This window comes from Bacillus silvicola, from assembly GCF_050524305.1.
Classification (GTDB): Bacteria; Bacillota; Bacilli; order Bacillales; family Bacillaceae_G; genus Bacillus_A; species Bacillus_A cereus_AT.
The window spans coordinates 1-53,645 of the sequence record NZ_JBNGVC010000012.1; the positions used below are offsets into that span (position 1 = coordinate 1).

A 53,645-nucleotide genomic window follows, 5' to 3' on the forward strand; every position below is an offset into this window, starting at 1 on the left:
TTTTTAATAATGTATTCGTCATCCTCGTAAATAAAGATGTTTTGATTATAAATTAACGAATAGGCGTGTTCATTTGTTTCTGTTTTAATGACTTTCACATCTATTGTTTTATCTCCATTTACACCGTCTTTTCTTGAAACTTCAAAATCCGTTAACATTTCTTCAGTTCCGCTAATACTTCTGATATATATATCAGTCATAACATCACCAACTTATAAATAATAAAATCTAAAATCAAACTCAATTTGAAAAGCCCCTGATATACCCGACACAATAAAGTCGTTCCATCCAGGAGCTAATCTAATAACTTTTCTATTTGTACTTGTGAATACAGTATTACCATTCTTAAATACTCTTACTCTATTCAATTCAATCGTATCACCAGCTGTAGTTGGAATGTTGAGTTTAAATACATCGGCTGTCGTTCGATTGGTGATCGTGTCAAACCGTTTGTTGCTCCACGAATTCGAATTACAAGTGGAAGCTTTCTTGGATCTATTTCAATATCACTAGCATTATAAATACGGAATGAACTTGTACTATGTTTATAAATTAAATCTTCTGCCGGTAAGTTTTGTCCTATTTGCCACAATCCAGAATCAAAGGTAAATGGATCTATTGTCGTCCTATGATTCACAAAAAGATGATGCTGATTTAAAAATAATATCAAACACACCATATTGCCCAAATGCTTGAGGCTCAATTTCATAAGTGTTTGCAACCCTGACCTTCCAACGTTTTCCGGGTTGTCTATTTGTAATAATATAAAATGGTTCTTGGGAAGCGAACAATTTAAAGATTTCATCACGAAACAGATAAAAATCCCAAATGTCTTTTGCATAAAAATGATTTTAGTACGAATGTTATCTCTTGCATCGAAACTTCCACCTAAATCGATTTGTCCATGGCTTCCGTCAATTTTTTCATATTGAGCATTGTATAAATGGGGATGGTGGAAGGAAGTTTAATACTTCCATGTCAGTATTAGTTTCAATAATAAACTCTTCTCCATTATTTTTTACAACAGTTAAAGTTTGAGGGATCACTTACTTCCCTCCTTGCATAAACAATTGAGTACTGTACTGATTGTTTTGTAACAAATCTAATGGAGACAATAATATTTCTGCCAATGTCATCCCATCAATGTTAATTTGTATTGGATTTTTCTGCGCTAACTCTCTCTGAGTATACGGCATATTTTGTCCTCTATTCGAATTATCACTGTTAGATTTATATTGAACAACATTAGAATTATCTGATATCACTTTTCTCCATCTAGAAAGATTGCTCGCATCATACATTTCAATACCTTCAGAACTAAATATTTCTTTCGGATTTACCGAATGAATTCCCTCCATAGCGCCTGATACTGTATCTTGTAACGCATCTCGTACCAGAGAATATTGGCTTTTGATACCCGAAGCAATTCCTTGCGCCATTTGAACACCAGCAAATGCCAAATTGTTAGGATGTAGCGTATTTATAAGGGACTTATGAGCATTTTCACCAAGAGTACGGCTTTCATCTTCAGCCATGTAGGACATTTTTCTTATACCAAGTGCAAAACCTTCGCTAAAAGGCTTACCACCTTGATCACGTGTTAATTTCGATGGAGAGTTTACATCTAACGTGGCTTTTAACGCTTCAAATGCGCCTCGTGCCAAACTTGCTGCTACGTTTTGCACATTCCATTTACCATTAGAAATACCGCTAGCAAATCCACTAGAAAACGCTTCACCAGGGCTTATAGAACTAACACTTTTCAGACCAGAATTACCGCTTTCCGCTACATTAGAACCACTCGATCTCGCTTGTCCCCTTGTATTTTCCATTCCTTCAGCAAACTGGCTCCCGCCTTTTTGCCCTTGCGGAGTACCGTTGATTGTATTAAAGCCTCCATGAGCCGCGTTTACAGCTTCTAAAGCACTTCCTCTTATATAACCGCTTTGATTAACAATTCCACTACCAACACCTTGTCCACCTTGATTACCAGCTGGATTTCCATTAATAGTATTAAAAGCACCATGAGCACTAGCAACTACTTGCAAAGCACTTCCCCTAATATAGCCATCTTGGCTAACTATGCCTTGTCCTAGTTCACTACCACTCTTATTACCACCGCCACCATCAGTTGTACTACCCATAATTCCTTCCACAGCTTGCTTCTTCCCTGTTGCTGCTGTTTCAGGAGCTGTATTAGTAGATATCCCATTAGCTTGAGTTTGACTTATATCAAATCCAACTTGTGTTAAATCTAACTTTGCTCCATTTTCAACTAACAATGAAATTGCCTTCGCTGCTAGTTCAGCATTGATAGAACCATTTTGCATACCTTGAACAAGCGTCTGAACATTAAATTGTCCTGCTTCCCCAAGATCAACTTGAACATTGCTTTTAATATCTAATCCCATAGTCTGTGCGACTTGTGGTAATGATAACGCTCCAATTTGCATTCCGTTAATTAAGGTTTGTATGTTATTCTGACCTTCTTGAGTAGCATCAACTTTCATACCATTCTTAACATTTTGTTGAAAGAATTGGAATACAGTATCAAACGACAACGTTCCGGTTTGAAGACCTGTAATCCACGAATCCATCGTCATCTTTCCGTAGATTCCTAGATCGATAGTGGTATCACCTTGCATATTTTTATTTAAAAACTCTCTCACTTGACTGGTATCCTTTGTTTTAATACCATCAATCCATTTTTGCATGGATTCAATACCACTTTGTGAAAGATCTACTTTATAAACATCTTTCAATTTATTTGCATTCGCGGTTGCTACAGCTGAAGAATCTAATTCGCCTTTTTGAAGTTTCTGTAAGAAGGTATCGATCGTAAATTGCCCAGCTGGTCCTAAATCAATTTTCATTTTACCGTCAATTTCTGTTGCCATTGATTCCGCTAACAATCTAGACGACTCTGTACCTTTTTGAAGCTCAGAAAGATACATCCCTATGCTTTCAATCTTTGATTTTCCATATTGCAATTCATATCGAAGTAATTTATCTTGGTAATCTTTTTCTGCTTTTTCTTGATCACTTCTAAATCGTTGTTCTAAGTCAGCAGATTTTTCCCGGTATCCATACGCGGCTTTGAATCGTTCGCCCCATCCTTTGTCCTCCGCTTCAATTCTTTTAGCTTGTGATGCTAAGGTCTCTGCATCCTCCGATTTTAAATGTTGCTGTAACACTTTAAATCCATCGTTCCTGATTCCTTGTAGATCATTAACATGTTTTGATTCGTAAAGTGCAATAGCATCTAATGTAGCTTTTCTTTCCTCTGGTTTAATTTCACCAAGTTTAAAAGCCTTCTCTACATTTTCACGCCAACCTTTAGTTTGTTTTTCTAAAGATTTAACACCATCATCATATACTTTTATGATGCTTTCGAAACGCTTTTTACCAGCATCTAAAGATAACATTCCACCTGATTCAATTTCTTTTGAAATAGATGCTATTTCTTTAGATTTTGTATAAAACTGTTGGACATTCTTATCAGCAACCTGTAGAGCTTGATCAAACTTCTGAGCAAAATCTTTCGGCATTTTCATGGTATCTCCCTGATACCTTTTAATCCCCTCTTCTAAAATCTTCTCTGCTTGTGTAGCGACTTCGATTTCTTTATTTATAGATTCAATTACATTATTCTTAACCTGCTCTAAAGTTTCTTTCGCACTTTCAGGTACTGTTCCCATCAACTGACTAAACATCTTATTAAACTCACTTTTCTTTCCTTCTAACTCTTTGATGACTTCATTCGTCATTCTTTGAAAAGCTTTAATGGTTTCGTCAGCTGCTTTATTTGCTTCTTCACCTGTTTTAAGTTTCAAATCCATCATATTATTAATAGCTTTATCTTTTAAATCGACATAAGCACCAGCTGCTTTGCTTGTAGCATCACTTACATTCTGACCAAACTTAGCCATATTTGTTTGAGCTTGATTTGATTTTTCATTTAGATCAACTATTGCTATGCCAAGCGCTCCTACAGCAAGGACTGCTCCTGTAATCGCTAGAGCAATTGGATTTGCCAACAAAGCTCCGACACCCATAGCAAGGAATCCTACAGCTGCTGTTACTCCTGCTATCCCAAAAGCTAATAAAGAACTTTTAGCAATCATTTGTTGTGTAGATTCATCTAGATTATTAAACCAATCTACGACACCTTGAACACCGGATACTACATCAACTAAAATAGGTAACAACGCATCACCAAATGACTTTTTAAGAGTATCTACAGCACCACTTAATTCTTCAATCTTTCCTTTTGTTGTATTCATCTTTGTCTCAGCAACTTCTAATGCTGTTACCTTTGACATTTCTGTATACATATTTTTCACACCATTTGAGCCCTCTTTATAAAGAATATTAGCGGCACGAATAGCATCTGATCCAAACAATGTATACATGTATGATTGTCTTTGTTCTGCGGTTAATCCTTGCATTGCCATTTGAAGAATTTCAGCTATATCAGACATTTCTTTTAGGTTTCCATTTGAATCAAAAAAGGCGTTTGTCATAATACCAGTTGAAAAAGTTAACTTCTGGAATGCTTTTTCTGCCTTTTCAGATCCAACTTTTACACCAGCTTGTTTAGCCGCATATTCTGATAACGCTCCTGTTACATCTTTAAAGGAAGTTGAAGTTGGTTTAATCCCTTTTTCTCCGAGAAACTGCATTGCTTTTCCAGTATCAATTGTGATTAATCCTAATTCACTAAACATATCGTAAGCTTCATTAGATTTTGGTATTAAGTTTGCTAACATGGTTTTCAAAGAAGTACCTGCATCTGATCCTTTTAAACCATTCTGTGCAAATAAAGCTAATGCTGTTGTTGTATCTTTAAAACTAAGTCCCACACCAGCTGCAACCGCCGAAACCATTGATAACCCAAACTTCATTTCTCCAACACTAGTTGCTGAAGCATTTGCTGCACCAGCTAATAGATCAGCTGCTTGGGCTACTGATAAGTTATCATCCTTAAATGCATTTAGAGCTGTAGAAGCAATTTCTGCTGCATCCCCCAATTCTAATTCCCCAGCTGTCGCTAAGTTCAAGGCACCTTCTAAACCACCATTAATAATGTCCGTTAGGCTTACCCCTGCTTTAATTAGCTCTTCAATACCTTGCCCTGCTTCCACAGATGAGTATTTTGTTTTTTCGCCCATCTGTACAGCAAGTTCGCTAATTTTCTTCATTTCATCGCCAGTTGCACCAGAAACTGCTTGAATATCAGCCATCTTCTGTTCAAAGTTCATTGATTCTTTCACAGCCATCGCAAGTCCAGCACCAATAATCCCAGTCATGGCTGCAAAAGTAGTCCCCACTTGTCCGCCAACATCCTGCATTTTATTGCCTGTATCACGCATTCTTTCTCCAGTACGGTGAAGACGATTCTGTTGCTCGGCTAATTCACGGTTCGTTTCTCTTATTTCATTTTGAATCCGCTCTTGAGCTGTTTCAGCACGATTCATAGCAATCGTATTGTTATCGATTTGCGTATTTAATCGTTGAAGCGCTTGACCGTTTGACGTATATTCAGCTTGAAGTTGTTTTAATTCTTGCTTTAATTGTTTGGCTTCCTGGGAGTTACGACCGAAATTTTGTACAGCCTGATTATACTGCGTTTCAAGACGTTCCATCGATGCCGCTAATGTTAAATTTGAAGCTTGTAATTGCTCTTGTTTTTGTTTTGCTTGTTCAATTTTTTGACGATAATGCTCTACTTTTTGTCCCTGCAAAGTGAATTTTTCATTTAAATGCGTTAATTTATTTTGTAACTGCTCTACGGAACTTCCAAGTAACCTAGCCCGTTCGCTTGTTAAATTAAACTCGGAATCTAGTAATCGCAAACCACGATTAATCCCCGCAACACCATTTTCAAAACGTTGTGTATCAAGCGTGACCCGAGCTCCAATCTCCATATCTCCAGCCATTTATCTCACCTACCTTTATAACCAATCCGGGGCCTGATTTGCTGTTCGAACTACTTGTCTATCATCTTGATTTTTCTTATAAGCTAAAGTTTTAAAGAAAAGCACTAAATCCATTTGATTTATATCTGCTTGAGATATACCAGCATCTTGAAGCATGCTATAAATACCAAGCATCATTTCTGTTGGTTTGAATGGTTCCTTTTGTTTCTCACTCTCTTTTTTTTTGGTGAATTCGTCTTCGAATCAATAGCACTAATAATAGCGACCGCTTCCGCAATACGCCCTACAATTGCTAGACAAATAGAATAAATAGTTGATGTTAAAAACCAAGCGTGTATACCATCAAGGAAATCCTCTACGGTAAAACGGTTACCAAATACTTTGACGATAAATTGAGTAGCTTCTTTTAATAAATCGAATGGAACAGTTTCAGCACTTAATTTTTCTGTCCACTCTGCCGCTGCAAATGCATCAGTGGCTGAAAGAAAATTAGGTAGAAAGAACGTTTTTTTACCCGCGGATAAATTTAAAATTAATTTAAACGTTTCTGTTTTTTGTGTTTCTTGCATATTTTAATCTCCTTTCATAAATAAAAGGCACAGCATTTAGCTGTACCTTCTCTATGTTTTTATTTAGATGGTGCTGCTTCCGTTGGTGGTGCTGGAACTGTTTTAAACCAACTTGATGCAACCGCTGTATCGTAACCAATTTCTTCTTCATCTAGACGATGTCTCCAATTACCATCAGATCGTTGGATTGCTTTACACTTAATTTTTGCTGATTGGAAAGTTGGCTTATCCTCCGCTGTCTTATGCTCATCTTCTGGAATTTCGAATTTTGTTTTATAGTAGCAATAAAAACGATTTTTTCCATTATCTTTCGGTAAACGATATAATAATGCCACATATGGAGCGACATCATTTACGTTATCAATTACCTGCCCTTTAATTAGTTTCTTCCCTAACAACTCTGCGTAAGTAGTTAATGAAATATCTGCTGTTTCCAATTCAATTTCTACCCCACCAAACGCACTTGCTGTTGCTAGCGGTCCACCTTCCGCGTAGAACGTAACAGATTCATTTTTAGGAGAAGCTTTACCACTTACCGCATCTCCAATTTTTTTAGGTGTAGCATACGTAAACTTACCATCTGCTGCCTCTGTTAAAATTGCATAATGTAAATCCCTAAAATCGACTGCAATTGCCATACTTATTTTCCCCCTATACTTTTAATTCCGTACGAAACCTCATACCATAATGATATATTTTCGTATCAGATTCATATAAATTTGCTGTTGTAATACGCTTAAAGCCTATATTTTTCATAGAAGTGTTTACTGCTTCTTTTAGATCAGCCTTAACAGGCATAAAAGACCAAATATCAACTTGAAATAAAATAGTGCTGGTAGATTCCGCTCCTTCAGCGTATCTTCCAGCACTATTATCTAATTCAGAATAAGTGATCCATGTTTTGCCGTTGTCATCGCCACGAATCATGTTATAAATGTATTCTCCACCCAGCTTTTCCACAATAAAAGGAGTCGTAAGAGCACGTAACACATCTTTTTCTAGAAATCTCATACGATATGCAACGCCGCTACAAAGACATTTCTCATTTCATGAATTGCCTTTACTTCTGTATGGGTTACTGTTTTTTCTATAAATCCTTTATGCGGTGGATGTGGCATTTTACTGGTTCCCCAGTTTTGAAATTTCATATAAAAGTGTGGGGAATTATCATCTTTTTCCCATCCTACACTAATTGATTTGACTCCATTTCGAGTCTTCACTTTACCAACAAGAACTTCATTTTTTGCATGTTTCCCTGTTCGCCAAGATTCTTTGGGTGAAGGCGGTTTAGGAGATGCACTGACTGGACTTTCTACCTCTAATGCATCTTTCACTACTCCAGCGCCCTTTTTTAACGCTGCGTTTTCAATGGTTTTTACGTTTCTTCCTAACGCTTCGAAACGCTGAATAGCTTCCTGGATTCCAAAGGTCGTTACTTCTGCCATATGGACCGCTCCTCACACACTAAACAGATTTCTTTATGTTCTTCATCAACATCTACAACAGCTTTGATTTCAAAGAGCCTTCCAGCATATAGGACTTGCATTTTCGAATCGATTCCCCTGCGAAATCGCATAAAAAAATTCACTGTTCGTACCGCATTTTCGGTATTTCCAGCGAATATTTCATAGTTAAATCCCTTTCCAAATGGTGTTTTTGCTCTTGCCCAAACAGTGACAAGATCTTTCCATTCTGACGGAACTGGATTCCCATCTTCATCTTTTTTATTTGTTGTTTCTTGTTGAATTGTTATTCGTTTATTTAATTTACTTGGGTTCATGATTATCACCGGTATTATAGTCCCTTAATTGGAGTATAGTAGTTTCTAATGACTGTTTTAATGCAGGGACATTTAATGATTTATCTTGATTCTCATAGTTTAATAAAACATGTGTTATTACCGCAATCTTATATAGTGCCTTTTCACTTTCAGGAACACCAGCTCCTAATAAGGATTCTTTTGCTCCATCAATTAGAAGCTGAATAACTGCATCCTCTTCATAACCATCGATTTTTAATTTCCCTTTTAATAGCTCAAGCATATAATCACCTATGATCCCGAAGCATTGGTTTTCGCTGACAATTCAACGCTTAATGAAGAATTTAATCCGTTATTTCCAACAGCTTTCACTTGATAAGAATATGTTGTATCACCTGTTAATCCTGTATCTTTATAAGTTGCTGTTACTGATGTCCCTACTTGTTTTCCATTACGGAATATATGATACTCTTTAATGCCCCCATCATACACAACAGGAGGCCAACTAATGTTGGCCGTTGTTACTGTTGTAGAATCAACTTTTAATCCTGTTGGTTCCTGGGGAGGATTAGGGTGTAGTCTGTACTTCAGCAATACGGAATGCTGATTTTAGTTTAATTTTATGATCAAACCAAGCTGTTAAAACAAATAGTTCAATACCTGTTTTCACATCTTTGTCACGATCATAAATCATATTTGGATCATAGTTGAAGTGAGAATATCGGAAATCACCAACAACAGGACTCACTGCTGAATCACAGAACTTAACTGGCTTCCCTAAAACTTGTTCTGGTTGAGCATTATATAAAGTTGCACTACCATTAGCAAGTGTTTCAATTATTTCTAGATAATCTGTGTAACGCATTTCAATAGTCGCATTTTCACGAAAATCTTCATGTAAATCTGCAACCGCTGACTTAATAGCTTTATATAAAGTTGCGCCTTTAACTGACTTAATGCCAGCTTTATAGAATGACATAGATTCTTCTCCAGTTTTAGGCGTTGTAGCAAATGCTACTTTCTTCTCTTTTGCTGCTAAACCACTTTCTAACGCTTGATCTACAGTTTGTACTAAGTTTGTATCAGTTGCTGCTAAAACAGTCTCAGAAATAGGTACAAACACCTTAAATTTATTACGTCCGAATGTTACAACGTCACCTTCTGCTTTTAATTCTTTTGCTGTTGCTGTATCAGCAATGAAATCATCATCATCTAATGTAAAAGTAACCTTAGGAATTTCAAGGTTAGTCACACTTGTAAATGTAGATACGTCTCTTAATGGGTTTTTAACAAATGGTTCATGCAATAATTCATTTGTCATTGTAGTTGGAAGAATCTTTTCGCCACCTGTTGAATTTTTATCACCAAGAGCTGCTCGTGCTTCTTGTGATAAGGTACCTCCACGAATCGTAGCTCGAACCAACTCTGCTTTCGCTGCAACTACCTTTTGTTTTGGATCTTCAATACCTTGCAAACCAGTTCGATTTTGAAATTGCGCTTTTTGTTCAACTTCCATCGTGTCATGTTGTTCTTTGATTACATTAAAACGCATTTGAAGGTCTTTCTTTGATTGTTGTAGCGTTTGAAGAATTTCCATAGTTGCAGATGGATCAATCGCTTTCTGAGCAAGTTCGCTCTCTACTTTTTGAAGCTGTTGACCAATAGTAGATAAATTTTGTTTTAATTCAAATAATGTATTTTTTGAAAAGTATTGAAAGTTACCAAGAGATAATCGAAATTTATTTTTCATTTTCATGAATGAATTCCCCCTAAAATTGTGTTTATATAATCCGCGTTAGCTTTCGCTTCTTCGGCAATTTTTTGTCGTTCTAACATTTCGTTTGATGATATGTTAGCTTGTGCATTAACTAATTGTTGTGGAATATTTTTGTATTCCTTCATCCACTTTTCATCTAGACATGCTGCGGCATTATTCGCTGAGATAATTTCATCACAAAGTCCATACTCCATAGCTTCATCAGCCGATAACCATGTCTCTGCATCTAGTAATTGTTTTAATATATCTTCATCTAACTTATCACCAGCACGAGTTAAATAGTGTTGCACCATCGATTGGTTAATACGTTCAATGTCATCCGCTGCTTTACGTAGCTGATCAGCATTTCCTGATGCATATGTCCACGCATTGTGTACCATCAACATTGAATTAGCATACATAATGATTTTGTCTGAAATCATCGGTAATACTGATGCACAAGAAGCTGCTATGCCATCAATATAGGAAATAACCTTCGCTGGATGTCGTTGTAACATTGCGATCATAGCCATTGTTTCAAAAACAGATCCACCGGGACTATTGATATATAGGTTAATCGTTTCAATTCCATCACCTAATTCATCCAATTCATTTTTGAAAGTAATAGAAGATACTTCTCCATATTCCTCCCATGCATACTTTGTAATTTCTCCATAAATAAAAACATCAGCCGATTTACCATTGGCAGATGCTTTCATTTGAAAAAACTTATTCTGTTTGTTCTTTGCCACCGTTTTTCACCCCCTTCCGTTGAGTTGGCTCCATGTCAATTGGATATAGATCACCACTTACCCAAAGTTTCGAAGCATTACCACCAACAGGTGGCTCGTCTTCTTTTTGGCGCACATCATCTTGTGATAACCACCCACTCCTAATTGCGGCTTGATAATAAGCTGTTCTTGAAGCTGTATCACCTCTTAACAACCCTCCAAGGTTAAATTTAAAATAATGTCCCTCTTGCCGTTCTTTTTTATTTAGCAACTTACGGTTCATTTCTTGCTCATACTGACGAACAATAGGAGTTAGAGTCATTTGAACAAACTGAATCATCAACTGTTCATTACTGCTATAACTTTGTCCTTCTGTATCATTTAAAAATGTGACTGGAACATTAAAAACGTTAGCAACTCGTGAACGTGTAATTCGTTCTGATGCTAACGTATCTGAAGCAAAATATTTCCGCTGCATTTCTTCTATGTTCACACCTGGTTCTCTAAATAAAATGCCACCATTTTCTTGATAAAAACGTCTAAAGTCATCAATGATCCTTTGTCTCTTTTCACTATCTACGTTCGCTCCATACTCCAAAATAAAGCTGTCTTTCTTTTGCATTTCTGACAAACTAAATTCTTGTACTGCCTTATCATATTCTAAAGTATTTCGTAAAACATCAATTGGACCAATGCCTTTCCATCTTGAGATACCCGTAATGTGCTTAACATGAAACATATTCATATTGTGGATGTAATACGTACCTTCAATACCACGTACCTCATACCACAAATTGTTATCATCCTTGTTTAAAAAAGGTGTTACATAAGCTGATTCAATAGGAATTAATGATTCCACTTGAAATCGAATATCACGAACGATAGCTGCATATCCATTTCCAGTTTCATTTCTTGAAACTTCGATTTTATTTATCCATTCAAATCCGGTCATGTTTGGATTAGGTTCATTCATTACAACATCAGACACTTGATTAAAAACTGTATCATAATCCTTATAGAGCTTTAGTGGTAAAGAAGCTACCGTATTCGATAATCTACTAATAACACTAAAAATTGTCTCATTTGTAGCTAGCGTTGCATTATCAATACCCCAAAACTTTCTTCCAAACCATGAAGAGAAGTCAAATCCCGCGCCTTTCCACCCGGCAGCCGCACCTTTTAGTGCTCCCTTCACACGATCTAACATTTTCAATTTCTCACCGCCTTTCTATTTAAAAAGATCGCTAACTGATACAAATTCAATATTTCCATCACCTTGTAATTGAGTTAACATCGGTATTACTTCTGTATGAGCATTTAGAAATGCTGCAAAACCATCAATCTTCCGGTATTTACTCTGTTTAGATGGTAAAAAATTCCCATTACGATCTTCCACGAGTTTTACATTGTTCATGTACCAACGGAAAAGACGGTTTTTATTACTGATTATTTTTCCATCCAATAATAATTCTTTTACATCCTTTAATGCTGGACTTAAAGTTAGATGCCCTTGTCGAACTGATTCTGTATTAAATCCATATGCTTTTAAATCTTCATTTAAACGATACGCATTTGCTGGGTCATAAGTAATTTTCTTTATGAAATACTGTTCGGATTGTTCGACAAACCAATCATAAACATACTCATACTTCACATACTCACCAGGTATAATGGTGAGCCAACCTTTGTCTTTAAACTCTTTAAAATTAATATTCTCGTTATCACGATCTACTTTAGCTTGTGGAACCCAACTATGTGATAGTACAAAAACATTTCCATTATCTAAAGGAAACTCTAAACAGGCACTTGTAAAATCTTCTGTTGCAGATAAATCATAACCTGCAACACATTCTTTACCAGCTAATACCTCTATATCTATAACTTCATCGTTCCTTTTTAATATATCGATACCAACAAATGACATTTCATCATTATCGACAAAGATGTTAAATTGTTTTGTAACCCAGTCGTTCTTTTCTGCATCTGTATGTTTGTCAGTATTCCAATCATCAATAAGCGATGGAAGGTCTAGTGAAACTCCCATATTAGGATTTGCTTTAATCCATAGTTCAGGGTTCTCAATTTCATCCACATTATCCATTTCAGCCATGAAATAGAACTTTCTATCTTGGTCAATAACCCCTTCCAAAACATCAGCTGCAATTTCATAGTATTGAACAAGTGGTCCTTCAAGCTGATATCCTGCCGTAGTGATGTAAACAATCATTGGCTGTTTACGTGCACCACGTGATTTTTTAATAACATTAATTAGCTTAAAGTTTTTAAATTCATGTATTTCATCAAAAATACCAAGGTGTGTATTTAATCCATCTAATTTCTTACTATCTGATGCACGAGGTTCAATTTTAGAATGAGTTTTATCATGAAAAATCCCTTTCTGATTTTCGCGTAAATGCTTCCGAAGAAAGGGGGATTTTTGAACCATTGCACGACTTTCATCAAATAATTCTCCAGCTTGTTGTTTTGTATTTGCTAAAACATAAACACGAGCACCTGGTTCATTATCTTTAGCAACAGCATAATTAGATAAACCAGAAATCATTGTTGTTTTTCCGTTTTTACGGCCAATAAAAATAAGGCCCTCACGAAAGCGCCTATAACCTGTATCTTTATGAATCCATCCATACAAAGAACCTATAACAAAATGCTGCCATGGTTGAAGAACTAACCTTTTATAGTCACCTTTTGATGGGCGACAAAACTTTTCAATATATCGTATAGGTCGATGAGCTTTTTCTTCATCGAATATCCAAGGAAACTCCTCAGTACCCTGTCTCTTCAAATCATTTAGATGTCGTTGGCAAGACAAGATATTTTTCTTACTGGCTTTTATGTTTCCTTTCACAACTTGCTCTGCATACCAAGTTGTTCTTAGTTCAGGAGACGGATCTACTAAAATATAAAAATTCTTTATCTGTTCATTTCGCCAATTTTTATACCACTTGGCTATTTCAGATGGCTTAGAAGTCGTCGAAATCATCATCAGAGTCTCCAGTTAGCTCTTCCTGAAGCTTTTTACGGCTTGCCCCAGTTAATCCTAGCTCCCCTAAGTATTGACGGATCTGCTGTAAATACTTAGGTATCTCTGATATCAAAGGGTGCTTAGTCAGATTTGTAGCATTGGCTTTATTTGTATGCTCCATTGTCAGCCCTTCTTTTTTAACATTAGCTGCCATCTCTCTAAACATTTGATAACTGAAAGCAATCGCTTCAACTACAATAGGATCATTGATATCAGCCTTACCTTCACCTTCTAAAACAGACCAAATACGAATCCAAGTATCTTTTCCTACCTTTTTTAAATGGGTAGGTGGTTTCCTCTCAATCAATCCTTTATCCACGCCATCACCTCACTTACATTTTATGGATAAAAAGTACCTATCCAGAAATAAAAAGCTCTTATTTTCAGGCTTTACCCCCCTTTAGAAAAATCACTTGCGCTACCCACGAAGGAGGCATCCGGTCTGGGCGGAAACGGCTCTGAACAATAAAAGGAGGGGGGCTATATGAATTCTTTGTTCGCTTTTACTTTTACGAACTGAATCTTTCTTTTATTTTTCTTTTTCCCTCCACCCTTTTCAGGATGTTCTTTGTTGTGACATGGATTACATAAACTAATTAAGTTATCTAATGTTAATGCAAGCTCAGGATATTCACTTCTTTCTTTGATATGATGGACCATATCAGCAGGTACTGGTATCAATGGATCGTGCTTCATACACTCTTGGCACCGATAGTTGTCTCGTGTTAATGCCAACTCTCTACACCTTCGCCAAGCTGTACTGTCATAGAACTTCTTCGCTTCTTTATCCCGCTTGTATTTATCGTAGAACTTTCGTTGTTGTGTTGTTTTATTTTCAGTCATCACTTTGAACTATCGTTCGAGCTACAGATTTACCATCAAGATATAATTCAACGGTTTCAGCTTCACCTGTATACTTGCTCATAACCCTTTCTAACTTCTCAAATGCACCTACACATTCATTGATAGCTAATGTAAGTTCTTCTATATTCGCTTTTGCTTCTGTCGTATCAATATCGATGTGAGCTGAAACAACATTTTTCTTTTCCATCCTTCAACACTCCTTAATAGATTTAATTTTTAAGTGATATTAATTTGACGGCATTGTCTAGCAAAAGGGATAAAGTGTTTTAAGAGATTAACAGCATTTTTATTTTGCCACCATTTATCTAACAAGACTATTCGTGCATTGATTGGATTAATCCCATCAAGAGAGAACGCACTATTAGATATGAAACGAGGCATTACATGAGTTGTTCCAAAATGTTTTTTTATTCTTTTCCAAGCTTCTTCAGCTTGCATTAAATTATTACCAACAATCCATAACTCTTGTTTTTTATCTTCTTTTAAATCCCTTAACGTTCCCTCTAAATATAATAAATCATATTTTTTTAGTTCCATCCTTTATCCCTCCAAAATAAAAAGCACCCAAATGGATGCTTTTTTCTCAACTGTTCATTTACATTTCGATTGTGGTACGTGAAGTTTTATTCTTTTCCCAATCACCTAATGTTGTTGCGTTTATCTGTACCTAAATTATTAGGTAATTGGAAGAAGAGCAAAAGCTCTCCTTAATAAAGGTATCATTCAATCGTTACCATCTGCTGGTTTCGGATTTTATGTGCCTTCATTATGAAACCGTTTAGACAACATATAGATTATAAAGGAATCTTTATGAGTTGTGTTTTCCGCCACTTCTCACAATACAAATATAACATGTTAAAAAACAAAAATAGTCCGTAAATAGTTCGCGAATCGTCCGCGATTTGTTCATTCTATCAAGCAATTAAACATTTAAATATCTCATTCATCATAATGATAATGGTGATGATAATGATGGTGTTCTACCTTTTGAACCGGAACTGGTTGAAAAGCTTTCCAAGTCCCTATCGTCGTTAGGATAAAACCTAAATATGTCATTACTTTCTCGATATCTTCCTCCAAAAGAGTACTCGACATCAAAATAATAATAAGTCCCATTGTTAGCTTATAACATAGACTCTTCAACTTACTATCTGATATGACATTAAGAACTTCTTCTTCTATTAATACTTCACGTAGATTGGCTTGTTCAATTGTCCGATTCAATTCTTCATAATATAGGTTTGACTCCCTCCCATCCATTTCATAAATTGATCTCACCAGGCTGTCGTTCATCATTTCAATTTTTCGTATTGATTCCAAATTTAAAGATTGTATTGATGCGAGCGTTTTACTAATAAACTTCGGTATTTCTAATCGATTCAATGTTGCGAGTGTTTCACTCATTTGCTTCGGTATTTCTAATCGATTCAATGTTGCGAATGTTTCACTCATTTGCTTCGGTATTTCTAATCGATTCAATGTTGCGAGTGTTTCACTCATTTGCTTCGGTATTTCTAATTGATTCAATGTTGCGAGTGTTTCACTCATTTGCTTCGGTATTTCTAATCGATTCAATGTTGCGAGTGTTTCACTCATTTGCTTCGGTATTTCTAATCGATTCAATGTTGCGAGTGTTTCACTCATTTGCTTCGGTATTTCTAATCGATTCAATGTTGCGAGTGTTTCGCTCATTTGCTTCGGTATTTCTAATCGATTCAATGTTGCGAGTGTTTCACTCATTTGCTTCGGTATTTCTAATCGATGTACTGCCATCAAAGTTTCATCTGCACTACTTGATTTATTAGGTTTATCGCTCAAGCTATCCCCTCCGGCATTCTATTTCAGTTTCTTCTTTCATTACACCAAATTACATTTTTAATTTTACCACCTTTAAATAGATTAAAAAATGCGATATTTTCTACATGTTTTTTATCATTTAATATTAATAATCATTAAAAATGAATTCACTATAAACCATAGAGTGTTGAATTGACCTATTCGGCTTTTCCCTAGAGTAACAAGGCTTTTCTTTAATTCCTCAAAATGAATTTGACACTTTTCTTTTGTAGCTAATTAAAAAAAGACCTAAAAAAATATAGGTCTCTAGATTTTAAATTTCTTTTGATAATCATTTAGCGTATCTTGTTCTATCCCAATGTATCTTAGTGTTTCTTTTTGATCTGTATGGTTGAGCATTTGTTGTAACACTGCTACATCTTTAAACTGTTTGTAGTGGTGGTATCCATATGTTTTTCGGAGAGAATGCGTCCCAATACGTTCTAAACCAAACTCTTTTGCTGCTTGGTTTAATATGACGTAGGCCATGGATCGAGTGATTGGTTTATTCTTACCATTCCTACTCTTAATAAGAAATTCATTTTTAGGTCGCCCTTTCGCATACTCACGTATTGCCTTCTTTAATTCTGGAGGCATCTTCACTTCCTTTACCTTCTTTGTTTTCTTTTCACGAATAAAGATACTCCAACCCTCCACATCACGAATACGAAGACGTAATATATCCGATATGCGTAATCCTGTATTAATACCAAGAAGGAACAGAATGTAGTTTCTTTCATTCTGCTCCTTGAAAAACTCCTTCATTTCCTGAATTGCTTCCCTATCTCTAATGGGCTGAACAAGATTCATACATTCTTCACCCCCTCCTTACGTTTTGCTTTCTTCTTGTATACTTCCACTTTTAAATTAAACGCCAAACGGAGTAACGCTGAACCTTTTAACTTATAATACTTTGTTTTTCCTACGCCTAATTCAAGCCAAATATTTAAGTCTGATTCAATTTCTTCTTCCATATAACTTTTAAAGATAATATATCTTTCATCAGGTTTTAGCGTATTCACAGCTTGATGTACCCAATCCATGTATTCTTTTCTTTGCTGCTCTAATTCAATTCGTTCAATAGCAATATCTTCAGTAGAACTATGAAACTGATTTGTAAACGTCGGAGGAACCTCTGAAAACATTGTCGTTACTTTCGGCATTAAATTACTTGGCAATGTATTCAAATACTCACGATAACTCCCCAGTACTTCTTCTACCGCTTTCTTTGTTTTCTTTGTATCTACAACTGGCATATTAAAAAATAACTGTTCTCTCATTTTGAGTTCCTCCTTAATTAATCTTACTTTTGTCTTAGTGCTCCACGTCTACGCTCATAGCGTGGTCCACGAATTCCCATTAAATCTTCAATGTCACGAGTGCTTAATTTTTCTTTTCGTTTTTTCTTGTTTTTCTTCTTTGCTTGATTCGATTGCTTTTTCCATTCACGTAGCTGATCCTTTAACACCTTCATTTCCCCATCTCCCTTTTCAAAATAAAAAGGACACCTATTCCTAAAACAGCTTTAATTGCTGCTTTAATGAATTGGTGTCCTCTAGTTTTCTAGCCGGACTGTATTCTATTTTTATTTCCTGTTGAAATACTCTTTTGCTTCTGCATACCAAGCAAATATATGCCACAATTCACCACTTGAAGATGAATTAAAAACTTGTTTTCCTGTAACTTCTATACCTCTTGCTTCTTTAAACCAATTCGCAATCAATTCACACATTTCTTTGAACGTAACTCTCTCACCGTTATTTTTTTGGTTCTCCAAATCAGATTCTAAACCACATGGTTTAATTTCTTGATCTTGACCATTAACGTTTACAAGATACTTAATTCCATTCATTCTCCCAACCTCACTTTCTTCCAAAAGGATTATTTTATTAAGAATTGATGATTTGTTTAATTCTATTAAGCTTGTCTAAATGATTATCGTTTAGCGTTTCTCGATCAATACCAATACTTGCTCGTCTACGCGTATTCATCGTTTCGATATAACAAGAATGTTTATCTTCCTTATCCTTAGCGATCATCTGAATTCCTTCAAAAGAAGCATCACATGCATACCTAGTATCTTCGAATAGCTCTTTCCAATTTTCCTTTAAGTACAATCCCATGTAATACTCTATATCCTCACCACACGAAACACTTAACTCAACTTCAAACTGATCATCCATTGTTGCTACAAGGAAAATCATATAAGCTCTAATTTCAGTTAATTTACCAATGTTTTCTTTCATTCTCCTCTACCTCCCTTGAATAAAACTCAATATTCCGTTCATACTATAAATGCACTTGAGTTCTGAACTTCCTTCTTAACGTTTTTCTGGAGAGCAATTAGCTTTTGCTAGTTGCTCTTTTGCATTAAATCGATAATAAAATTTTGTTCTTATTCCTTTTTTTCACCATATACATCTAATCTACCCGTTCCATTCAGAGAGTTACCTCCTATCTTAAAGAGCACTGATGCATGGTGCTCTTTTTTAGTTTCCTTATTTCTACAAAATGGAATTTTTGTTTAGTATTTCCTATCCGTTCCAAATCGGTTCTATGTTATTTGTATTGCAGTAATCTTCATATTCATCTAGCAGACTAATTAAAACAGCATGATTGTCTGTCCACTTGTCACCATACTTGTTTTCATACCATTCAGTGTAAGACATTCTTTTAACACCCAATTACATTGACATCAGCTAGGCTTACAAGTGTATTGTCTTTGAAATATATAGTTACACTCCCTGTTGCTGAATCAATTCTTATAAAATCAACTTCTTTATCTACACCATTTACATTAATAATTTTCATCTTTCATTCTCCTTTTCTAATAAAATAGCGTTTTTGTTCAAATCCTTCACGCCTCATGAAAAAATCACATATGGTATCACGTACTCTTTTACATTAAGAGTTTTGGTCCGAAGAGCACTTATATATGGTGCTCTTTTTGGTATGGAATGTGAAATAGAGGCTTGCTCTTAAAGCCCTTTATGTAATTTTTATAGGTTTTTTCCTTACACCCGTGTGTCTGTTTACTCATAAGTTGTTAAAGTATAAATATAAATTGGTAGTTAATTTATAAGGGAGGTGTAAAAATGAGTAAATTTAAAAAGAATTGTCACATACCCTTTCCATGTGCCTTTCCTTTGCCTCAAATAGGGCCTACTGGAATAACTGGAGCGACAGGATTTACTGGGCCAACCGGAATAGCCGGAGCAACAGGACCTTCAGGTGGATCTCCAGGACCTCCAGGACCTACTGGACCAACCGGAATAACTGGAGCAACAGGACCTTCAGGTGGACCTCCAGGACCTACTGGGCCAACCGGAATAACCGGAGCAACAGGACCTTCAGGTGGACCTCCAGGACCTACTGGGCCAACTGGAATAACTGGAGCAACAGGACCTTCAGGTGGACCTCCAGGACCTACTGGGCCAACCGGAATAACTGGAGCAACAGGACCTCTAGGACCTACTGGGCCAACCGGAATAACCGGAGCAACAGGACCTTCAGGTGGACCTCCAGGACCTACTGGGCCAACCGGAATAACCGGAGCAACAGGACCTTCAGGTGGACCTCCAGGACCTACTGGGCCAACTGGAATAACTGGAGCAACAGGGCCTTCAGGGCCTGCTGGATCGGCCGGATCTACTGGACCAACCGGGCCTGCTGGACTTACAACATCTGGTTTATCCCAGTATGCTTATGTTTTCAATACAGCAGCTCAAGTTGTTGCATTAGAAGCACCTATTCTGTTTAATTCACACGGTAAAATCACATCCGGCTTTACTCATACTCTTGGAACTTCTCAGATGACAGTTATTAATGCTGGAGATTATAAAATTTCTTTTTCTGTATCAGGAGTTGAGCCTAATCAATTTGCCCTCTTTTTAAATGGGGCTCCCGTTACCAACTCCGTTTATGGATCAGGTGCAGGTACTCAACAAAACAATGGGCAAACAGTTCTCACTTTAGCCGCAGGTGATATTCTTACCCTTAATAATCATACTTCCGCTGCTGCAGTTACTTTGCAGACTTTAGCAGGTGGAACACAAACAAATATAAATGCTTCGATTGTAATTGAAAAGTTAAATTAATTATTTCTTAAAGCTCTGGCATTCAATAATCTAGAGGGGATTCTTTTTTCAACAAGTAGTTAACATTAGCGATTCATTGTCACATTACGATGAAATGGTCATATATTATTTCGAAGCAAGAAACCCTAATCTACTTTTCAACATTTCACTTTTTCCCTAAAGAGCACCGTAAGCAAGTGCTCTTTTTTAGTTTCCCTTATTCTACAAAATGAAGTTTTTATACGCTTTTATCCACATTTAAAAATAAATTCATATGATATTACGTATTCCTCTCTTTTACAAAATGGATCTTGGTCAGAAGAGCACTTTTACGAAGTGCTCTTTTCATTTGCTACTAAATAAGGATTTTGTTTAAATTTCATTAACCTTATTGATTCCTTTGCATACAGTATTATCACAAGAAATTCTATATGGTGCTCTGGTCCAGTTACCTTGAATTTCTTGCACACCTTAAGGGAAGAATCCGTTTATTACAAACGGGTTCTTTTATTTTTGCTCATACAATAACTATTTTATGAAACTTTTAAGTATCCGATTTCCCTTGCATAATCACGCATCTTTTTCATTTCTTCCTCTGACCAACCCCAATGAGTACAGTACAAGCCGCCATATCCATTTCTACCGTTCGAATTGTCATTTCCATAAATGAAGTCAGTAAAATCTCTAATTAGCGCCCACATTGTTCCGCCACTTGAGAAGTATCTTTCTTGCTTCTTGTTTTTATATGAGCTTCTTGTCATACGCATAGGAACGTTTGAATAGTGGTCTACAAACCAAAGGTTTCTACCATCATGTTTAAAATGCGCTGTTCTATTTTCATCTTCATAACGGAAGAAATCCTTTTCGTGATCTGCTAAGTAATTGAAAAGTTTATTTACGATTTCAATACGCTTCTGCTTGTCCATCTCTCATTCTCCTTTACGAATAATCTTTTTTGTATTACACATACTACCTCTAAGCCGATCTTTCCCCGGCTGCACTCTTTCAAAACGGAAAGCGCTCCTCCGTGCCATGCAAGAACATAGCGGGCAACTTAATCAGTTGCCTGCTGTTTTTGTGTATAATCGTCAAAATTCTTGTACAAAATAACGCTTTTATTAAAAATCACTCATAACCAATAATTTCGGTTTTGGTTTTCGGTTTATATTCAAGCGCTGTATATCCTTTGTTATGGCACAAATCACAATCCGTATATTTAACACCTTCTTCATAGACCCAGCCACTATCAGGTAAACCATGCGGGTATTTATTGTAAGTGCTACGGATAGTCCCCTCACCTTTGCATTTCGGACATTCATAGATACAATTTCCTTTTTTCTTTGCGATAATTTCATCTAATCGCATATTTCCAAAACGTGAATACAAACGTTCTAAATCCTTTATCTTCATAAAACTCACCTTTCTTAACAAAATTCAAATTTGGTCTTACTTCACGCCCGTAGATCCGAACCCGCCTTTCCCTCTTTCACTGTCCGATAGCTCGTCCACTTCAACAAAATGAGCTGTTTCTACTGGTGCTATAACACCCTGTGCAATGCGTGTACCTCGTTCAATAACATGAGCTTTCATATTTACACTTACAGGTATTTCAGTGTTATCCACCAATACTCCAACTTCTCCACGGTATCCACTATCCACCGTACCAAGAACGACCCTTAACTTTGTATTACGCGTCATGCCGCTACGCGGGCGAACCTGCAACTCATATCCTGGCGGAATCTCAAATGCTAATCCAGTTGGTACAACCTTCGTTTCACCCGGCCATATAATCGTGTCCTCAGCTGCTACAAGATCAAAACCCGAATCGCCCAGTTTTGCATACTTTGGTAACTCAACATCTTTAACTCGATTAATTTTCACTTTTAATTTCATTTCCTTGCCCCTTCCATCTCTTAACTAAGTTTTGTAATCTATATTTTTCTTCCGTATGGTGCTTGTAGTGCGATTCCGCCATTCTCAATTGAGCTTGCAAATTATTAACTTCGCTAAACCATTTGTTAGCTTGTTTTTTCTCATGCTCAAAAGCTTGTTCATAAAGTTCGATATGTTCAGCCTTCATCCAAACACCCCTCTATAGTCCTAATTCAGTTATTAACTTCCCTTCATCAAAACCATAAATGAAATTACCGTTTTCAAATTCAAAAGTAGGAACCGTTTGTATCCCTAAAATTTCTTGGTGCGCTTTACCTTCAGTAGTCTCTAAATTAATTTCTGTAATTTCGATTTCTACAGGACAAGATGCAAATAACATCTTAGCTCTCATGCAATTTGGGCAATTATTCTTTGTAAACATAGTGATCTTAGTTGCCATTTTGTTTCTCCCCTTTTAATAGCCGTTCTAATTCCTCACACGATCCCTGGAATAAATCTCGACCATCATTTAATTTGAATATATTTCTCTGAATTAGTTTTTCTATCAGTCTATCTTGCTTGTTCATACTAACCCCTTTTTTATTTAGCGAATTCCTAATCCTATCGGACGATTTTCAATCATATACTTATCAGCCTGATCTATTACGAGGAGCGCCACCTCTGCTTGGTGTCTCCTCAACGCTTTTGCCATCTTCGGTAAACTCATACCTTGACCCCACATTTCACGAAAACGTATAACATCTCTTTCATCCCAAATGAAGTTAGCTTCTTCTAAAGCGATGTATATTTTCAAACGTGATTCTTTCATCGCTTCATGATTTATTGCTACGCTCATAAGCGAACCTACCTTCTAAAAAATGATTATTTTATCTTTTCAGTAAACTTAGTGTCCACGCGATCAACTTTACCGTTTACCCAAATCGCGACTTGCTCACCAAATCCGCTCATTGGTGGATTTACTGCTGTTACATTTCCATCCTTCACAATTAAAAGTTTGTTGCTACTAACATCAATTTCTATTTTTTTCATATGTCCATCTCCCTTTTACTACCGCATGTACTCGACAACATCAGGTTTAAAGCCACTTCCTAAATAGATTCGTACTGGAATTGCTTCTTTTTTATCCCTTGCTGCCTTACACAATTCTTCCGCTGTTTCCCAATTAAAAAGCTTATCTACAGCTCGCTGAAATCTCCAAATCGCCATTGCATATTGTTCAAAAATGTCATAACGATCATCTTGATTAGTTGTGCGTGGTAACTCATCCGTACACTTTGCATTCTTTGGAACTTGGACACGTACATCAGCATATGTAACGCGTCCAGTTCCTTTCTTCACATTTGCTTTCATTACATCGAACTCACAAATTGCTGGCTCTACATCGAAAATATTTAGCTGTTTAGGCATGTGCCATCCCACTCTTCTGAATGAGGTCCAGTAACTCGATTGCGCCTTCCTTACTCAAAAACATCCGACCGCCTAGCAACTCCATGTTTGATTCGGAAACTTCACCCGTTACAAAGCATGACTTTTCATGTTTTCTTAAAACAATGTTTTCCCCATCAACATGAAAGTCTAGAGCCGTTCCTTCAGCAATCCCCAAAGTGCTGCGCAACTCTACTGGAATTACTACACGCCCTAGCTCGTCCACTTTTCTTGCAATACCTGTGTTTTTCATACCTTACTCCCCTTTAGTATTTTTATATTTGTTTAACATCTCATCTAAACGCTTTTGGTTATCTTCAATATCATCACTTTGAGATTGCTGTGATTGTTGTATTGGCTCAGTTTCTTCCTGCTCACGTAACCAATCAGGTACAACTTCCGTTCGTTTTCCGTAACCTTTACCAGTACGTTTATTATTTTTCTTACTCATTTCAAATCGAGTATCTAATGCAGCGACATCATTTAGTGTTTTTACTTTTGCCTTTTCCCAACTACTTAAAATACTGCGGATATATCTCCACTTTGGTACATTTTCATCGATCGCTTTATTAACAGCGTGAGTAATTAATTCATTACCGAATCTATCGCAAAACTCACCTAATTCTTGGATTGCAATTTCACTTAATGGAATTCCCTTTTTAAGTAAAAAGTTGTAACTGATTTTAAATTCTTGATCAATTAATTCCTGAGATGAAATAGCATTATTATCATCATTTATATTTGTAGTAATCTCTGTAGTAATATTTGTAGTACTCTTTGTATTTGTCTTTACTTTAAAGTCTGGAGACTCCTTACTTGTAAGTGAGGAGTGTGTTAACTTAGAAGTACCCACCCTATTTACTTCTAAGTAATCAGGGTCTTCTTTTGTTTGTTGGTACATGCTAGAGATTTGCTTAATTTCTGTTGGAACGGGTTCTACAAACATTACGTTATTTAAAACCTTCCCATTAACGTTAATAGTCCTGAATTCAATTTTTATAAGTAGCATATCCGCTAATAAATCACATGCTCTTTTCACTTGTAATTTTGTAAATCCAAAAGTATCAGCTAATTGTTGATAATTTTTTTGTAATTTGTCTGCTTTAAATTTTTTCTTGTAAGTTACTTTCCCATCTATTTCATCTCGGATAACTGTTGGTCGATACCAGTAAACAATTTCACTCAAAACCATAATTGCTACAATATGTGGTTTACCATTACTAAAAGTGATGTAATTAAACCATTCATGATCTACAACGTTACCTTTAAAATTTATTCCACCAATTTCATATACAACATTCGCCATATCCATTTACCTCCTCGTACAAACGGCCACATATGCTTGACCACTATTGATAATTCGTTTAATTTCATAATGCGGATAACCAACGCTGAAATAATGTTCAATCATTTGTTTTAATTCATCTTTGCTTTTTGCTAATTGCCAGAACTTATTAGGTAATAGCACTTGATATTCAATTAAATCCATGTACTATTTCCCTACTTTCCGTGGTATACTTATAACAATTGTTTTTTCTTAAAGGACCCATTGCCGTGGGCCTTTTTATTTTGTTCTACATCACTCCAAGCCCATTGTTTTATTGGTTCGTAAGTAATATAAAGCAACCATGAAATGCATGCGATTAATATTCCGAATACAACTATCGATGTTGTATCTTCCACTAAATCACCTCCTTTTGTGTTTCAAGCCAAGCTTCTAAATCCTTTTGCAGGAAAAGTAATTTGCGCCCCTCCCTAATCACTGGAAACTGTGGATGATTCGCTAATTCATACACTCGACAAACAGCGATATTGAGATAATCAGCTGCTTCTTTTACCCTCATTACCTTGTTTGGTTGTGATTGTTGTTGGAACTGTGCTAAAGCAGCTTGAATTTCCTCTCGAACAACTTCGCGAATTGATTCTTTAATGATTTGATCTAATCCCATTTCGTTTTGCTCCTTTCAAAACTGTATTAATGATGGCTAATCATACTAACCTTGGTCGCCATGCATTTATGTATGATATCGCCTCATTGAAGTCCTTCTGTAAAATGTTGCAATAACTATTTACTGCAAACGCTGACTTTACGTCTCTCCAGGCTGCTGAGAAAAGTTTCTTTCTACTTTCATGAACAACTTGATTAATAGTTCCATCGTCCCAAAGCTTATACACCCTACGGTTTAAAGCACTTCTAATTGCTTGTTGTTGACTATAATCAACTGTCATACGCTGGTTCACTGTTTGTTCCAATTGTTCAACTCGCTCATTTATCTTTGTTGTCCCTAAAGCAAGTAGCTGAATTTGATCGAATGTATTTTCAGGAACCTTCTTTTTCTGATTTTGAATAAATGTTTTCATTCGTTTGAACTCTTGCAAAAATTTGATTTTCATCTTCATTGCCTCTGTTGTTATGTAGCTCATTGCGACAATCGTGAATGCATCTTCTGTAAGATTGAACTTTGGATACCATTGTTTATTTTGATAATGCTGGTATTGGGTATGCTCAAAGTTGAGCTGACCCCATTCTTTTTCATTCGCTTCAATCAATTTTTCTAGCTGGACCTCGATGTCTCTAATTACATTTTTATGTTCTTTTCCAAACATTTGAGCCATTGTTAAACTGTCTGTTACTACTTGATTTCCTTCCATAAAAACAAACTCACTTACTGGATGATGCACAACTTGTAATTGATTCATTTCCTTCCTCCTCCACTTCTCCAGTTGTCAATTTGACAACATTTTGGACAAAAAAAAGTTCATCTATTGATACTCCAAGTGCATTTGCTAAGGTGGGTATCTTTTCAGCATCTAATCTTCTTTTCCCATTCTCTATGAAGGAAATAGCTGAAGCATGTCTGAAATCAAGCTTCTTAGCTAAATTTTCTTGAGTAATATTCTTTTGTTTGCGAATATCTCGGACTCTGTTTCCAAAAGTCATATCCGCTTCACCTCCTGTCGTTGTCATTTTGACAACTTCTTGATTTCATTATAAGTTGTCATTTCGTAAATGTAAACCCCGTTTTGTCATTTTGTTAAAAATATTTTTACATATAGTGAAAAGTTGTCAAAAAGTATATATACTGTAATTAAGCAAAAGTTTTGCAATGCACAGTAAGACAGTGTAATACACCTCAAAGTAAGGTATTACACATTTATTATGGGATCTCATTTATAAAGGGGAATAAAAACATGAACTTAAATGAAAGATTGAAAGCATGCCGTGAAAAGAAAGGCTATACACAAACTTTCATCTCAGAAAAATTAGATGTAAATAAAGCGACTTTATCTAGTTATGAATCAGGAAGACGTAAACCTGACTACGAGACTTTAACTAAATTAGCAGACATATACGAAGTTTCTATTGATTACTTGTTAGGAAGAGCGATGCATCAGAAATTAACAGTTAAAGAAACAGAAGAGATAAGCAAAGAAACTAATGAATGGATGACGTTAATCAATCAGCTTTCTGAGGATAATAAAGAATTATTTAAGTCAACAATACAAAGCTTCATTTCCAAAAATAAAACTCCGTGAGACCATTAATTGTCTACGGAGTTTTATTTTGATTTTTTTCCTGTTCAGAAAGCTCCTTTAACAAATCACGCAAATGATTAACATTTACCCCGTCAACTTGTTCCATTAATAAAACTTGCGTTATCATTTCTTCCATTTGCTTTTCCCCCTGCATCCTCTTTTAGTTATACACAAACTGGAAAGTTTTCGACCATTCGGTCATTTACTTTCCATCCCTTATAAAGCACGAATGACGCTATCTCAACGATAGCGTCATTCTTTATTTTCAGCCGCCTCCAGCACCAGGGTCGACCATCATTCTGTATTCAATTTGAGTTTGAGTTTGTTGTGATACCTCTTTATCATTTTGTATTGGTGTGAAACCAACACATGCAATAATTGCCGCTGCTATTACTATTTTTATAGCTTTTAGCTTCAAATAAAATCACTCCTTTTTATATCACAATTATATCATTTTAAGCGTTCTCTTGGTAGTCTAGAATAGAAGAAATCTCCTAATCTTTCAAATTCTTCTATCGATTCTTCGAAATACTTTTTATATCCAGTAGCTAAACCTTTGTAATACTTTTGCATTGGGCTTAGTTTTCCATTCTCTCTTTCTAATTCGTCCAACAATGATAAGGCTTGCATTTCACGACCAGTTACTGCATATAAAAATGCTTCTTCAGCCTTATCTGTAGGACTGATATTTTCTAAATCTTTTCCCCAGTGAATCTTTAAAAAGTTGAGTGTATTCTTAATAGCCTTTTTTCTTACTATACTTTTTCGATTCGATGGATTATCTAACATTAATATCCCTTCTTCAAAATAATACTTAGCGATACTGTAATCTTCAAATATATACGTTTCACCTAAAATACAATAAGCTAGTGCTTTCATACATTCATATTTGTTTAATGGATCATTTACGATTTCGAAACAATATTTTCTCGCTTGCTCTAAGTCATTCGCATGATGACTACTTGTAGCTAACATTTCTTTTGCTCTTAACATGAATGAAGTTTTTGAGGTACCCTTTTTAATCTCTTCGATATACGGTATCAATTGTTTTGTGTATTTTAATACCATTTTGTGATCATTAAAATCAAGATGTGAGTAAATCAAAGCAAAATCAGAAATGATTTTCAATTCATTAATTGATATTTTTCTTGATTTTCGAAAGTGGTCTACAGCTTGAAAAAATTCGCTTTTATTTAAAAGCCCTTCATTTCGCAATGATAACAACTGATATAGTTCTGCCATTTTCTTATTCAATCTTGCATTCTTGTTCGTTTCGGTATTATTTCGAATCTTAGAAATCAATTTTTTTTGAAGTTCAAACTCTCCATACATATTTAACACTTCAAGCCCTAATCTTTCGTTATTAGGAGATAAATCATTAAAAGATTTTAATAATGATTCTCTTCTAAAATTAACATCGTTAGGCTTATATAATCTTAATGTTTCAACATAATGCATAAAATCAAATTTAGTACTTTGTGAAAAATAACTATTAACTGTCGTATGACTAACATTGAACAAAGTCGCTAACTTGCGGTTAGTAAAACCGTTTGTTTTTAAATCTTCGTGCATCTTTTTCAATAACATTTTCATTTTTGTCCTCCTCATTGGACAAAAAAGACACGTTACCCTAGTTTTTTTACATTTACAGGAAAACGTGTCATTATATCTAGATTGTGTGTTATAATTATGTATGAGACTTATGACAAGTGTTTTCCCTACTGCAGTTAGGGAGGACGGTGTAAGGGTGTTGCGAGCACTACTTACACAGTTGTGAGTCTTTTTTACGTCCGTTTATTTTATTATTTTCATAATATCACATTTTTCCCAAAATTCAGTCGTGTGATTATCAGAAAAATGTTGAGAAACTTTTAAAATCGTTATATACCAACATTTTTCAAGGAACAAAGAAATATAAAATTTCATTATTCATATAACATATGAATATCTTACATGCATATTTTACCACAAAATCGAACTTTTGTTCTTGTTATTTTTCCCACGACTTAAAATTAATCGTTTAAAAGATAAAATGTTTCCTAATGAATCGTTTCATCCAAATGTATACCTTTAACTTTGTTTATTCGCTTATAATTATCACAGATAAAAAAGGTGGTGAATAATCATTGCTTAGCGAACGACTGGTATATTTTCGCAAGAAAAATAAATTAACACAAAACGATGTAGCTTACCACTTAAATGTTGTCCGTTCAACATATACAAATTGGGAAGCTGGACGATCCGAACCAGATGTTTCGACTCTAATTAAGATTTGCGATTTGTATAACATCAGCATTGATAATTTAGTTGGCAGAGAGTATCGTATGCCGCCACAATTTGAAGTGATATTAGATCAAATATCTGATTTAGACACTGAACCCCAAAAAAAGGCGCTAAATCTCTTGGTTGAGTACACCTACCTGGTAAAGAAATATTTCATGTAGTAGTTACGCTTCCCAATTTTGTGCATAAGCATTTTTAAAACATCCTATCAATTAATTTGTGTAGAGTGAAGTAACAGCGTTGCAGCGCATGTTATTTCGAATTAAAGATATATGTTTGATTTCATAATAAAAGAAATCATTTCCAATTTCAAATTGTAAAATTTTCTTCATTTTACAATTTAAGCAAGAGAGCCCATGCTCTCTTTTTTTCTGCAATAAAAAAAGAGCCGTTAGGCTCCTATGTATTACACACCCGTTCCCGGATCTAAAATTATTTTCCATCCCCCTTGGTCCTCTTCATATCCAGCACCACCACCGCCTGGATCAGTAATTAATTTTGAACCACCTGGGTCCTTTATATAATTTGTCATTTTGTTATTCCCCCTTTGTTATATACCTGTGCCTGGGTCTAAACTTATATCCAATCCACCGCCGCCTGGATCAGTAATCATTTTCCACCCTGTACCAGGTTCTTGATTGCATTTCCAACCACCACCGCCCGGGTCATTATGCCATCCTACACCAGGATCAGTTACTTTATGCCCACCCGGATCCTTTGCGAATTCTCTCATATTCTTATCCTCCCCTCTTCATCTGAATCTATCAATATTTTACTATTATTTTATGACAACTGACAATCATATCCTATAACTGAATTTATTCATATATGGTAAAATGTATCCATCGCTGATATGTCCAACTATGTATTTTTCATAGCAGCAAATTACAACTAGACTTATACAACATGATTCAAAACAAAATGAAGGAGTGTTTTAAGTGAAAGGACATATTCGAAAAAGAGGAAATAAGTACTGTATCGTTATTGATATCGGCCCTGATCCAGAGACAGGAAAAAGAAGACAAAAGTGGTTTTCTGGATATACGAAAAAAAAGGATGCCGAAGATGATGTAGCAAAGAAGATTACGGAGTTAAATGAAGGGACTTTCGTTGAGCCCTCTAAGATTACTTTAAAAGACTATTTGATTCAGTGGTTAGAAATTAAAAAGATGAGTGTAGAAAAGAGTAGCTTATCTAGATATCAGTCTAGTATAAACACACATATTATACCTAGTATAGGCATGATTCCACTTCATAAATTAAATGTTATGCACATACAAAAATGTTATCAATCTGGAGTGAATAGTGGCATTGCAAACAACACTATACTCTTTCAACATCGGGTCCTAAGAGCAGCTTTAAATCTAGCTGTAAAACAAAATATTATTTCTAGAAATCCGGCTACTTTAGCTGTGATACCAAAAACAGAAAAAAGCTCCATCCAGACTTGGACAGAGAAAGAAGTAAAACAGTTTTTATTACATTCACAAGAATCACGATATCATATTGGATATCTTCTTGCAATAACTACAGGCATGCGTTTGGGAGAAGTTCTAGGGTTACGCTGGCAAGATGTTGATTTCAATAACCATACAGTTACAATCAACCAAACATTAGGTCATGATAATAAAATTAAAGCCAGTGCAAAAAATAATTCTTCAAAGCGCACAATCCCTATTCCTTTAGAGGTAATTGAAGAATTAAAGAAGCGCAAACTTCAAATAAATAAAGATAAATTACGAATCGGTCCAGCCTACCATGATTTAGATTTAATCACTTGTAACAATTTAGGGAAAGTCACAACAAGATCAACTTTTACTAGTCACTTTAATAAGGTAATCGAAAATGCTGGGATTAAGAAAATTAAATTTCATGACACAAGACATACACACGCAACTCTATTATTAAAACAAGGAGTTCATCCAAAAGTTGTGAGTGAACGTTTGGGTCATTCGGATATCTCTTTAACTTTAAGAATCTATTCTCATGTTTTACCAAATATGCAAGAAGATGCGGTGAAAGCATTCGCAAAAAACATATTTTGATGCCAATGTTTGCAAAATGTTTGCAAACCCTTTTAAAAACACTTAAAAACATTGATTTAAAGGGGTTTGTAAGCTTATTTTTGTAAAACAATATGTTCTGTATGAACTGATAAATCCTTTACTTTATCTTTTATAAATGCTGGTTGTAAGTTATATGCATCTAACTCTTCTACCGGCACCCACTTAAACAAATACGTTCTACCCTCTTCTTCAAGAATGTATTGATCCGCCCCATTCGCGGGTAATTCATGTAGCTCTACTTCATAATAAAAACTGATTTCATGAAACTTTCGCTCAGAAAGTGTAAAGAAATTTTCTACTGACCATACCAATCTCTTCACTTCAATTGGAACACCTACTTCTTCTGCAAGCTCCCTTTTTAACGCATCTTCACTATTTTCTAACATTTTCACTCGTCCGCCTGGTACGTACCAAAAATCTTCACCGTCACCTTGCAAAATAAGGATTTTATTACCTTGTTTACAAATTGCTCCAACGCGGTAATTAAAACATGTTTCCTCTACTTTAAACGTAAGATCCATCCGTAATGCCCCCTTATATATTAAATATCGAATTATAACAAAACGATTATGTATGTACAAATAAGATTACTAAATTCGCCCACTTCATTCAATCATTTTTGAATTTTCCAAACACTTATTTTTCATCATTACAAGTGTATATACATATGTTACAATCACAGTGCACACTAGAAGAATATGATGGGGGTACGAATGGAAACGTTATTAATCCAGCAAACTGAGAAATCAAATAAGTTTTGGAAAATCGTTGTAAAAGATACAGACTACGTTGTTTTTTACGGAAAGATTGGCACAGCAGGTAGTGTGAAAGCGACAGAGTTTGAAACAGAAGAAGAATGTATGAAAGAAGCTAACAAACTAGTTACTTCCAAACGTAAAAAAGGATATACAGACCCATGTCTTGGGGAAGATTACATAAAAGAAAAAACGATAACAGAAGAAGAATTTTGGGAACTACTTGATCGTGCAAAAACGAAAGGTGAAGACCAAGAAGAACAACTCGAATGGCTTACTTCTCACCTTGCTAAACGTACGGTGCATGAAATTGTAGCTTTTGATACGCATATGCATCGCATATTAAAAGATTCTTATACTTCTCATTTATGGGCAGCTGCCTATATTATTATGGGCGGCTGTTCGGATGATTGTTTTGATTACTTCCGCGGATGGTTACTATTCCAAGGAAAAGAAGTTTACAAAACGTGTATTGAAGATCCAGAACGGTTAATTCCTATATTAGAAAATATGAGCGAATATGACGTTCCTGAAATGGAAGAACTTACTCTATATTATGGTCAAACTGTATATGAAGAAAAGACTGGAAATGAAGAAGATACATACTTTACACTTTATCATGTACTTTCAAATGAAAGAGCCTCTAATATTGACATCGAGTTAGATTGGGATGAAGATGACGAAGAAGGATTGAAAAAAATGTTACCAAGGTTATGGGAAAAGTACGGGGAAGATCCAATTGAATGGTAGATGAATATTAGGACTCTGTTTAACAAATAAACAGAGTCCTTTTTTCATAGGATTCTTATTTAAACTCCCTTTATTTCACGCCACTTATCTAATAGTACCTGTTCTCTCTCAATTTCAATACCTGCTTTTAATTCCCTATCTTTCATATCTCTCATCCATACATATACATCTGTAACCGTATTTTCTAAACTTCTAAAAGTAAGCCCTTCTTTCACGGCACTATCGATACTAATAGAAAATCCACCTTTCCATGGCTTCGTTTCACCTTCTAAAGGAAAAGTTTCTGGAATCCATAAAGGCATCTCTGTCCATGGCTCTACTTTATGTTCCTTCATAAATGATTCATCTATCCAAACGAATTCAGCATCGCTATTCATAACCTTTTTACACGTGTTTAATAGCTCTTCCATCGTCATTTCATAATTCGGACCTGTTATATTGAATGTGCCTACTTTATTATTTTCTGCCATGTTTAGTCCAAAGCTAGCGACATCTTTTATATCCACTAATTGCACTGGACGATCCTTTCTTCCTGGCGCTAACACATTACCGCCCTTTGCTACGCGCTGAATCCAGTATGGAAGTCGATCTGTATAATCAAATATTCCTGATAGAAGTCCTGCTCTTACATGTAAAACACGACCCGGCCAATACTTCTCTGCTTCTTTTTCACATAACACTTTAAGCGCACCATAATGCTCAAAAGGAGATATTTCACCATTCTCTACAGCCTTTATTTGATCAGCCGGTGGTTCAGGTTGTAATGTATAGTCTTCTTTTATGTGGTGGGGAATCCAGTCTTTATATACGGAAAGGCTTGAGATGAATATATAGTGTTCAATATTATCTTTAAGTACTTCTCCAACATTCCGAATGTGATGCGGAGAAAACCCACACGTATCTACGACAACATCCCATTTTCGATTTTCTAAGCTTAATACATCACCATTTCTATCACCGATTAACTGCTCCACTTCAGGAAAAATTTCTTTATTTGTTCCGCGATTAAACAATGTAACTTCATGCCCTCTTTTTAAAGCCTCATCTACAAAAGCTCTTCCTAAAAAACGTGTACCACCTAGAATTAGAATTTTCATGGTTCTCCCCCATTCGCGATTAAAAATCCTTTCTAATGTTTAACGATTTTTTGTTGTGAAAAGTTACGGTGGATTTGTTGTTTTTCTTTAATTCTATAAGTAAAAAAGAGACCATTTTGAAAAATTAATCAAGATGGTTTCTAAATTAAAAAGTAATTATATTTTATATGTATCTTAATTAAATTGCTAACTCTCATTCTGTTCATTAATTCTTTAACTCCGCACAACTTCCCCATCAACAACGAAAAAATAAGTCCGATGCAAAGGCATCGAACTTATTTTTTTAAGCTTGATAGCTAATAGGTTTGAATTAAAATTAATATGAAGTCCAACCTCCGTCTACAGAAATCACTTGTCCGTTTACGAAACTAGCTTCGTCTGAACCTAAGAAGATAGCCAGTTGTGCAACTTCTTCTGGTTGTCCAGCACGTGGATTAATTGCCATACCTAATGCTTGGCGGCTCGCACCAAATTCGCTCACATTCGTCATTGTAGAAGCAATGTTTGTTATGACTGCTCCAGGAGCGATACCGTTACAACGGATGTTGTTGTTCGCATACATAAAGGCCGTGTTTTTTGTTAGGCCAACGACTGCATGTTTAGATGCTGTGTAAGCAGCACCAGCACGTGCACCGTATAATCCACCTGCAGAAATATTATTGACGATCGTACCATGTCCTTGTTCCAAGAATAGATTCACTGCAATACGCATTGTTTTCATTACAGATACTGTATTCACAGAGAAAACCTTCTCCCAGCGTTCGTCTGAAACTTCACCAACAGGCTCCATTCCATCCATGATACCTGCATTATTAACAAGAATATCTAATTTCCCGTAAGCTTGTTTTGTTTCATCGAAAAGACGTTGAACATCTTCATCGGAGGTAACGTTTGTTTGAACAGCAATGGCCTCTGCACCTGTAGCTTTAATTCCTTGTACTACATGTTGAGCCCCTTCTAAGTTTAAGTCTGATACAACGACTTTTGCTCCTTCTTTTGCATAACCTTCTGCAATTGCTTTCCCCATGCCTGACGCAGCACCAGTGACAATTGCTACTTTACCTTTTAATCTCATCTGAAACGGCCCCCTTTGTCTTTTATTGCACAGTTGTTCAATAAAAATTATAATAATATAAAAGAACGCTTACAATGAGCAAAAAAACGATAAATGTTCAATAATTAACACATCGTAAGAAATGTGTTCAATAAGAGGTGAAAAAAATAATGCGTACAGATATGCGTATTGTGAAAACAAAAGAGGCGTTACATAACGCATTGTTAGAATTATTAAACGAAAAAACTTTAGAAGTCATCTCCATCTCGGAAGTTTGTAGAAAAGCAAAAATAAATCGTGGTACATTTTACTTGCATTATAAACAAGTAGAAGATTTATTTGAGGAGTATTTTAAAGAAATTACAGCAGATTTGACACGTTCTTATCAAGAACCTTATCGCTATGTATCAGTATTGAAAACTAGTAAATTAGATCCTTCTACAATTCGGATTTTTCATCATATCGAAAAATATAAAACTTTCTATAGAATTGTTTTTTCCAAAAGGGTTCCTTTAATGTACTATTATTTATTTTTTGAGGAAATAAAGCATTTGTTACTTCAAGATAAAGAGGCTTTGCTTAAAGAAGGAGTGAACCATTCACTTTATTGTTCCTACCAAGCGAATGCGATTATTGGCATCATTATTCAGTGGTATCAAAATGATTTTTCTTATAATACAAGTTATTTAAATGATCAACTTGTTCAATTTTTAAATATAGGAGTAGACGGCTAATTTAAAACAAAGTTGTTTTATGGAATTATTCATTCCGTCTATTTTCATTTCATATATAATTAAAATATCGGATGTTCGATTAACAACTTATATATACTTAGGTAGGTGAAAAATATTAATAGAAACATAGTTTATCATTCTACATTATGTATTTATTGTCTCACATCGCTTGTATATATTATCTTGCTGAACATAGAAAATGGTCGTAATTATTTAGGGTTTACGATGGTTGTTCCGCTTTTAGCTGTTATTTTATATCAGAAATTATATAAGAAACAAAAAATAGTTCATACATTTGGATTTTCACGTCCAAAAATAAAAACACTACTCTTCTCCATTTTATTTCCACTATTTCTAGGACTATGTCTCCATTTTTATTTTTATATTTATAATATTAAGTTCCTATATAATCATTGGAATGAATTAAGATTTCTCTTGCTTATTGGTCTTACAATTGGATCTTTATCTGCATTATTAGAGGAAATCATATGGCGTGGAAATTTTCATTACCATTTACGAAAAAAATACTCATTAACGCAAACAGCAATCATTACTGCATCACTTTGGTCTTTTTGGCATTTACCAGTATCAATCTTTTATAAAAACTATGAGTTATGGTTTGTAGGAATATTAAGCTATCTCTCTTTATTATTTATATTATCTATAATTTTGACGTATACGAGAGAGTATAGTCGTTCTGTAATAACACCTGCAATTTTACATGGTATGTTTAATGTATTTTATTTAACAAACGGAGTGGAAACCACGAACGATATTAGCCTAATGGAATTAATTAAATTTATATTGCTGGTAATTGTGTTTGGCATGATGTACATTATACATCGAAAAGTTAAAGAATAATTTACAATAACAGAAAAAGGTGTTTCAGCTTGCAGTTTAATATACCTTAATTAACTCATAAGTACTTCAACACCTTGCAATTATTCAATAATCGTATAGGTGTTGAAGTTTTCTAATCTTAATTTAACGAATTCTTTCTCACAACACTTACTTCTATCATGGAGAACAAAAAAATTATAACTAAATCTTTTATTCTCATTTTCATAAAAATACACATCTTAATCTTTTAAATAAGGAAGGATACAGTCTTTAATTAAATCCCATCTATCCCCCGCTTCCGGTACAATTTCAGATGCAATCGCCACCACCAATTCCTTCTCCGGTATACAACAAATCACATTTCCACCATCGCCCATTGCACAATATGAAAAGATACCATCTTCTTCTCGTAACCACCATAAGTACCCATAACGGTTTGGATTCATCGCTATTGATTCTTGTACCCATGATTTCGAAACAATTTGTTTTCCATTCTGAATACCATTGTTCAAATACATTTGTCCAAACTTAGCCATACCTCTAACTGTTAACGTCAGTCCCCAGCCACCAGTTGAAATACCATTTGGATCATGAACCCATCCTTTCACATCTTTTCCGAATAAGTCATCGAATCCAAATGCTTTCATATTGTAGTTTGGAATTTCTCTCATACCGATTTGCTGGAATAGGTATTCATTCGCAAACCCACGAGCACTTTTCCCTGTTATACTCGTAATAATTGCTGATAGTAAATGTGCTCCTGCGGATGAATATTTAAAAGATCCAATTTCTCCACCGTTCCCAATTCTATTAAGTGTATACTGCACCCAGTCCTCTTGTGTACATAGTTCTTCTAACGGTTCCTGCCAGTCTGCAAAAGGGTATGGAGCTGTCATTGTAAGAAGGTGCCGCACTGTTACTTCAGAAGAATTAGAATTATGTTCTGGAAAAAACTCTATTACTTTTTGATCAACGCTTTTTATATACCCTTTATCTACACATATCCCAATTAACGCAGAAATAATCGTTTTTGTGACTGATGCTACATGAAATGTATCATCTGGACCGTGGCCATTATAATATTTTTCAAAAATAACATTACCTTTCTGTACTACTAGCATACCGTTTATATTTTTATAGTCTTCTTTTATTTTACAATCTAATTTTCCAACAATTTTCATTGTTCTTCCCCCTTAATCTACAATTAAAAAGGTTCGATAGGTACATATATTTCAACTATATGTTTATGTTCTGGGTGCTGCCTTGGATCATTTTTATACAATTCAAAAGGATACGAATCTCTCGGTTTATATCCGCTATTTGGTAACCACTCACCGTATAAAAAATCCCATGCCCCTTTATATTCATCTTGGCGTATTTCAAAATGACCTATCGCATATTTCCCTGAAGGTATTACCATTATTCCTATATCGTTCGTTTCTAATGCTAACTCATTCGGAATTGTTATACATAGACTTGTTCTTAAATGATAGTCCTCAGTAAATTCATGATGATCATGGTAAATGGTTAATACTTTCGTATCCTCAAATATATGATAGTTTTGCTCAATTGCGTAATGAAATAGTTTCTCTATCATTTTTGGAAAAGCTATAGTTAACTCTTCATATGTACCGATATGTCTTATGTATGCGACGTTTATATTGTCCACTGTTACAATTTCGACCTCTCCTCGAACCTTCTTACATTCATTGTATTGAGAAGTTTCACTTAGGTCTTTGCAATTCTTGCTATTATGATTTCTATAGTTGGACGGACTTACACCGTAATAATTTTTAAATGTCCGGGAGAAAACTGCTGAATCAGTGAATCCGAAGTGATAAGCAATATCTGTAATTGTCATATCTGGACGATAAGTAAGTAGATGTGTTGCTCTTTCTAATTTCAAACGATTCATGTACCGAGATAACGGCTCATCCACTATCCCTTTAAAAATTCTATGAAAGTGAAACTTTGAAAAGCCTGCTACATCGGCTAACTCTTCAATTGAAAGTGAATCATTTATGTGTGATTCTATATAATCTTGAACTTTATAAATACGCCGTAAATACTCGTTTTTACTTTGAGAATTCTCCATATTCATACCTCCTCACAACAAAAAGACTAACAATATGTTAGCCCATTCTTACACATGTTTTAAAAATAAAACTCTACCCCCGCCGTTCCCATCATAATTTTTATGTACGGATACACCATCTATCTCATCATCTCCAGCTTCAATTTGAAAGCCGATTTCTTGATGAAATTGTATCGATTTTTTATTAACTGGTGACGTGATTGCTTTTACAACTTTACGGTTGCTTGCACGAGCGACATCAAAGAAATAAGAATATAACGTCGTTGCAATTCCTTTTCTTCTATACTCCGGATTTACGCCGATAAAATGAACGTATGCTTCATCTTTATGCGTTTGTGAAAAAAATCCACATAAGAAACCTAACGTTTTTCCATCTTCTTCAATGATAAAACTCGTTTCTTGAAAGTGAACGAAAAACAGCTTCGGCAACATATTAGCCATGTTTCTCCCGCCCCACCAATCATTTAATACAGAATGAATCTTTACATAATCTTCCCCTTGAATGTTTCTTACTTGCATGTATTTCTCCCTCTCACTCACTTCATTTTTTCATATATTTTAATAACCGTTTCGACTAAAAGAATGAATACCCAAATACCTGAAAATACAAGCACAGACTGGAATATCGATCCAATTACCATAACACCAACTGCACCTGTTATTGAAAATGATATTCCACCAAGCCCTGGATCCTGTATAAGTGCTCCAGCAGAAAAAGCAGTTATAATAGATACTATTAAATAAATAACACTCATTATTTTTAATATTTTTATAGAAAGATACGAAGTTTGTTCTTTCTCCACTTGTGATAATTCGATTTCGCCACTCGCAATTCCTTTTTGTAGACAATCTTCACATAAAAATTCTTCCTTAATTTTTTTACCACCATGCAATGTACCTGTTATTTCTTTACATCGGGAACACTTTCGGTTTATCATTTTCGTACCACTCCAATCTAATAAGATTATACTTATATAATTCTACATTTACCTTAATATTCCTTTTATGTATTTTATAGAGAAATGAGGTGTTTTATGATGTCTAAACTTACTTTTGGTTATAAAAAGCCCACTGAACAGTATGTATTACGACCTAGTTGCTATGCGGTTATTTTTAACGATACTTGCTCAAAAGTGGCTGTTATCCAAAAAGGAGATCGTTACTTTTTACCTGGTGGCGGTATGGAAGGTCAAGAAACCAAAGAAGAATGTTTACATCGTGAATTGCTCGAGGAATTAGGATGGGCAATTGAAATTGATCAATATTTCGGTAATGCAGCACGATATTTTTATGCAGAAAAGGAAGATACACATTATTTAAATGATGGGTTCTTTTATATTGCGAACATGGTGCAAAAACAAACTGAAAACTGTGAGGAGGATCATGTTTTACGGTGGATGTCTCCATTACATGCTGTAGAGCTTCTCATTCACGATCATCAAAAATGGGCTGTTGAACAAGCGCTTTTATTACGAAATAAAAAATGATCTCCTTCTATATGAAAGAGATCATTTTTACTACTAACTTACTTTTTTCAAATTGAGAGCTGGCTTTTTGATTCCGCCCTTTTTTACAACATATAAACCGATGAAGATAATAAGTCCACCAACGAGTTGCATCATATTAATTTGCTCTCCAATTGTTACAGCTGCAAAGATAACTGCGAATAATGGTACAAGATACATATAAACCATTACTTTCGTTGAGCCTATTTTACTAATACCAACATACCACATGGCAAGTCCGAAGATTGTCGCAAAGACGATTGAATATGCTAGTGATCCCCAGCTTGGCATATCTACTGGCCACGTTAACGTATTTACGTTGAATAAACAATATACAACAAGCGGTACAATTCCAATTAAAGTAGACCATGATGTGACTCTCATTGCGGAGTATTTTGTAATAAGTGGTTGCGCTAAAATTGGATACCATCCCCACGCAATTGCTGCGACTAATCCAATTACATTTCCGAGCCACGCATACTCGTATGTAGCTCCTCCCGTATGCCCTGTTAATAAAACGAATGCTGCACCAATAAATGCTACTATTGAGCCAATTTGTACTTTCATCGAAAAACGTTCTTGTTTGTGTAATACTGCTAATATTCCTGTAAAAATAGGTGACATCGCAATTAATAATGAGGCGTTCGTTGCTGAAGTATATTTCACAGATAGCATAAACATCGTTTGATACATTGTCGTACCAACGATACCGACTGCTACTAATCGTAACCAATCTTTTCTTTCAATACGTAATGAGCGTTCCATTAAAAATGTAATAAGTAATAATACCGGCGATGCTACTAAAAATCGTAAACTATTAAATTGAATGGATGACATAAATGCCACGCCATACTTTCCAATTGTATAATTTGCTCCCCATACTAAAGCAACTGATACTAGGAGCCACTCCATTTGCCATCGTTTCATCCGAATCTCCCCTTCCATATTTAGCATAGTAAAATTGGCTGGATATAACACCGTCCAATTGGCTGTTTTTTTACCCAGCCAATTTGTTATACTTGATACATATAAGATTTGCGGAGGCGTTTGTATGGAATGGAAGCTAGATAACGACAGTAAAATCCCAATTTATCAGCAAGTTGTTGACTTTATTGAAAGACGTATTACATACGGAGAGCTTCCCCCAGGTAGCTTCCTCCCTTCAGAACGAAAATTAGCTACGCAGTTAAATGTAAACCGAAGTACGGTAACGACTGCTTATAATGAACTTCGCGCAATGGGAATTGTAGAAAGTACGACCGGTAAAGGTACACGTGTTAGTACACATATGTGGGGCGTTTCTCCGACATTAACACCCAACTGGAGAGGTTTCGTAGAAGGTGGTACTTTTTTACCAAACTTACCGTTACTTCGTCATATTCGGGCAGAAGTACAACAAAATGAAAACATCATTGACTTCGCAAACGGAGAGCTCGGTTGTAACCTCTATCCTCATGATCAACTACAAACGATTTTACGAGAACAACCGTTAACACAGTCATTAAGTTACGATCATCCGCAAGGGTATCTCCCGCTAAGACAAGCGGTAGTAAAATATATGAAAGATTATTTAAAAATCGAAGCGACCGAACAGTCGATTATGATTACATCCGGCGCTCAACAAGCACTTCACCTTATCGTACAATGTTTATTAAATCCAGGTGATGCGGTCGCTTTCGAAAGTCCATCGCACTGTTATTCCTTACCTCTATTCCAATCAGCAGGTATCCGTATTTTCCCATTACCTGTCGATGAGCATGGTATTAATCCGGATGATGTACAAGAGTTATATAGAAAGCATCGTATTAAAATGATCTTTTTAAATCCAAATTTCCAAAACCCTACGGGAACAATGCTTCATCCAAACCGTAGAAAAAAACTGTTATCACTTTGCGCAGACTTACGAATTGCGATTGTTGAAGATGACCCGTCCAGTTTACTTAATTTAGAAAATAGGCAACCTTGTCCTACTTTAAAATCAATTGATGAAAATGGAACGGTCATTTATGTACATTCCTTATCAAAAATGATTGCGCCAGGGTTACGAGTTGGCTGGCTTGTCGCCCCGCAGTCTGTCGTAGAGCGATTATCAGATGCACGGCACCAAATGGAATTAGGAATGAGCATATTCCCGCAGTGGCTTATGCAACAATTTTTTGAAACCGTACCATTTCACTCGCATATTGTACCGTTACGAAAACAACTAGCAGAAAAAAGAGACATCATCGTCCGTGCTTTAAACGAACAACTTCGCGACAAAATCTCTTTTTCCAATCCTACTGGTGGTATATACATATGGGGAAAATTAAAAGAACCGATAAACGAAAAACAACTTATTATGCAAAGCTTAAAACAAGAAATCGCCTTTATGCCCGGCAGTATTTTTGGCGCGAAAGATGGTTATATTCGTTTATCTTATGGAAAGGTGAATATTGATCAAATTGAGGAAGGGATTTCTCGTTTGCGTGAGGCTATTTTAGTTTGTGAAAAATAGCTTTAGATAGAGCTTCCTCGTTTGACAAAAGTCAAATCTACCATTATTATCAACTCGAACCTATTTATCCCGCTATTTGTGGGCAATAAAACTCCCACCTGAAAATTCAGCTGGAACAAAGAAGTTGGGTGGGAGTCGGGCTGCCCGTAAACGCCCGATTGGTTCAACTAATAATCAGTGGAGATGAACACCCCCACTGATTAAAGTTTCACTTTATAGGAGTGATAAAAATGAAAATTTATGTTGATGCAGATGCTTGTCCTGTAAAAGATGTGATTATTTTTGAAGCTACGAATGCTGAAATCCCTGTTACCCTCGTTACTAGCTTCTCTCATTATTCTAATGCTAAGCAGCCAGCAGGTGTGGAAACAATTTATGTTGATTCTGGAGCAGATGCTGCGGATTACCGGATTATGCAGTTAGCAAAAAAAGAAGATTTAATCGTAACGCAAGATTACGGTCTTGCCTCACTCGCTTTAGCAAAAGGCTGTATCGTTCTACACCATAAAGGCTATAAGTATACGAATGAAAACATTGACCAACTATTACAAACACGTTATTTAAGTGCAATGGTTCGAAAAAGCGGCAAGCGCACCAAAGGTCCAAAACCATTTACAGCAGAAGATAAAGAGAAGTTTAGAGAGCTCTTTAAAAGTATGATCGCACTTTAAAAATGAACCTTCTATTTGTAGGGAAAGCTTAATAAAAAAGAAGAGAATATCCAAATAAACATTCTCTTCTTGAAGTTTACCCGTTTAAAATGAAGGTAAATTATCTAAGTTATTCTCTTTTATACCATCTGGTTCACTACGTATAATATCTCTACCATACTTATGAAATACGTCCACATGAGCTAACTTCCCTGATTTTGCTTCACTAAGAGCAGTAATATAATCTAACTCTCTTCCACTACTTGTTTTAAAAGCAATCAAATCCCCATCATCATTTTTACGAACAGCAACAATTTGTTCTACTCCTGAATCGACTTCCTGAGCTACTTCCAAATGGGCTTGTTCTTCCCCTTGATGTAAGTATTCATTATAAACTTTTTGAAAGTCTTTTTTATCCAATAAACTCACCTCCAAAACATTTTATTAGTATGGTTGGGAGGCATTAGTTTTATGTACTTTAACATAATGTATTTTCATTTATTATAAGTATTGAATCATATATTCTAATCCGAAGACTTCTTTAATACCTACGCAATTTCTTCAAAGTCTCCACTATATCATCTGTAAAGGCTGTGCTACCCTCTGTCTCTAAAACTCTGAAATATAAACTTCTTAAGAAAGCTCTAATATTTTGTATTAAAATAGCATGCTGAGGATGTCGGATGTCTTCAACAATTGCTATACTATGTAACCAGTTGCTCCACTCTTCTTCAGTTAAAAGATTTTGGTTACGTAACGACATAATTGGCGTTACTAATCTCTCATCCTCAAAGTGTATGTATACGTAGTCATTTAAACGAACCTTTTGACGAACAGCAGCTAGTATTGCATATGAAAACTCACGATTTTGTATTGTACGTGCTAAAGCATCTAGTGCATCTGCTGCATGTGCAGTAGAGTGTGCCCAACCTTTTCCTTCTATGTAACCTCTTACATCTTCTTCTAAATAAACATATTCCAGCACTTGTTCTGCCACACTGTACAGTTGTTCTTCAGATAACAACGGTTCTCTTTCATGGACAGATAAAATAAGTGGTGGAATCAAAACGGAGAACGCACGTTTAAAAACCGAGTCTGTTCCCTTTTCACCAATTTTATAAAATAAATAATCAGGACTAATCGCTTGTAACATTAATCCTCGTAATTCTTTTTGTCTAAATACATCATTTGTAATCCATGTGTGAAGCGTACTATATATCAAATCATCACGTAATTCAGCATCAGGTGATCCGATATAATCTAGCATCCACTGTGCATATGGATATGCATCTACATCTTCTGGCACAGCATAATTATTATTTTTAATTTGTTGTAATTCTTCTTTTAGTTCTAGTACTTCTGTCATTATATTCCCTGTCCCCTTTTTACGTTTTTTAACTTATTTTCGCCTTATCCCCTGTAATGTTCCTCATAAAATCAAGTTGACTTTTAATATAGTTTTAGTCCCTATCTTTCTATGAACTTGATTCAATTATATAAAATTTCTCCCGAGAAATAAAAGGAAATACATTGGAGCACCAAAGCTTCTCACTTTGTTTACATGCATTTCATGTAAGTTTAGGTTATAAAATAAAGTATGTTTTTTCATATGTATTCAAACGTAGTTACAATCAAAATTCGAATCATTTTAGAACTTGTTTAATAAATTCGGTTTTAGCTTTTGTGTATGCTTCTCTATCTTGGTTAAACCTTTTAGCTAACTCTTGCTTTAGATTCGAATAATCATAAACTAATTGTGGATTTTCTAGTAAGCGGTTACGAAATGAAAGTTGTTGCTCCCATCGTTCAGTTCCTTTAATCATCAAATGCAGATGAGCTACACGCCTATTATTCTTAACTTTCACAAAGAACCTTCTCCAAGGTCTTCCATCTAATTCCGGGCCTACATAATGCCAATCATATATAGCCAATTTTGCTGAAATATCGAGCACTCTATCAAATGATTCTGTTTCAGCCATTAGATCAATGATAGGTTTTGCAGGTAAACCAGGTATGGATGTACTGCCTATATGTATTACTTTGCTTATACCGAGAGGAGTAAGCAGTTCATCAAGTTGCTGTTCCTCATATCGGCCTTTATCTTGCCAATCAGGATTTGCATTAACTATCTCTACTAACTCATTCGCCCATACAGGCCAATCGTTCGGATTATCTTTTTTATCCACCCAACACATCCCCTTTCACCAACTTTTTGCTATATAAACGATTTTAAATTCCTTTAAATACAACTACCGGATCATCAAAATTACTATTCTGAAATATAACATTCGCACATTCTTTCGGATTATGCTCATCTATATACATCTTACAAGCCGCATGATATCTGTTTATAAACATTTTCTCTGCTTCTTTATAACTTCCAAAAGCCTTAGTCTCCCGCTTCGCACCACGTTTTCTCGCAATCTCAAAATCTGTATCTACAAAGATTTTGTAATCAAATAAATGCTCAACGTCTTTTTTCAATAGAAATGTTCCATCTACTATTAGCACCATATTTGGCGGCGCCACTAGCGGCTCATTATGTACATGCATATCCGTTATTAAGTTATGAGAAATCATTTCATACTGTAAATTCCCGTTAGGTCCTAAAGGCTTTAATAACCTTTCTTTAAAAGCTGTATAATCGTGTGCATCTTCGTAATACCCTCTTGCTGATTCTTTGCCTTGTGTATAGCGAATCACTCTCGGATTATGAAAATCGTCAATGCTGGCGCGTGTTACTGGTAATCCTCGTTTTTTTATTTCTTCCGCTAGTTCTTTTGCAAATGTTGTTTTTCCCGAAGCTGTAATACCGCTTACTCCAACTCTTATTGGATGCGTTAAATTTAACGTTAAAATATGATCAGCGATTTCTTTCATTCGTTTTTGGCGACTCATTATATTCCCTCCCTAATCCAGTTCACATAATACAATTATAGTAAATATGTTTGGTCACTATTTGTAGGTAAGTCGATATTATTTGTCAAAACGTTGATTTATTTTTATTGCTTTACATACTCCTTACTTCCCCTTAAACCCTCGATATAAAGCAGTTCGTAACTCTTGTTTGTATTCTTCGATGTCTGGCATATCGAGTTCTTCTGCTAGCCTGATAGCTAATTCAATATCATACGGTACTCGTACGAATTGGATGGAAAAGCTCGCTGCTTCTTTGTCATTGTAAATCCCTTCAAAGATTAAATAGGAAGCTTGTGTAATTTCAAGAGGATTTCCAACACTACCAGCATTACATAACGTTTTGCCTCTAAAATTTTGAACGAACGCTTGGTGAACATCACCGTAGCAAACGACATCTGGTTTTCTTTCCCCTTCTATATTCTCTGTGAGATCACTATTTTCGAACATACTAACACGCTCTTCTCTTGAAGCGTGTGGTTGAATTCTTTCATATAAACTTCTTGGTGAAGCGTGGAACATACGAATGAGTTTGCCGCTCATAAAAAATTCGATTGAAAATGGTAAGCTTCTTAAATAATCATTTTGTTCTTCCGTTAATTGTTTTTGATGCCATTTTAACGCTTCAAATTCAGTCGGTTTTGTAATAAAATCATCCCAGTTTCCCATTACTACTACTTCACATTCTTTACGAATGATTTCAATCACTTCACTAGAATGAGGTCCTTTTCCGACTAGATCTCCAAGACAAATAATGCGTTCGATTCCTCTCAATTTAATATCTTGTAGTACAGATTCTAGAGCCGGAATATTACCATGTATATCTGAAATTATCGCTATTTTATCCACATAAATCCCTCCATTACTTATTGTTTATTATATCCTCATGTTGTGATTGATACCATTTTGGAATATAGGATGAAAAATGATTATGATCTTCTATAATTCGGTTTAATCTCTCTTTCATATCATCTACTAAATGTGGCGTACTTCGGTTTGTCCATACGATATCCGCTGGGAATGTCATCGCTGCATATAATGAATACAGTTTCCAAAAGTGGAGTGACGGATCGCCTCCGTAATAACCGTGAACTTGTCCAACAGCAAATGGTTTGCTTATTCTTGTAGTAAAAATCGCTACGTTATAAAAATCGTGTATTGGATCGCCAAAATCATACCCACTAAAATCGATAACGATAAATTCATTATTATGAATCATACTATTTGCTGGGTGGTAATCATCGTGTAAAAATGTGATAGGACGATTTTTCAATAAGTCTTTATGATCCTCTACAAAGGTTGATACTGGCTTCATATCAAGAAAGTCTACCTCAAAGTCTGCTAATGCCTTCAAGTATCTCTCGTACTTGTTCCACCGAAACGTTTCCCACGAATCAATGACATTCTCTTTTTCTATTGCATGAATTCTCTTTAAAACTTCTCCAGCTCTTTTCCCCGCAGCATATTGCTCTTTCACCGATAACTTACCTAAACTTTCTTCTCCATTTACACCTTGGGTCCATTCAAATATTTGAACACATTTATTTAATCCCTCAAGTTTTATGAAATGAATTAACTTCGGCGTTGGAATATATAATAACTCTAATTGTTTCATATACATATATTCTTCTTGTTTTCGTTCAAAATTAGCAGAATCACACACTTTGACAAAATACGTTTCTCGATTCTCTAATTCAACTTTATATTTCTCTTCATTTGAAAACCCTTTTGTAATAGCTGTACATTTTACAATACGTGACCACTCTAGTTTTCTTTCTATCTCTGTTAATATCTCTTCCACACACTCACCTCTATCAATATACGTACAAACTACCTAACACTTCATACTCTCGTTTCTTTTCTCCTTTAAACTCCACTGCAAATGGATATTCGCCCTGGTTCTTCAGGCGATCTTGAACTAGCCCTTCCCCAATCGGTTCACAAAACTGCACATGAATATCTCCAAACACTACACTTTGACACTCAGCATTCCATTTTTCATTTTTCACAACTGAGCTTGTAGATAGTCCCATTACTTCTTTCCATTTCCGTACCGTTTCTCGAACATTTTTCACCGCGTAATGAATCGTTTCAATTTGTTGTACTTTATTTTTATGTTCCGTGATCGTTCCAATGTTACGTAAATCATTTCTTCTTTCTTCGTCCGTTTCATTCCACTGTATAAAGAAAGGTAATTTCGGTCCGTTCTCTTCTTGCTTAACAAATAACATTTTCCATTCTAAAAGTCGGCCATCTTTTCTCATGCGTTTCCCTTCAAATGGCCCTATCGTATGTAAGCCGTGTTTACTAAAATTAACTGCGAGTTCCTCAATTTCATCTGTTCGGATTGCGATTTGTAGCATTCCTTCTCCATTTTGTAGTTTCACCACTGTTTCTTGTACTAATGGATTTTCTGCTTCTTTCACTTTTTCTTCATGTTGAACTGCCAGAAATTCTATGTATGATAAATCAAAATAACTTAAACTATTCCAAGTACCCCAAGTAGTATGCTCTCCGCCTAATACAGTATGAAATCCAAGTTCCTGCATTTGTTTTGCCGCTTCCTCCGGTGTACCATGAACTGCGTGAACAAGATGATCAAATCGTAACATGTCTCTCTCCCCTTTCTCTCCATCCTTTTATTGTATATTTTATTTTTCTTTCATTCAATTCAAAAACTTTAAAACCTAGTTGATTTATACGATTAATATGTATTATAATGAAACAAATTTAATTATTGCTGATTGGAAAAACCAAAGGCACTTTTCTCATACGGGAAAAGTGTCTTTTTCATTTATTATTACAGGGGGATTATTTATGCAGAAATTAATTGTCTTTGCTATTATTGGATTTTTCGCTCAATTGATCGATGGAGCACTTGGAATGGCGTATGGGGTAACGTCTACTTCACTATTATTAATGTTTGGTATTGCACCAGCTGTAGCTTCCGCATCGGTTCATTTAGCTGAAGTCGTTACAACTGCAGCTTCCGGCGCATCTCATATCAAATTTGGAAACGTTGATAAATATACAGTTTCCAGGCTTACATTACCTGGGGCAATCGGCGCATTTGTTGGGGCATGTTTTTTAAGTAATTTGCCTGGAGATGTAATCAAACCGTACATTTCAATATTTTTATTCACTTTAGGGGTTTATATTTTATTACGATTCATCATTCAAAAACAAATTGTCACTTCAAATAAGCGTATGTCTGCAAAACAACTTGTGCCGCTTGGTTTATTCGCTGGATTCGTTGATTCAACTGGTGGCGGTGGTTGGGGGCCGATTACGACACCCGTTCTTCTAGCAAGAGGAAATGAAGCTAGAAAAGTTATTGGATCTGTAGATACGAGTGAATTTCCTGTTTCACTCGCTGCAACAATCGGCTTCTTCATCTCACTTGGCTGGGAACAAGTAAGCTGGGTTTGGGTATTTTCGTTAATGCTTGGCGGTATTGTCGCAGCTCCAATTGCTGCATGGCTAGTCCGCATCGTTCCACCCCATTTACTTGGTGTATTAGTTGGTGGTCTTATTATCTTCACGAATATTCGCACACTGCTTACTACATTTAAAGTGGATCCAACTATTATTTCACTTTCTTACGTTGCAGTTGGTCTTGTCGTTATTATTTCACTTTTCATTGCTGTCCGTAATCATTCCAATCGTTCTAACGTATCGACAGCCAGCTATCCGAAAGATCAAAAACAAATGCTACCATAATTAATAAAAATACCGCCCGATTTACTTCGAGCGGTATTTTTTATTTTTCAATCTTCCAATTTATCATCGTTTCAGTACTATTCACTCTTTTCATATGTAATTTCTCTAATACACGAATGGAGCTATGGTTTTCAAAGAGTGTTTCAGCTATAATCGTTTCCACTTCTCCTGTTTGAAAAGCCCACTTTATTAATTCACTAACAGCTTCTGTTGCATACCCTTTATTCCAATATTTCTCAATAAATCCGTAACCAATTTCTACCGTATGTTCCTCGTTTGGTTTCCCTTTAAACCCTATATCCCCTAGTACGATTTTATCTTCTTTCCGAATGACATACCACGCGCCCCAAGGTAATAAAGCTTCGTCTTGTTTTACACTTTCTACATGCCCTGAAATATGCGGGCCGCTATTGTATCCTTGATTCTTCGCAATTTGAACCCATTCTTCCGTACACGGGATAATATGTAATCTTTCCGTTTCTAATTTCATAACGATGTCCCCTTTTTAATTAAACAGTATTTCGATTTTACCACAAAAAGAAAGAATATTCACTCTTTTGATTTACACATATGTTTTTTCTTTGAAACAAAATAAATGAAGTAATCACCTTTAATAGTTATGTCGAATTATATTTTCTGAATTTTCTTTCACTTTTAAAGGGTTTTTCATTATTTTTTGCGAAACATTTGTATAACAATTTTTTTCTTTATTTATTGTTACATAACAGTAGGTTCGGGTGGAGTTTTGCAAGCGTTTCCTATACAATAACCGATATTTTTTGACTTTTCCTAACAAAATTCCTTGCAATATATTCAGAAAATCATTACAATTGCCATATATTAAAAATCATAGCAATAAATAAATCCTCATCAATCCGATGAGGTAGAGGTTGCAACTTTTAAGAGTATAACGGCCGAGACACAGAGAATGTCACCGACTCCGTTTGAAAGGAAAAGTTGCCGAAGTTTATATTTCATCTCTGGAAATATGAGCTGGGGCTGTCTCCGAAAGGAACAGAACTGTCACGTTTACAAAATTACCGTGTAGACGTGGGGTGCTATCTTAACGGAAGGGTATGATGGGGGTGGTTATTTGTGAAACGTTCCGCCTAATTCTTTTGGCGGTTTTTTGTATTTTTCTCCCCCGCTCCTTCCTATCTTACTAGAAAAGGAGTGTTGAACATGAATAGCGCAACGAATCAAGCTACCTCTAAAAAGCAAACTACACAAGGACAAGGTGAATTAAAACGCGGATTAAAATCTCGTCACCTTACGATGATTTCTCTCGGTGGTACAATCGGTACCGGATTATTTCTTGCCAGTGGTGGTGTTATCCATTCAGCTGGTCCTGGCGGTGCATTAGTCGCATATGCCGCAATTGGAATTATGGTTTATTTTTTAATGACAAGCTTAGCAGAACTCGCAGCTTACATGCCTGTTACTGGCTCTTTTAGCACTTATGCAACAAAATTTGTTGATCCATCACTTGGTTTTGCACTTGGATGGAACTATTGGTATAACTGGGCGATTACGATCGCTGCTGAACTAGCGGCCGTAACATTAATTATGAAATTTTGGTTCCCAGATACCCCTTCTCTTATTTGGAGTGGACTTTGCTTAGCTATTATTTTTCTCTTAAACTATTTATCTGTTAAAGGTTTTGGTGAATCTGAATATTGGTTCGCACTTATTAAAGTAGTTACTATTATTATCTTTTTAATTGTCGGCTTTATGATGATTTTTGGAATTATGGGCGGCGAAGCTGTCGGTTTTAAAAACTTCACTGTTGCAGATGCACCATTTAATGGCGGTATCATGGCAATTATCGGTGTATTTATGGCTGCTGGTTTCTCATTCCAAGGAACTGAATTATTAGGAGTGGCTGCTGGTGAAACTGCTGATCCAGAACGCAATATTCCAAAAGCAATTCGTTCTATCTTTTGGCGCATTATATTATTCTATATTTTAGCAATTCTCGTTATCGGTTTATTAATTCCTTATACGACTGATAGCCTTGCAGCAAGTGATGTAACAGTAAGTCCATTTACACTAGTATTTGAAAAAGCGGGCGTTGCCTTCGCTGCTTCTGTTATGAACGCTGTTATTTTAACTGCAGTACTTTCTGCTGGTAACTCTGGAATGTATGCATCAACTCGTATGCTTTGGGATTTAGCTCGTCAAGGAAAAGCACCAAAGTTCTTAGGCAAATTAGATAGCCGTGGTGTACCTGTTAACGCATTAATCGCAACATCAGTTGTTGGTAGCATTGCTTTCATCGCTTCTTTATACGGTGACGGTGTTGTATACATTTGGTTATTAAATGCTTCTGGGATGTCAGGATTTATTGCTTGGGTAGGAATTGCTATTAGTCATTACCGTTTCCGAAAAGCTTATGTTGCACAAGGGAAAGATTTAAAAGATTTACCGTATAGAGCAAAATGGTTCCCGTTCGGTCCAATCTTTGCATTTACACTTTGTGTTATCGTTATTTTAGGACAAAACTACGGAGCATTTATGGGAGCATCTATTGATTGGAACGGTGTACTCGTTTCTTACATCGGTTTACCACTCTTCTTAGTACTGTGGTTAGGATATAAATTTACTAAGAAAACGAAAGTAATTCCACTTGATAAATGTGAACTAAAATAAAATAAAACGAGCAAACAAATTTGTTTGCTCGTTTTTTATTGCAATTCATCTCCCTTCCCTATCGCCACTGTTTTTGCGATAATAGAGGAAATATACATAAAGGTTGGGATTACATGAACATTCGTATTACTGATGAAGCAAAAGCTGCTATACATAGATTAGAACGTGAAGACAAAAAGATTATTCGCATTAGAGGGACGATGACAAACTCTTGTAGCATTTTCGTTGATGTCGATTTAATTTGGGATACATATAATGCGGATGATGTTGTATATGAAGATGCACATCTTATCGTACAAATGGATTCATTCACGACAGATTACACTGGTGATACTGTGAAACTTGATTATAAAACGACAGGTTTTAGTATTACGACTCCTAGTGAGACTTTGGTGTATGGATTGTCGATTAAAAAATAAACATTGTTTTTATCTGACCAATGGGGTGAAAAAATGGGTAAATATGTTCCGTTAAAATTTTTATTCAACAAAGAATTAGCAGAAAAAATGGCTGATTCTATTTCTAAACATGCTCCTAATTTCTCTAAGAAAAACTTTGTAGATTCTGTAACGAGTAAAGTTGAAAATTTAGAGTTGAAACAACGTATAG

Annotated in this window: 79 protein-coding genes, 1 pseudogene and 1 riboswitch (1 of these 81 running past the window's edge); of the genes and pseudogenes, 14 read left to right on the top strand and 66 right to left on the bottom strand. The window is 35.5% G+C overall.

Annotated features, from left to right (window positions below; translation table 11 throughout):
* From ACP6L7_RS11760 to ACP6L7_RS11900, 29 genes and pseudogenes are all read right to left on the bottom strand, one after another.
* Positions 1-200, bottom strand: a pseudogene (locus ACP6L7_RS11760) (phage tail protein); the annotation flags it as partial.
* A gap of 164 nt (positions 201-364) precedes the next feature.
* The gene (locus tag ACP6L7_RS11765; RefSeq protein WP_430529240.1) at positions 365-637 is read right to left on the bottom strand and encodes a phage tail family protein; all 273 of its coding nucleotides are present in this window, start codon (positions 635-637) and stop codon (positions 365-367) included.
* Positions 627-791, bottom strand: coding sequence for a phage tail domain-containing protein (locus tag ACP6L7_RS11770; protein ID WP_430529241.1), 165 nt, complete (start codon positions 789-791; stop codon positions 627-629). Before ACP6L7_RS11770 ends, ACP6L7_RS11765 begins: the two co-directional genes overlap by 11 nt.
* Positions 792-923: 132 nt before the next feature.
* Positions 924-1,046, bottom strand: a complete 123-nt coding sequence (locus ACP6L7_RS11775; protein ID WP_430529242.1) for a hypothetical protein — start codon at positions 1,044-1,046, stop codon at positions 924-926.
* A complete protein-coding gene (locus ACP6L7_RS11780; protein WP_430529243.1) occupies positions 1,047-5,939 on the bottom strand; it encodes a phage tail tape measure protein in 4,893 nt (1,630 codons plus the stop codon).
* Between the two features lie 15 nt (positions 5,940-5,954).
* Entirely contained in the window at positions 5,955-6,095 is a 141-nt protein-coding gene (locus ACP6L7_RS11785; RefSeq protein WP_430528991.1) for a LysR family transcriptional regulator, read from the bottom strand.
* A gap of 17 nt (positions 6,096-6,112) precedes the next feature.
* Positions 6,113-6,508, bottom strand: coding sequence for a phage tail assembly chaperone G (gene gpG / locus ACP6L7_RS11790; RefSeq protein WP_430528990.1), 396 nt, complete (start codon positions 6,506-6,508; stop codon positions 6,113-6,115).
* A 59-nt stretch (positions 6,509-6,567) separates the two neighbouring features.
* A complete protein-coding gene (locus ACP6L7_RS11795; RefSeq protein ID WP_430528989.1) occupies positions 6,568-7,146 on the bottom strand; it encodes a major tail protein in 579 nt (192 codons plus the stop codon).
* A 13-nt stretch (positions 7,147-7,159) separates the two neighbouring features.
* Positions 7,160-7,519 carry a structural protein gene (locus tag ACP6L7_RS11800; protein ID WP_430528988.1) on the bottom strand — a complete coding sequence of 120 codons (360 nt, stop codon included), beginning with the start codon at positions 7,517-7,519 and terminating at the stop codon, positions 7,160-7,162.
* Positions 7,516-7,953: an HK97-gp10 family putative phage morphogenesis protein gene (locus ACP6L7_RS11805; RefSeq protein ID WP_430528987.1), complete on the bottom strand. Its 438-nt coding sequence runs from the start codon at positions 7,951-7,953 to the stop codon at positions 7,516-7,518. The genes ACP6L7_RS11800 and ACP6L7_RS11805 overlap by 4 nt, the downstream gene beginning before the upstream one ends.
* Positions 7,941-8,288, bottom strand: a complete 348-nt coding sequence (locus tag ACP6L7_RS11810) for a phage head closure protein (RefSeq protein ID WP_430528986.1) — start codon at positions 8,286-8,288, stop codon at positions 7,941-7,943. The genes ACP6L7_RS11805 and ACP6L7_RS11810 overlap by 13 nt, the downstream gene beginning before the upstream one ends.
* Positions 8,275-8,550 carry a head-tail connector protein gene (locus ACP6L7_RS11815; RefSeq protein ID WP_430529244.1) on the bottom strand — a complete coding sequence of 92 codons (276 nt, stop codon included), beginning with the start codon at positions 8,548-8,550 and terminating at the stop codon, positions 8,275-8,277. Before ACP6L7_RS11815 ends, ACP6L7_RS11810 begins: the two co-directional genes overlap by 14 nt.
* An 8-nt stretch (positions 8,551-8,558) precedes the next feature.
* Positions 8,559-8,861: a fibronectin type III domain-containing protein gene (locus ACP6L7_RS11820; RefSeq protein ID WP_430529245.1), complete on the bottom strand. Its 303-nt coding sequence runs from the start codon at positions 8,859-8,861 to the stop codon at positions 8,559-8,561.
* Complete coding sequence (locus tag ACP6L7_RS11825) at positions 8,836-10,023, bottom strand: phage major capsid protein (protein ID WP_430529246.1); 1,188 nt, start codon at positions 10,021-10,023, stop codon at positions 8,836-8,838. Before ACP6L7_RS11825 ends, ACP6L7_RS11820 begins: the two co-directional genes overlap by 26 nt.
* On the bottom strand, positions 10,020-10,775 hold the full coding sequence (locus ACP6L7_RS11830) for a head maturation protease, ClpP-related (protein WP_430529247.1): 756 nt from the start codon (positions 10,773-10,775) through the stop codon (positions 10,020-10,022). Before ACP6L7_RS11830 ends, ACP6L7_RS11825 begins: the two co-directional genes overlap by 4 nt.
* On the bottom strand, positions 10,753-11,961 hold the full coding sequence (locus ACP6L7_RS11835; RefSeq protein WP_430529412.1) for a phage portal protein: 1,209 nt from the start codon (positions 11,959-11,961) through the stop codon (positions 10,753-10,755). The genes ACP6L7_RS11830 and ACP6L7_RS11835 overlap by 23 nt, the downstream gene beginning before the upstream one ends.
* Before the next feature lie 21 nt (positions 11,962-11,982).
* A complete protein-coding gene (locus tag ACP6L7_RS11840; RefSeq protein ID WP_430529413.1) occupies positions 11,983-13,755 on the bottom strand; it encodes a terminase large subunit in 1,773 nt (590 codons plus the stop codon).
* Entirely contained in the window at positions 13,736-14,116 is a 381-nt protein-coding gene (locus ACP6L7_RS11845) for a phage terminase small subunit P27 family (RefSeq protein WP_076855602.1), read from the bottom strand. Before ACP6L7_RS11845 ends, ACP6L7_RS11840 begins: the two co-directional genes overlap by 20 nt.
* Before the next feature lie 161 nt (positions 14,117-14,277).
* Complete coding sequence (locus ACP6L7_RS11850) at positions 14,278-14,640, bottom strand: HNH endonuclease (protein WP_098670330.1); 363 nt, start codon at positions 14,638-14,640, stop codon at positions 14,278-14,280.
* Positions 14,633-14,848 carry a hypothetical protein gene (locus ACP6L7_RS11855; protein WP_390228590.1) on the bottom strand — a complete coding sequence of 72 codons (216 nt, stop codon included), beginning with the start codon at positions 14,846-14,848 and terminating at the stop codon, positions 14,633-14,635. The genes ACP6L7_RS11850 and ACP6L7_RS11855 overlap by 8 nt, the downstream gene beginning before the upstream one ends.
* Before the next feature lie 29 nt (positions 14,849-14,877).
* The gene (locus tag ACP6L7_RS11860) at positions 14,878-15,198 is read right to left on the bottom strand and encodes a hypothetical protein (protein ID WP_390228592.1); all 321 of its coding nucleotides are present in this window, start codon (positions 15,196-15,198) and stop codon (positions 14,878-14,880) included.
* A 402-nt stretch (positions 15,199-15,600) separates the two neighbouring features.
* On the bottom strand, positions 15,601-16,479 hold the full coding sequence (locus ACP6L7_RS11865; RefSeq protein WP_430529248.1) for a hypothetical protein: 879 nt from the start codon (positions 16,477-16,479) through the stop codon (positions 15,601-15,603).
* A gap of 285 nt (positions 16,480-16,764) precedes the next feature.
* Entirely contained in the window at positions 16,765-17,307 is a 543-nt protein-coding gene (locus ACP6L7_RS11870; RefSeq protein ID WP_001055140.1) for a tyrosine-type recombinase/integrase, read from the bottom strand.
* On the bottom strand, positions 17,304-17,777 hold the full coding sequence (locus tag ACP6L7_RS11875; protein ID WP_061684776.1) for an ArpU family phage packaging/lysis transcriptional regulator: 474 nt from the start codon (positions 17,775-17,777) through the stop codon (positions 17,304-17,306). Before ACP6L7_RS11875 ends, ACP6L7_RS11870 begins: the two co-directional genes overlap by 4 nt.
* A gap of 23 nt (positions 17,778-17,800) precedes the next feature.
* Positions 17,801-17,971, bottom strand: a complete 171-nt coding sequence (locus ACP6L7_RS11880; RefSeq protein WP_046945208.1) for a hypothetical protein — start codon at positions 17,969-17,971, stop codon at positions 17,801-17,803.
* Positions 17,972-18,082: 111 nt separating this feature from the next.
* Entirely contained in the window at positions 18,083-18,349 is a 267-nt protein-coding gene (locus tag ACP6L7_RS11885; RefSeq protein WP_430529249.1) for a hypothetical protein, read from the bottom strand.
* Between the two features lie 37 nt (positions 18,350-18,386).
* Positions 18,387-18,743 (bottom strand): hypothetical protein, encoded by a 357-nt coding sequence (locus ACP6L7_RS11890; protein ID WP_430529250.1) that lies wholly within the window; start codon positions 18,741-18,743, stop codon positions 18,387-18,389.
* Between the two features lie 288 nt (positions 18,744-19,031).
* Positions 19,032-19,166, bottom strand: a complete 135-nt coding sequence (locus ACP6L7_RS11895) for a hypothetical protein (RefSeq protein WP_430529251.1) — start codon at positions 19,164-19,166, stop codon at positions 19,032-19,034.
* 4 nt (positions 19,167-19,170) lie between these two features.
* On the bottom strand, positions 19,171-19,308 hold the full coding sequence (locus tag ACP6L7_RS11900; protein WP_430529252.1) for a hypothetical protein: 138 nt from the start codon (positions 19,306-19,308) through the stop codon (positions 19,171-19,173).
* 284 nt (positions 19,309-19,592) lie between these two features.
* Here ACP6L7_RS11900 and ACP6L7_RS11905 point away from each other — a divergent pair, with 284 nt between their 5' ends.
* Positions 19,593-20,594, top strand: coding sequence for a BclA C-terminal domain-containing protein (locus ACP6L7_RS11905; RefSeq protein ID WP_430529253.1), 1,002 nt, complete (start codon positions 19,593-19,595; stop codon positions 20,592-20,594).
* A gap of 512 nt (positions 20,595-21,106) precedes the next feature.
* On the opposite strand, the gene ACP6L7_RS11910 is transcribed toward ACP6L7_RS11905, so the two are convergent.
* The 16 genes from ACP6L7_RS11910 to ACP6L7_RS11985 all read right to left on the bottom strand — a co-directional run bounded on the left by ACP6L7_RS11910 (position 21,107) and on the right by ACP6L7_RS11985 (position 26,859).
* Positions 21,107-21,499 carry a hypothetical protein gene (locus tag ACP6L7_RS11910; protein ID WP_000360781.1) on the bottom strand — a complete coding sequence of 131 codons (393 nt, stop codon included), beginning with the start codon at positions 21,497-21,499 and terminating at the stop codon, positions 21,107-21,109.
* Positions 21,500-21,698: 199 nt separating this feature from the next.
* Positions 21,699-21,983 carry a hypothetical protein gene (locus ACP6L7_RS11915; protein ID WP_430529254.1) on the bottom strand — a complete coding sequence of 95 codons (285 nt, stop codon included), beginning with the start codon at positions 21,981-21,983 and terminating at the stop codon, positions 21,699-21,701.
* A gap of 36 nt (positions 21,984-22,019) precedes the next feature.
* On the bottom strand, positions 22,020-22,466 hold the full coding sequence (dut, locus tag ACP6L7_RS11920; RefSeq protein ID WP_430529255.1) for a dUTP diphosphatase: 447 nt from the start codon (positions 22,464-22,466) through the stop codon (positions 22,020-22,022).
* Positions 22,444-22,653, bottom strand: coding sequence for a hypothetical protein (locus tag ACP6L7_RS11925; protein ID WP_430529256.1), 210 nt, complete (start codon positions 22,651-22,653; stop codon positions 22,444-22,446). Before ACP6L7_RS11925 ends, dut begins: the two co-directional genes overlap by 23 nt.
* Positions 22,654-22,665: 12 nt before the next feature.
* Positions 22,666-22,905, bottom strand: coding sequence for a glutaredoxin family protein (locus ACP6L7_RS11930; RefSeq protein ID WP_430529257.1), 240 nt, complete (start codon positions 22,903-22,905; stop codon positions 22,666-22,668).
* Positions 22,895-23,032 (bottom strand): Fur-regulated basic protein FbpA, encoded by a 138-nt coding sequence (locus tag ACP6L7_RS11935; protein ID WP_430529258.1) that lies wholly within the window; start codon positions 23,030-23,032, stop codon positions 22,895-22,897. Before ACP6L7_RS11935 ends, ACP6L7_RS11930 begins: the two co-directional genes overlap by 11 nt.
* Before the next feature lie 17 nt (positions 23,033-23,049).
* Positions 23,050-23,301 (bottom strand): helix-turn-helix domain containing protein, encoded by a 252-nt coding sequence (locus ACP6L7_RS11940; protein WP_430529259.1) that lies wholly within the window; start codon positions 23,299-23,301, stop codon positions 23,050-23,052.
* A gap of 26 nt (positions 23,302-23,327) precedes the next feature.
* Positions 23,328-23,495, bottom strand: a complete 168-nt coding sequence (locus ACP6L7_RS11945; protein WP_080451815.1) for a DUF3954 domain-containing protein — start codon at positions 23,493-23,495, stop codon at positions 23,328-23,330.
* A gap of 18 nt (positions 23,496-23,513) precedes the next feature.
* Positions 23,514-23,873, bottom strand: coding sequence for a cell division protein SepF (locus ACP6L7_RS11950; protein ID WP_430529260.1), 360 nt, complete (start codon positions 23,871-23,873; stop codon positions 23,514-23,516).
* A complete protein-coding gene (locus ACP6L7_RS11955; RefSeq protein ID WP_430529261.1) occupies positions 23,866-24,144 on the bottom strand; it encodes an AbrB/MazE/SpoVT family DNA-binding domain-containing protein in 279 nt (92 codons plus the stop codon). The genes ACP6L7_RS11950 and ACP6L7_RS11955 overlap by 8 nt, the downstream gene beginning before the upstream one ends.
* Before the next feature lie 3 nt (positions 24,145-24,147).
* The gene (locus tag ACP6L7_RS11960) at positions 24,148-25,197 is read right to left on the bottom strand and encodes a DnaD domain-containing protein (protein ID WP_430529262.1); all 1,050 of its coding nucleotides are present in this window, start codon (positions 25,195-25,197) and stop codon (positions 24,148-24,150) included.
* Between the two features lie 6 nt (positions 25,198-25,203).
* Entirely contained in the window at positions 25,204-25,380 is a 177-nt protein-coding gene (locus ACP6L7_RS11965) for a hypothetical protein (protein WP_430529263.1), read from the bottom strand.
* A 29-nt stretch (positions 25,381-25,409) separates the two neighbouring features.
* Positions 25,410-25,574 (bottom strand): hypothetical protein, encoded by a 165-nt coding sequence (locus ACP6L7_RS11970; protein WP_430529264.1) that lies wholly within the window; start codon positions 25,572-25,574, stop codon positions 25,410-25,412.
* The gene (locus ACP6L7_RS11975; protein ID WP_430529265.1) at positions 25,574-25,840 is read right to left on the bottom strand and encodes a helix-turn-helix domain-containing protein; all 267 of its coding nucleotides are present in this window, start codon (positions 25,838-25,840) and stop codon (positions 25,574-25,576) included. The genes ACP6L7_RS11970 and ACP6L7_RS11975 overlap by 1 nt, the downstream gene beginning before the upstream one ends.
* Before the next feature lie 40 nt (positions 25,841-25,880).
* Positions 25,881-26,591, bottom strand: coding sequence for a Rha family transcriptional regulator (locus tag ACP6L7_RS11980; protein WP_430529266.1), 711 nt, complete (start codon positions 26,589-26,591; stop codon positions 25,881-25,883).
* Positions 26,554-26,859, bottom strand: coding sequence for a helix-turn-helix domain-containing protein (locus ACP6L7_RS11985; protein WP_430529267.1), 306 nt, complete (start codon positions 26,857-26,859; stop codon positions 26,554-26,556). Before ACP6L7_RS11985 ends, ACP6L7_RS11980 begins: the two co-directional genes overlap by 38 nt.
* 224 nt (positions 26,860-27,083) lie before the next feature.
* On the opposite strand from ACP6L7_RS11985, the gene ACP6L7_RS11990 reads away from it, so the two are divergent.
* Positions 27,084-27,428: a helix-turn-helix domain-containing protein gene (locus ACP6L7_RS11990; RefSeq protein ID WP_001052323.1), complete on the top strand. Its 345-nt coding sequence runs from the start codon at positions 27,084-27,086 to the stop codon at positions 27,426-27,428.
* A 13-nt stretch (positions 27,429-27,441) separates the two neighbouring features.
* On the opposite strand, the gene ACP6L7_RS11995 is transcribed toward ACP6L7_RS11990, so the two are convergent.
* The 3 genes from ACP6L7_RS11995 to ACP6L7_RS12005 form a co-directional block, all read right to left on the bottom strand.
* Positions 27,442-27,564, bottom strand: coding sequence for a hypothetical protein (locus tag ACP6L7_RS11995; protein ID WP_430529268.1), 123 nt, complete (start codon positions 27,562-27,564; stop codon positions 27,442-27,444).
* Between the two features lie 129 nt (positions 27,565-27,693).
* Positions 27,694-27,846, bottom strand: a complete 153-nt coding sequence (locus tag ACP6L7_RS12000; protein WP_400527505.1) for a hypothetical protein — start codon at positions 27,844-27,846, stop codon at positions 27,694-27,696.
* A gap of 32 nt (positions 27,847-27,878) precedes the next feature.
* Positions 27,879-29,021, bottom strand: a complete 1,143-nt coding sequence (locus tag ACP6L7_RS12005) for an AimR family lysis-lysogeny pheromone receptor (protein WP_430529269.1) — start codon at positions 29,019-29,021, stop codon at positions 27,879-27,881.
* Between the two features lie 533 nt (positions 29,022-29,554).
* Here ACP6L7_RS12005 and ACP6L7_RS12010 point away from each other — a divergent pair.
* Positions 29,555-29,872: a helix-turn-helix domain-containing protein gene (locus ACP6L7_RS12010; protein ID WP_430529270.1), complete on the top strand. Its 318-nt coding sequence runs from the start codon at positions 29,555-29,557 to the stop codon at positions 29,870-29,872.
* Between the two features lie 245 nt (positions 29,873-30,117).
* Here the strand turns inward: ACP6L7_RS12010 and ACP6L7_RS12015 are convergent, their stop codons facing one another.
* Positions 30,118-30,243, bottom strand: coding sequence for a hypothetical protein (locus ACP6L7_RS12015; protein ID WP_430529271.1), 126 nt, complete (start codon positions 30,241-30,243; stop codon positions 30,118-30,120).
* An 18-nt stretch (positions 30,244-30,261) separates the two neighbouring features.
* Positions 30,262-30,444: a hypothetical protein gene (locus tag ACP6L7_RS12020; RefSeq protein ID WP_430529272.1), complete on the bottom strand. Its 183-nt coding sequence runs from the start codon at positions 30,442-30,444 to the stop codon at positions 30,262-30,264.
* Between the two features lie 205 nt (positions 30,445-30,649).
* Here ACP6L7_RS12020 and ACP6L7_RS12025 point away from each other — a divergent pair, with 205 nt between their 5' ends.
* The gene (locus ACP6L7_RS12025; RefSeq protein WP_430529273.1) at positions 30,650-31,756 is read left to right on the top strand and encodes a site-specific integrase; all 1,107 of its coding nucleotides are present in this window, start codon (positions 30,650-30,652) and stop codon (positions 31,754-31,756) included.
* A gap of 74 nt (positions 31,757-31,830) precedes the next feature.
* Here ACP6L7_RS12025 and ACP6L7_RS12030 read toward each other — a convergent pair whose 3' ends face one another.
* On the bottom strand, positions 31,831-32,298 hold the full coding sequence (locus ACP6L7_RS12030; protein ID WP_097830204.1) for an NUDIX hydrolase: 468 nt from the start codon (positions 32,296-32,298) through the stop codon (positions 31,831-31,833).
* A 192-nt stretch (positions 32,299-32,490) separates the two neighbouring features.
* Here ACP6L7_RS12030 and ACP6L7_RS12035 point away from each other — a divergent pair, with 192 nt between their 5' ends.
* Positions 32,491-33,282, top strand: a complete 792-nt coding sequence (locus tag ACP6L7_RS12035) for a DUF4240 domain-containing protein (protein ID WP_097830205.1) — start codon at positions 32,491-32,493, stop codon at positions 33,280-33,282.
* 59 nt (positions 33,283-33,341) lie between these two features.
* Here the strand turns inward: ACP6L7_RS12035 and ACP6L7_RS12040 are convergent, their stop codons facing one another.
* Entirely contained in the window at positions 33,342-34,379 is a 1,038-nt protein-coding gene (locus tag ACP6L7_RS12040; protein WP_097830206.1) for an SDR family oxidoreductase, read from the bottom strand.
* A 316-nt stretch (positions 34,380-34,695) separates the two neighbouring features.
* On the bottom strand, positions 34,696-35,454 hold the full coding sequence (locus ACP6L7_RS12045) for an SDR family oxidoreductase (RefSeq protein ID WP_002200050.1): 759 nt from the start codon (positions 35,452-35,454) through the stop codon (positions 34,696-34,698).
* Positions 35,455-35,600: 146 nt separating this feature from the next.
* Here ACP6L7_RS12045 and ACP6L7_RS12050 point away from each other — a divergent pair, with 146 nt between their 5' ends.
* Entirely contained in the window at positions 35,601-36,167 is a 567-nt protein-coding gene (locus ACP6L7_RS12050; protein WP_098361773.1) for a TetR/AcrR family transcriptional regulator, read from the top strand.
* 105 nt (positions 36,168-36,272) lie between these two features.
* Complete coding sequence (locus ACP6L7_RS12055; RefSeq protein WP_097830207.1) at positions 36,273-37,028, top strand: CPBP family intramembrane glutamic endopeptidase; 756 nt, start codon at positions 36,273-36,275, stop codon at positions 37,026-37,028.
* Between the two features lie 218 nt (positions 37,029-37,246).
* Here ACP6L7_RS12055 and ACP6L7_RS12060 read toward each other — a convergent pair whose 3' ends face one another.
* The 4 genes from ACP6L7_RS12060 to ACP6L7_RS12075 are packed head-to-tail and all read right to left on the bottom strand — an operon-like array spanning position 37,247 to position 40,040.
* Complete coding sequence (locus ACP6L7_RS12060) at positions 37,247-38,188, bottom strand: serine hydrolase domain-containing protein (protein ID WP_430529274.1); 942 nt, start codon at positions 38,186-38,188, stop codon at positions 37,247-37,249.
* A 23-nt stretch (positions 38,189-38,211) separates the two neighbouring features.
* Positions 38,212-39,102 carry an AraC family transcriptional regulator gene (locus ACP6L7_RS12065; protein ID WP_097830209.1) on the bottom strand — a complete coding sequence of 297 codons (891 nt, stop codon included), beginning with the start codon at positions 39,100-39,102 and terminating at the stop codon, positions 38,212-38,214.
* Between the two features lie 48 nt (positions 39,103-39,150).
* Entirely contained in the window at positions 39,151-39,621 is a 471-nt protein-coding gene (locus ACP6L7_RS12070; RefSeq protein ID WP_097830210.1) for a GNAT family N-acetyltransferase, read from the bottom strand.
* 17 nt (positions 39,622-39,638) lie between these two features.
* Positions 39,639-40,040, bottom strand: a complete 402-nt coding sequence (locus ACP6L7_RS12075) for a DUF3980 domain-containing protein (protein ID WP_097830211.1) — start codon at positions 40,038-40,040, stop codon at positions 39,639-39,641.
* A gap of 96 nt (positions 40,041-40,136) precedes the next feature.
* Here ACP6L7_RS12075 and ACP6L7_RS12080 point away from each other — a divergent pair, with 96 nt between their 5' ends.
* Positions 40,137-40,589, top strand: a complete 453-nt coding sequence (locus ACP6L7_RS12080) for an NUDIX hydrolase (RefSeq protein WP_097830212.1) — start codon at positions 40,137-40,139, stop codon at positions 40,587-40,589.
* Between the two features lie 33 nt (positions 40,590-40,622).
* Here the strand turns inward: ACP6L7_RS12080 and ACP6L7_RS12085 are convergent, their stop codons facing one another.
* Positions 40,623-41,534, bottom strand: a complete 912-nt coding sequence (locus ACP6L7_RS12085; RefSeq protein WP_097830213.1) for a DMT family transporter — start codon at positions 41,532-41,534, stop codon at positions 40,623-40,625.
* Positions 41,535-41,658: 124 nt separating this feature from the next.
* On the opposite strand from ACP6L7_RS12085, the gene pdxR reads away from it, so the two are divergent.
* Together pdxR and ACP6L7_RS12095 are read left to right on the top strand one after the other, a co-directional pair.
* On the top strand, positions 41,659-43,101 hold the full coding sequence (gene pdxR, locus ACP6L7_RS12090; RefSeq protein ID WP_097830214.1) for a MocR-like pyridoxine biosynthesis transcription factor PdxR: 1,443 nt from the start codon (positions 41,659-41,661) through the stop codon (positions 43,099-43,101).
* Positions 43,102-43,331: 230 nt separating this feature from the next.
* Positions 43,332-43,772: a YaiI/YqxD family protein gene (locus ACP6L7_RS12095; protein WP_097830215.1), complete on the top strand. Its 441-nt coding sequence runs from the start codon at positions 43,332-43,334 to the stop codon at positions 43,770-43,772.
* Positions 43,773-43,856: 84 nt separating this feature from the next.
* Here ACP6L7_RS12095 and ACP6L7_RS12100 read toward each other — a convergent pair whose 3' ends face one another.
* From ACP6L7_RS12100 to ACP6L7_RS12130, 7 genes are all read right to left on the bottom strand, one after another.
* The gene (locus ACP6L7_RS12100) at positions 43,857-44,171 is read right to left on the bottom strand and encodes a DUF3892 domain-containing protein (RefSeq protein WP_097830216.1); all 315 of its coding nucleotides are present in this window, start codon (positions 44,169-44,171) and stop codon (positions 43,857-43,859) included.
* Between the two features lie 121 nt (positions 44,172-44,292).
* On the bottom strand, positions 44,293-45,117 hold the full coding sequence (locus ACP6L7_RS12105; protein WP_097830217.1) for a DUF2785 domain-containing protein: 825 nt from the start codon (positions 45,115-45,117) through the stop codon (positions 44,293-44,295).
* 277 nt (positions 45,118-45,394) lie between these two features.
* On the bottom strand, positions 45,395-45,937 hold the full coding sequence (locus ACP6L7_RS12110) for a GrpB family protein (RefSeq protein WP_430529414.1): 543 nt from the start codon (positions 45,935-45,937) through the stop codon (positions 45,395-45,397).
* A 43-nt stretch (positions 45,938-45,980) separates the two neighbouring features.
* Positions 45,981-46,649, bottom strand: coding sequence for a nucleoside/nucleotide kinase family protein (locus ACP6L7_RS12115; RefSeq protein WP_097830218.1), 669 nt, complete (start codon positions 46,647-46,649; stop codon positions 45,981-45,983).
* Positions 46,650-46,772: 123 nt separating this feature from the next.
* Entirely contained in the window at positions 46,773-47,516 is a 744-nt protein-coding gene (locus tag ACP6L7_RS12120) for a metallophosphoesterase family protein (protein WP_097830219.1), read from the bottom strand.
* 13 nt (positions 47,517-47,529) lie between these two features.
* Positions 47,530-48,468, bottom strand: a complete 939-nt coding sequence (locus ACP6L7_RS12125) for an aminoglycoside phosphotransferase family protein (RefSeq protein ID WP_097830220.1) — start codon at positions 48,466-48,468, stop codon at positions 47,530-47,532.
* 13 nt (positions 48,469-48,481) lie between these two features.
* A complete protein-coding gene (locus tag ACP6L7_RS12130) occupies positions 48,482-49,279 on the bottom strand; it encodes a VOC family protein (RefSeq protein ID WP_097830221.1) in 798 nt (265 codons plus the stop codon).
* Between the two features lie 205 nt (positions 49,280-49,484).
* Between ACP6L7_RS12130 and ACP6L7_RS12135 the strand changes: the two genes are divergently transcribed.
* Positions 49,485-50,387 (top strand): sulfite exporter TauE/SafE family protein, encoded by a 903-nt coding sequence (locus ACP6L7_RS12135; protein WP_097830222.1) that lies wholly within the window; start codon positions 49,485-49,487, stop codon positions 50,385-50,387.
* 40 nt (positions 50,388-50,427) lie between these two features.
* Here ACP6L7_RS12135 and ACP6L7_RS12140 read toward each other — a convergent pair whose 3' ends face one another.
* The gene (locus tag ACP6L7_RS12140; RefSeq protein WP_097830223.1) at positions 50,428-50,877 is read right to left on the bottom strand and encodes a GNAT family N-acetyltransferase; all 450 of its coding nucleotides are present in this window, start codon (positions 50,875-50,877) and stop codon (positions 50,428-50,430) included.
* A 386-nt stretch (positions 50,878-51,263) separates the two neighbouring features.
* Positions 51,264-51,456, top strand: a riboswitch (Lysine riboswitch).
* Between the two features lie 113 nt (positions 51,457-51,569).
* On the opposite strand from ACP6L7_RS12140, the gene ACP6L7_RS12145 reads away from it, so the two are divergent.
* The 3 genes from ACP6L7_RS12145 to ACP6L7_RS12155 all read left to right on the top strand — a co-directional run.
* A complete protein-coding gene (locus ACP6L7_RS12145) occupies positions 51,570-53,036 on the top strand; it encodes an amino acid permease (RefSeq protein ID WP_097830224.1) in 1,467 nt (488 codons plus the stop codon).
* A 113-nt stretch (positions 53,037-53,149) separates the two neighbouring features.
* On the top strand, positions 53,150-53,455 hold the full coding sequence (locus tag ACP6L7_RS12150) for an iron-sulfur cluster biosynthesis family protein (protein WP_071746442.1): 306 nt from the start codon (positions 53,150-53,152) through the stop codon (positions 53,453-53,455).
* A gap of 33 nt (positions 53,456-53,488) precedes the next feature.
* On the top strand, positions 53,489-53,645 hold the beginning of the coding sequence (locus ACP6L7_RS12155) for a DNA alkylation repair protein (protein WP_097830226.1). 614 nt of this gene lie beyond the right edge of the window; only the first 157 of its 771 coding nucleotides appear in the window; its start codon is at positions 53,489-53,491; its stop codon lies off the right edge, out of view.

What these genes read in the sequence shown, in the direction of transcription:
- ACP6L7_RS12065 (WP_097830209.1), bottom strand. Translation starts at nt 39,102, where the DNA reads ATGGAGAATTCTCAAAGTAAAAACGAGTATTTACGGCGTATTTATAAA.
- ACP6L7_RS12005 (WP_430529269.1), bottom strand. Translation starts at nt 29,021, where the DNA reads ATGAAAATGTTATTGAAAAAGATGCACGAAGATTTAAAAACAAACGGT.
- ACP6L7_RS11885 (WP_430529249.1), bottom strand. Translation starts at nt 18,349, where the DNA reads ATGAATGGAATTAAGTATCTTGTAAACGTTAATGGTCAAGATCAAGAA.
- ACP6L7_RS12085 (WP_097830213.1), bottom strand. Translation starts at nt 41,534, where the DNA reads ATGAAACGATGGCAAATGGAGTGGCTCCTAGTATCAGTTGCTTTAGTA.
- ACP6L7_RS11955 (WP_430529261.1), bottom strand. Translation starts at nt 24,144, where the DNA reads ATGAAAAACACAGGTATTGCAAGAAAAGTGGACGAGCTAGGGCGTGTA.
- ACP6L7_RS12020 (WP_430529272.1), bottom strand. Translation starts at nt 30,444, where the DNA reads ATGAGAGAATTCGCAAAGGATCCGGGTGGGCATAAAGTAACTGATCCT.
- ACP6L7_RS11780 (WP_430529243.1), bottom strand. Translation starts at nt 5,939, where the DNA reads ATGGCTGGAGATATGGAGATTGGAGCTCGGGTCACGCTTGATACACAA.
- ACP6L7_RS11910 (WP_000360781.1), bottom strand. Translation starts at nt 21,499, where the DNA reads ATGGACAAGCAGAAGCGTATTGAAATCGTAAATAAACTTTTCAATTAC.
- ACP6L7_RS11950 (WP_430529260.1), bottom strand. Translation starts at nt 23,873, where the DNA reads ATGCCTAAACAGCTAAATATTTTCGATGTAGAGCCAGCAATTTGTGAG.
- ACP6L7_RS12130 (WP_097830221.1), bottom strand. Translation starts at nt 49,279, where the DNA reads ATGTTACGATTTGATCATCTTGTTCACGCAGTTCATGGTACACCGGAG.
- ACP6L7_RS11850 (WP_098670330.1), bottom strand. Translation starts at nt 14,640, where the DNA reads ATGACTGAAAATAAAACAACACAACAACGAAAGTTCTACGATAAATAC.
- ACP6L7_RS11985 (WP_430529267.1), bottom strand. Translation starts at nt 26,859, where the DNA reads ATGACAACGACAGGAGGTGAAGCGGATATGACTTTTGGAAACAGAGTC.
- ACP6L7_RS11900 (WP_430529252.1), bottom strand. Translation starts at nt 19,308, where the DNA reads ATGAAAATTATTAATGTAAATGGTGTAGATAAAGAAGTTGATTTTATA.
- ACP6L7_RS11810 (WP_430528986.1), bottom strand. Translation starts at nt 8,288, where the DNA reads ATGAACCCAAGTAAATTAAATAAACGAATAACAATTCAACAAGAAACA.
- ACP6L7_RS12045 (WP_002200050.1), bottom strand. Translation starts at nt 35,454, where the DNA reads ATGAGATTAAAAGGTAAAGTAGCAATTGTCACTGGTGCTGCGTCAGGC.
- ACP6L7_RS11800 (WP_430528988.1), bottom strand. Translation starts at nt 7,519, where the DNA reads ATGAGATTTCTAGAAAAAGATGTGTTACGTGCTCTTACGACTCCTTTT.
- ACP6L7_RS11795 (WP_430528989.1), bottom strand. Translation starts at nt 7,146, where the DNA reads ATGGCAATTGCAGTCGATTTTAGGGATTTACATTATGCAATTTTAACA.
- ACP6L7_RS11975 (WP_430529265.1), bottom strand. Translation starts at nt 25,840, where the DNA reads ATGGGATTAGATCAAATCATTAAAGAATCAATTCGCGAAGTTGTTCGA.
- ACP6L7_RS11930 (WP_430529257.1), bottom strand. Translation starts at nt 22,905, where the DNA reads ATGGCAACTAAGATCACTATGTTTACAAAGAATAATTGCCCAAATTGC.
- dut (WP_430529255.1), bottom strand. Translation starts at nt 22,466, where the DNA reads ATGAAATTAAAAGTGAAAATTAATCGAGTTAAAGATGTTGAGTTACCA.
- ACP6L7_RS12150 (WP_071746442.1), top strand. Translation starts at nt 53,150, where the DNA reads ATGAACATTCGTATTACTGATGAAGCAAAAGCTGCTATACATAGATTA.
- ACP6L7_RS11840 (WP_430529413.1), bottom strand. Translation starts at nt 13,755, where the DNA reads ATGATTTCGACGACTTCTAAGCCATCTGAAATAGCCAAGTGGTATAAA.
- ACP6L7_RS12030 (WP_097830204.1), bottom strand. Translation starts at nt 32,298, where the DNA reads ATGGATCTTACGTTTAAAGTAGAGGAAACATGTTTTAATTACCGCGTT.
- ACP6L7_RS11855 (WP_390228590.1), bottom strand. Translation starts at nt 14,848, where the DNA reads ATGGAAAAGAAAAATGTTGTTTCAGCTCACATCGATATTGATACGACA.
- ACP6L7_RS11995 (WP_430529268.1), bottom strand. Translation starts at nt 27,564, where the DNA reads ATGGAAGAAATGATAACGCAAGTTTTATTAATGGAACAAGTTGACGGG.
- ACP6L7_RS12035 (WP_097830205.1), top strand. Translation starts at nt 32,491, where the DNA reads ATGGAAACGTTATTAATCCAGCAAACTGAGAAATCAAATAAGTTTTGG.
- ACP6L7_RS11785 (WP_430528991.1), bottom strand. Translation starts at nt 6,095, where the DNA reads ATGCTTCAAGATGCTGGTATATCTCAAGCAGATATAAATCAAATGGAT.
- ACP6L7_RS12140 (WP_097830223.1), bottom strand. Translation starts at nt 50,877, where the DNA reads ATGAAATTAGAAACGGAAAGATTACATATTATCCCGTGTACGGAAGAA.
- ACP6L7_RS11860 (WP_390228592.1), bottom strand. Translation starts at nt 15,198, where the DNA reads ATGGAACTAAAAAAATATGATTTATTATATTTAGAGGGAACGTTAAGG.
- ACP6L7_RS12135 (WP_097830222.1), top strand. Translation starts at nt 49,485, where the DNA reads ATGCAGAAATTAATTGTCTTTGCTATTATTGGATTTTTCGCTCAATTG.
- ACP6L7_RS11835 (WP_430529412.1), bottom strand. Translation starts at nt 11,961, where the DNA reads ATGTTAGATCGTGTGAAGGGAGCACTAAAAGGTGCGGCTGCCGGGTGG.
- ACP6L7_RS11870 (WP_001055140.1), bottom strand. Translation starts at nt 17,307, where the DNA reads ATGAATCTTGTTCAGCCCATTAGAGATAGGGAAGCAATTCAGGAAATG.
- ACP6L7_RS11980 (WP_430529266.1), bottom strand. Translation starts at nt 26,591, where the DNA reads ATGAATCAATTACAAGTTGTGCATCATCCAGTAAGTGAGTTTGTTTTT.
- ACP6L7_RS11890 (WP_430529250.1), bottom strand. Translation starts at nt 18,743, where the DNA reads ATGAAAGAAAACATTGGTAAATTAACTGAAATTAGAGCTTATATGATT.
- ACP6L7_RS11875 (WP_061684776.1), bottom strand. Translation starts at nt 17,777, where the DNA reads ATGAGAGAACAGTTATTTTTTAATATGCCAGTTGTAGATACAAAGAAA.
- ACP6L7_RS11805 (WP_430528987.1), bottom strand. Translation starts at nt 7,953, where the DNA reads ATGGCAGAAGTAACGACCTTTGGAATCCAGGAAGCTATTCAGCGTTTC.
- ACP6L7_RS11925 (WP_430529256.1), bottom strand. Translation starts at nt 22,653, where the DNA reads ATGAAGGCTGAACATATCGAACTTTATGAACAAGCTTTTGAGCATGAG.
- ACP6L7_RS11815 (WP_430529244.1), bottom strand. Translation starts at nt 8,550, where the DNA reads ATGCTTGAGCTATTAAAAGGGAAATTAAAAATCGATGGTTATGAAGAG.
- ACP6L7_RS12145 (WP_097830224.1), top strand. Translation starts at nt 51,570, where the DNA reads ATGAATAGCGCAACGAATCAAGCTACCTCTAAAAAGCAAACTACACAA.
- ACP6L7_RS12015 (WP_430529271.1), bottom strand. Translation starts at nt 30,243, where the DNA reads ATGACAAATTATATAAAGGACCCAGGTGGTTCAAAATTAATTACTGAT.
- ACP6L7_RS11960 (WP_430529262.1), bottom strand. Translation starts at nt 25,197, where the DNA reads ATGGCGAATGTTGTATATGAAATTGGTGGAATAAATTTTAAAGGTAAC.
- ACP6L7_RS11825 (WP_430529246.1), bottom strand. Translation starts at nt 10,023, where the DNA reads ATGAAAATGAAAAATAAATTTCGATTATCTCTTGGTAACTTTCAATAC.
- ACP6L7_RS11895 (WP_430529251.1), bottom strand. Translation starts at nt 19,166, where the DNA reads ATGTCTTACACTGAATGGTATGAAAACAAGTATGGTGACAAGTGGACA.
- ACP6L7_RS11990 (WP_001052323.1), top strand. Translation starts at nt 27,084, where the DNA reads ATGAACTTAAATGAAAGATTGAAAGCATGCCGTGAAAAGAAAGGCTAT.
- ACP6L7_RS12040 (WP_097830206.1), bottom strand. Translation starts at nt 34,379, where the DNA reads ATGAAAATTCTAATTCTAGGTGGTACACGTTTTTTAGGAAGAGCTTTT.
- ACP6L7_RS11940 (WP_430529259.1), bottom strand. Translation starts at nt 23,301, where the DNA reads ATGAGCGTAGCAATAAATCATGAAGCGATGAAAGAATCACGTTTGAAA.
- pdxR (WP_097830214.1), top strand. Translation starts at nt 41,659, where the DNA reads ATGGAATGGAAGCTAGATAACGACAGTAAAATCCCAATTTATCAGCAA.
- ACP6L7_RS11905 (WP_430529253.1), top strand. Translation starts at nt 19,593, where the DNA reads ATGAGTAAATTTAAAAAGAATTGTCACATACCCTTTCCATGTGCCTTT.
- ACP6L7_RS11915 (WP_430529254.1), bottom strand. Translation starts at nt 21,983, where the DNA reads ATGAAGATAAAGGATTTAGAACGTTTGTATTCACGTTTTGGAAATATG.
- ACP6L7_RS11945 (WP_080451815.1), bottom strand. Translation starts at nt 23,495, where the DNA reads ATGAAAAAAATAGAAATTGATGTTAGTAGCAACAAACTTTTAATTGTG.
- ACP6L7_RS11935 (WP_430529258.1), bottom strand. Translation starts at nt 23,032, where the DNA reads ATGAACAAGCAAGATAGACTGATAGAAAAACTAATTCAGAGAAATATA.
- ACP6L7_RS12075 (WP_097830211.1), bottom strand. Translation starts at nt 40,040, where the DNA reads ATGATAAACCGAAAGTGTTCCCGATGTAAAGAAATAACAGGTACATTG.
- ACP6L7_RS11965 (WP_430529263.1), bottom strand. Translation starts at nt 25,380, where the DNA reads ATGGATTTAATTGAATATCAAGTGCTATTACCTAATAAGTTCTGGCAA.
- ACP6L7_RS12070 (WP_097830210.1), bottom strand. Translation starts at nt 39,621, where the DNA reads ATGCAAGTAAGAAACATTCAAGGGGAAGATTATGTAAAGATTCATTCT.
- ACP6L7_RS12060 (WP_430529274.1), bottom strand. Translation starts at nt 38,188, where the DNA reads ATGAAAATTGTTGGAAAATTAGATTGTAAAATAAAAGAAGACTATAAA.
- gpG (WP_430528990.1), bottom strand. Translation starts at nt 6,508, where the DNA reads ATGCAAGAAACACAAAAAACAGAAACGTTTAAATTAATTTTAAATTTA.
- ACP6L7_RS12115 (WP_097830218.1), bottom strand. Translation starts at nt 46,649, where the DNA reads ATGAGTCGCCAAAAACGAATGAAAGAAATCGCTGATCATATTTTAACG.
- ACP6L7_RS12105 (WP_097830217.1), bottom strand. Translation starts at nt 45,117, where the DNA reads ATGACAGAAGTACTAGAACTAAAAGAAGAATTACAACAAATTAAAAAT.
- ACP6L7_RS12080 (WP_097830212.1), top strand. Translation starts at nt 40,137, where the DNA reads ATGATGTCTAAACTTACTTTTGGTTATAAAAAGCCCACTGAACAGTAT.
- ACP6L7_RS12095 (WP_097830215.1), top strand. Translation starts at nt 43,332, where the DNA reads ATGAAAATTTATGTTGATGCAGATGCTTGTCCTGTAAAAGATGTGATT.
- ACP6L7_RS11880 (WP_046945208.1), bottom strand. Translation starts at nt 17,971, where the DNA reads ATGAAGGTGTTAAAGGATCAGCTACGTGAATGGAAAAAGCAATCGAAT.